Source organism: Microbacterium sp. F01, assembly GCF_056156365.1.
The window spans coordinates 742,885-800,555 of sequence record NZ_CM149592.1 but is presented as its reverse complement, the minus strand read 5'-3'; the positions used below and the strand labels follow the sequence as shown (position 1 = coordinate 800,555).

The following is a 57,671-nucleotide window of genomic DNA, read 5'->3' as shown; positions in this document are numbered from 1 at the left end:
AGGTGCCGGCGGTCTGAGCGGTGAACGTGGCCGAGGCCGAACCGTTGGTGACCGGCTTCGAGACGCCGCCGCCGCTCGAGGCGACGACGATCGATGCCAGCGTGGCGCCGGTCGAGGGGGTGACCGAGAAGAAGACCGTCTCCAGGTCACCGAGTTCGTTGAACGTGATGGTGATGGGCTGACCGACGGCAGGCGTGGTGTCGCTCACCGTGCCGGGAACCCCGACGGTGTAGTCGGCGGAGGCAGCTCCGGCGCCTCCGAGGACGAGCAGGCCGGCAACAGCGACCGCGGCGAAAGCCTTCTTGAACATTGCAGAGTTCTCCCGAGTTATTTGCACGTCATCGGCGGGGGGATTCGTGTCGGCAAGCGCTCCCCGCGCGGCCCGACCCGTCACACGCTATCGCATTCTGAGAGTTCGATGAGAGGCCGAGGGTTTCCAGAAAGTAACAAGTTGTAGCCTTTGTCCCCCCTTTGGGGGACAAATCTGAGCGAAATGCCCAATGACCTAGGTCATTGCGCCGGCAAGCAGCCCCAAGCCGACGTACGAGGCGTTGTAGACGACGTGCACGAGCACCGCGCCCCAGATGCGGCCGGTCAGCACCACGAGCAGCGCGCACACGATGCCCAGGAGCGACAGCGACACGACCCCGCTCACGTCGGCAGCGCCGGTGATCCCGTGCACCAGCACGAACAGCGCGGTCGACCCGAGCGCCGCCGCCAGCCCCGCGGTGAGCTTGCCGAACGGTCGGCGCAGCACCGTGTACAGCGCGACGAGCAGCACGCCGCGGAAGAAGAACTCCTCGACCACCGGCGCCACCACGACGGGCGCCACGACGTCGAAGATCACCGTCGACAGCGACACCGACTCGCCCACCTCAACGACACCCGGCCACTCCGCCGGCGTCCCGTCGAGCCCGTCGATCCATCCCTGCGTCGTCCGCAGCAGCGCGCCGAGCGCGACCCCGTAGAGCACGTCGATCGCCCGCACCCGCAGCAGCCCGATCGGGCGCGACCGGGTGAAGGCCCACACGATGGGCAGCAGCATCCCGATCCAGATGATGACGGTGGCGGATGCTGCGGCCCACGGCGAATCCCACACCGCGGCCACGAGCGACCCGAGCAGCACGGAGGCGCCGAGCGAGATGAGTGCGATCGCGAGCAGACCCTCGCGCCACCGGTAGACGGTGCGCCCGCCGAGCCGCCAGTCCGTGCGGGCCTCGTGCGACGCGCGCCGCGAGCGCCGCGGCGCCGGTTCCTCGACGAGCGCCTCCTCCGCGACAGCAGCGGCCGAAGACCCCGAAGGCGGCTGCAGCGACCACAGGTCGACCACGGATCCGGCGTCGCTAGGCTGGTCGGGCACCCGCCAACGTTACCCCGCCCCCGTGGAGGCCCTTCCTTGTTCGACATCCTCACGGTGTGCACGGGCAACATCTGCCGATCGCCGCTCGCCGAGCAGCTGCTGCGCGACCGACTGGCCGACCTGGCGCCCCACGTGGCGAGCGCCGGCACGCGGGGCCTCGCGGCCGCGCCGATGACTCCCGAGGCCGCGCACATCGCCCAGGCGCTCGGTGTTCCGGCGTCCGAGACGGCCGAGCACCGGTCGCGGTTCCTCACCGAGAAGCACCTCGAGTCGCCCGACCTCATCCTCGCGATGACCCGCGCGCACCGGCGTGCGATCGCCGAGCTGGCGCCGTCGCGCCTGCGCTCCACCTTCACGATCCGCGAGTTCGCGCGCATCGCTGCCGCGGTTCCTCACGGCGAGATCAAGGCGGCGGCGGATGCTGCCGCTTACCCTTCTGAGAAGCTCAGGGCCGCGGCATCCGTTGTCGCGTCCTATCGCGGTCTCGTGCCGCCGCCGGACGATCCCGACGACGATGACGTGATCGACCCCTTCCGGCAGCCGTGGGAGACGTACCTGCTGTCGGCGCGGCAGCTCGAGCCGGCCGTGACGGCCGTCGCCGCCACGGTGCGCCTGGCAGTGGCGTAACGCTTTCCAGGGTGCGACCAGGCCCTGTGACACAATGCTCGGAGCACCGGCCCAACCCCCACGAGAGGCGACATGGAGCTCACCGACTACATCCGGATCCTGCGTAAGAACTGGGTGATCATCGTCGTCGCCACCCTGGTGGGGATCGGAATCGCCGCAGCCTGGTCGCTCACCCGTACCCCCCAGTACGAGGCGCAGAGCACGGTTTTCGTGTCGACCCAGTCGGGTTCGACCATCCAGGATCTGCAGCAGGGATCGAACTTCACGCAGTCCCGCGTGCAGACGTACACGAACCTCGTCGAGACGCCGATCGTCATGAACCCGGTGATCGCCGAGCTCGACCTCGGGGTGACCGCGAACGAGCTGGCGGCGACCGTCGAGTCGTCGGCGGCTCTCAACACCACTCTCATCACGATCACGGTGACCGGTCCTGACCCGGTGCAGGCGGCCGACGTCGCGAACGCGCTCGGTGCGTCGCTGAAGTCGGTGGTCGAGCGGCTCGAGACGCCGAACGGCGCCGACACCAGTCCCGTGCGGGTCGAGCGTGTGAAAGACGCACTGCCGCCGCTCACGCCGTCGAGCCCCAACGTTCCGCTCAACCTCGCGCTGGGCGCACTGGTGGGTCTGGCGATCGGCATCGGCGCGGCGGTGCTGCGTGCGGTGCTCGACACGCGCATCCGCACGCCTCGCGACGTGGAGCAGGTCACCGACCGCCCGCTCATCGGCGCGATCGCCTTCGACCCGAAGGCCAAGGAGCGCCCGCTCATCGTGCACGCCGATCCGCTCAGCCCGCGGTCGGAGTCGTTCCGCGCGATGCGCACGAACCTGCAGTTCCTCGAGACCGACGGGCGCGCGTCGTACGTGATCACGTCGAGCGTGCCGAGCGAGGGCAAGTCGACGACGGCGATCAACCTCGCGATCGCGCTGGCCGACGCGGGCAAGCGCGTCGCGCTGCTCGACACCGACCTGCGCAAGCCCAAGGTCGCCGAGTACCTCGGCATCGAGGGCGGCGCCGGCCTCACCGACGTGCTGATTGGCCGTGCGCGCCTGGCCGACGTGATGCTCCCGTGGGGCAACCGCAGCCTGTACGTGCTGCCCGCCGGCAAGATCCCGCCGAACCCGAGCGAGCTGCTCGGCTCGAAGAGCATGCTGCAACTGCTCGAGGCCCTCGAGCGCGATGTCGACATCGTGCTCTGCGACGCTCCTCCCCTTCTTCCGGTGACGGATGCTGCGATCCTCGCGAAGGCGACCAGCGGGGCGATCCTCGTGGTCAGCGCCGGCCACACCAACCGCCACCAGCTGTCGGGCGCCGTCGACGCGCTCAACACGGCCGGCGCGCACATCGCCGGCGTGACGCTGACGATGGTTCCGACGCGTGGTCCGGATTCGTACGCCTACGGCTACGGGTACGGCTCGTACGGCTACGGCTACGTGCAGGAGAAGCCGGCGAAGAAGGCCAAGAAGACGAAGGCCCCGAAGGCCGCGCCCGCCCCGGCGCGCACGTCGACGGGTCCTGCGACTGCCCCCGCGCCGGCGCGCACGTCGGCGCCCGCCGCTCAGCCCGCGAGGGCCGCCGCGCCCGCGGCACGCCCCGCCACGGCCGAGCCCATCCGTTCGATCCCCGCCGCCGTCGACCAGCCGCGTCAGGCGGAGACCTCGCAAGACGCGACGATCACGATCGACGACATCATCCGGCAGGCGGGTGGAGCGTCGACCGCGCCCGGTCGCAACGATCCGCTCCCCTGAGCCCGGAAGACTGATGCAACGCCTCGGCGCCGCGAGATGGGTCGCGATCGCGGGAATCGCCGTGCTCGTGGCCGCGGTCGCCGTGCTCGTGTTCGCCGCGCTCCAGCACACGCGCCCTGAGTCCACCGGTGCCGAGACCGAGCCGGTGCCAGAGTTCACGCTGGGCGTGCAGACCCCGACGCCGACCCCGACGCCCACGCAAAGCGCCCCGAGCCTCGAGCAGACCCGCCTGCTGGGGCTCGGCTCTGAGGTGTGGTGGCGCGCCACGGCCGGCTCGTGCGCAGGCCCGGCGCCGCTGATCGAGCGCTCGTACGACCAGGGAGCGACCTGGACCGACGTGACCCCGACCTACCGCGGCATCGCCCAGGTGCAGACGCTCGAGGCGTTCTCGGCCCGCGACGCCGAGATCGTCGCCGCCATGGCCGGCTGCGAGCCGCAGGCGCTGCGCACGTACACGCGCGGCGAGTTCTGGGACTCCTACCCCGACGTGCTCGCCGCGTCGCGCTACGTCGATCCGCGCGATCCCGGCACGGTGCAGCTTCCGTCGGGCCCCGTGCCCGCACCCTGCCCCGCCGCCTTCGGGCTTCACGCCTTCGGCGACGTGATCGCGCTGGTCTGCGACGACCGCGCGTGGTCGTGGTCGGGCGACGAATGGGTCGCATTGGCCCGTGAGAACGCGCTCGCGGTGACGATCGACGGCTCAGACGTGCTGGTCGCGCATCGCGCCGACGACTGCGCCGGTGTCGCGATCGCTCGCGTGGCCGCCGACACTCCCGATGTCGCGTCCGCGGTGGGCTGCGCGGAGGGAACGGATGCTGCCGCCCCGATCGCGATCGCCCCCCGCGGTGATGGCGTCGTGGCGTGGATCGGCGACGCGCTCGTCGGCGTTCCCTGACACCACCGTCATCACTTCCTGTTGACGAAATCGTCGTCGGCGAGGATCATGTCTCAGGTCCGGCACACTGGGGCTGCCGGTCAGGGCCGTCCGGTTTGCGCTCACCCGAGGCGCAGGATTGGAGCCGAGGTCGATATGCCAACACAGCGACGCCGATTGCGAGTCGCGCTGAGCGCCATGGGCAGTGCCCGGCTCAGGGGGACGGGCGCGAGCCTCCCGGTGTTCGCCCTCGAGTAGCAGGTCCATACCGAGTCCGCCGCGACTTCCCGAGAGCCGCGGCGGGCTCCCTTTGTCCGGTTCCGCGTACTCTCGACGAACCTCAAGATCCCCGCGTTTTCTCCTCAAGTCGCGTAATGGAACTTGGATGCGACTGAATGAGACCCCTAGGTTCATGAACGTCGCCCTTTCGCCGCGATGCCGGATACCCGAAGTTCTCCGGCGGTCTCGCGAAGTGCGACACATCTGAGGGCAGAGCCCGTGCGCCGTGGGGGCGCGTCGGGTCTGGGGCTGCCTTCTGTAGCGATGCCTCTGGGGGGCACCGAATGAATCTCGACGCTTCATCGCGCCGGAAAATGCGGCAGCACGCTCGCAACCGCCGCCGCACGCGCCGCTCGGCAGCCGCCGTCGCCGCCACTGTGCTGTCTGCCGGACTCGTGCTCGGGGGCCTCGCACCCGCCCTCGCGGTGCCGTCGGTCGCACCGGCGACATCGGTCGACACGGCCGCCGCGGCAAGCGCTGCGCAGGTGATCGCACCGCTCGCCGCCCCGACCATCCCTGCAAACGGCGCGGCTGTCACGGTCAACCTGCGCGCTCTCCGGGCCGCCGCCGGCAGCCAGACCACGACCTCGGCGACCGCGGGCATCAAGCTCGAGCTCCGCAACGAGGTCACGGTCGACAACGGCCAGACGTACGGCGACACCGTCGTGGCCACCTGCACGACCGACGCCGACGGCGACTGCAACTTCGTGCTCACGAACGTCCCCGCTTCGAACGGCTCGCGCTACTGGGTCGTCCCCACCGCGACCGCCGGCGCCGACGCGTTCCTCAGCCAGTACCTCGTCACCGGCAACAACACCGACGCGACCAACGACACCAACCGCTTCGCCGCGACGCCGTACGCGTTCCGCACCCCGGCGATCACCCGCTCGCAGACGCCCTACCAGGTGCCCACGACCGGCCTCGGCGACATGCCCGGCAACTCCCGCGTCGGCAACCCGGGCCTGCCGCTCTCGCGCTCCGTGTCGACCACCAACCGCTGGGCCCACTACGGCACTGAAATGGTCGCCACGATCGACAACCCGCGCTTCACGCCGACCTGCACGCCCGGCCTCAAGGTCGCGCTGATCGTCGACACGTCGACCTCGATGACCTACAACAACAACGAGGGCCTCAACGGCGCTCGCACCGCGTCGAAGGCGTTCGCAGCGGCGTTCGCGAACAAGGGCGTGTCGCTCGGCATCTTCCAGTTCGGCAACGATGCGGCCACCGTCATGGCCCCGACCGTCGTGACCAGCGCCAACCTCTCGAGCATCAACACGACGATCAACGGCATCTCGGTGTCGGGCACGCAGTACACCAACTGGGATCGCGGCATCGAGCAGGTCGCAGGCGCCGACTACGACATCGCGGTCATGCTGACCGACGGCAACCCGACGCGCTACCGCAGCAACCAGGGCAACAGCGCCTGGACCGACCTGCGCGGCATCGAAGAGGCCATCCTCTCGGCCAACCTCGTCAAGGCGCAGGGCACGCAGATGATCACGTTCGGCGTCGGCGACTACCTCAACCCGAGCACGCCGTACAACCTGGCGTCGGTCACCGGTCCCGTGCAGTGGACCGCGAACGGCGGCATCCCGATCGGTCAGGCCGACTTCGCGATCCCGACGGACTGGAACGTCGTCGCGACCCAGCTCGGCAACCTGGCCTCGTCGCTGACGTGCGAGGCGACGGTGCAGGTCCGCAAGCAGGAGCGCGCGGGCAATGGAACGCTGACGGATGCTGCGAACTGGACGTTCACGCCCACCAAGACCGGTTCGGGCACGATGACGCCGGCGGGTGCGCAGACGACGGTGGCGGGCGGCTACCTGCCCCAGCCGTGGCGCATCGCCTTCACGAACACGACGCAGACCGCGGGCGTGTCGATCACCGAGACGGCGAAGCCCGGCTGGTCGGTCGAGAGCGTGACGTGCACGAAGAACGGCGCCCCGATCTCGGGCATCCCGAACGCGGCCACGTTCTCGCTGACGGGCCTGACCACCGGCGACGCCGTGGTGTGCACGGTGATCAACGGCCAGGCCGCGACCGTGCAGGCGAACAAGACGTGGGTCGTGAAGGACTCGGCGGGAACCACCGTCGGCACGTACTACCAGCGCGGCAACGCGAACGACTCGGCGGTCCCGACCGGCCTCGCCGCGACGCCCGGCATCGGCCAGACGCCGTCGCCGAAGTGGGGCACGGCGTACAGCGGGTTCTCGATCGGCCAGCAGCTCGCCCTGCGCGAGACCGCGTCGATCGACGCCCAGCTGCTGCCGGGCTGCGTGCTCACGTCGCAGCAGCTGACGTCGGGCAACAGCCTGTCGACCGGCCTGCCGTTCGACCTCACGAAGGGCGACTACACCGCGACTCTCGTGGGCGGCGCGAACGTCTTCGAGTTCACCAACACCGTCACCTGCACGCAGACGCTCGACCTGGTCAAGGTCGTCGCGGCGCCCGGCACCGAGAAGACGTCTTCGTGGACGCTCGAGGCGAAGGCTCCGTCGGGCGCACTGGCCGGCCCGAAGGGCACCTACAGCGCCTCCACCCCGGTGACCGGCAAGGTCTCCCCCGCCGCGGCGTACTCGCTGTCGGAGACGGGCGGACCCGACACCTACATCCCGGCGAGCGCCGGCTGGCAGTGCGTGCTCACCGGCACCACCACCACGGTTCCCGTGACGAGTTCCAAGGTCACCGTGCCGCTCGGCCAGAAGGTCACGTGCACCGTCACCAACACGACGGCGAAGCTCACGCTGCTGAAGAAGACCGCCGACGGCTCGGGCCTCGTGCCCGCCGACTTCACCCTGACGGGCACGCCGGCCTCGGGCTTCACGCTCGCGACGCTGCAGACGGCCGGGGCGACCACGGCGAACGCGGGCAACACGTTCGAGGTGCGTCCCGCGCACACGTACACGCTGGCCGAGACGACGAGCGACGGCACCATCGCGTACCGCAACCTCGCGCTGCAGAAGCTCAAGCCGGGCACCGACCCCGCGGTCGACGCGAACTGGGAGAACGTCGGTTCCGCCGACGTGCAGGTCGCGGCCGGTGAGAGCGCGGTCTACCGATTCGTCAACGACAAGGTGCCCGCGGTCGTGCTGCCGCTCACCGGCGGCACCGCGTCGGACGCCTACCTGCTCCTGGGCGGAGCCATCGTCTCGGCGATCGTCGCCGTGGCCGCGTGGCGCGCTGCCCGCCGCATGAAGCGAGGAGCCGCCTGAACCATTCCGACCCGATTCAACCGAACAGCTCCATCCATCCGAAGAACCATTTGACCAACTTTCTGGGGAAGTAGATCAACATGAAGAAGTCCATCTCGACGCGGCTGATCGCCGCCGTCGGCGCCCTCGCTCTGGGGATCCTGGGCGCCGCCGCGCTGGCCACGCCCGCATCCGCAACCGAGCCGATCACGCCGAACGGCGTCGGCAACATCACCGGCGAGTCCGGCTCGCTGACCATCCACAAGTACGAGCGCACGGCGGACAGCCCGCTCAACCCCGGCACCGGCGAGAAGATCCCGGGCTTCACCGGCATCGGTCTCGACGGCGTCGAGTTCACGATCCAGAAGGTGACCACGCCGGCGCTCACCACGACGGCCGGCTGGGCCGCCGTCGAGGCGATCACCAAGGCTGCCGACCCGATTGCCGCGGCCACCGCCGCGGGCCTCGACGCCGGCACCAAGGTCACCACCGCCAACGGTGGCGTCGCCACCAAGAACCTGCCGTACGCGCTCTACCTCGTCACCGAGACGAATTCGCCCTCGTCGGTCACCGACAAGGCTGCACCGTTCCTCGTGACGATTCCGTTCCCGACGGGCCCGACGGGTCAGAACGCCAACGAGTGGATCTACGACGTCCACGTCTACCCGAAGAACGGCGTGAGCAAGCTGGAGAAGAAGGTCGTTGCTCCGGCCGCGGGCGAGCTGAAGTACGGCGACCTCGTGCGCTGGCAGATCGAGGCGAACGTGCCTGTGCTCCAGAACGGCGAGCAGCTCGACACCTTCACCGTCACCGACAAGATCGACACGACGCAGCTGGCGTTCGTGACCGACGCGCAGGCGACCGCCTTCGGCGTCGCACCGACCGCCGTCACCGCGACCAAGGGCGGCGCGAACGTGCCGCTGGTGGCAGCCGACTACACGATCACGCCGTCGCCCGCCGCGGGTGCCGAGCTGACGGTCACGTTCACGCAGACCGGTCGCGACAAGCTCGAGGCCTCGGCGCAGGGCGGCAAGGTCGTCTTCACGGTGCTGACGCAGGTCAAGACCATCCCGGCGAACGGTGTCGTCAAGAACGACGCGGTGAGCGTCGTGAACGACAGCACGCTCGACGCTTCGACCACCACCTCGGTGGGGCAGCTGCGCGTGCTCAAGTTCGCGCTGGCCGACGGCAGCAAGGCCGCGCTCAACGGCGCCACCTTCAAGCTGTACCTCGACGAGGGCAAGACCCAGGCCGTGACCGTGGCCGGCCAGAGCGAGTGGACCACCGCGAACGGCGGCCTGCTCAACATCCCGGCACTGCGCCCCGGCACCTACTGGCTCGTCGAGACGGCCGCCCCGGCGGGCTACCAGCTCGACGGCACCGCCAAGAAGGTCGAGGTCGTCGCCGGCCAGTCGACCACGACGGTCAACTACGTCGAGGTCGAGAACAAGCAGGTCCCCGCGTGGGCTCTTCCTCTCACCGGTGGTGACGGCGCCCTCTGGTTCGGTGTCGGCGGCGCGGCTCTCGTCGCGATCACCGTCGGCGCGGCGGTGCTCATCGCGCGTCGTCGTACGACGGCCACGGCCTGACCCGATTCGCCGCCGTCCCCCGACGGCGGTGAACCGGACGGTGGCGGGTGCACCCCCTCCCCGCCCCCGCCACCGCCCCCCTCACCCGAGAGACTGCATGACCCTCACAGCACAGCACCCGACGCGACCGGAACCGCCTCTGCGCGACCGGTCGCGTCGGCGTGCGCCACGCCGCCGCTTCCCGTGGTCTGCGGCCGCCCTCGCGCTGGGCTTCGTGCTCGGCGTCGCGGTGCTGCTCTACCCCGCGACCGCAGCCTGGTTCACGCAGTACCAGCAGTCGCAGCGCATCGACGCCTACTCAGAGACGGTGCGCGATCTGACCGTCGAGTCGCGTCACGCCGCGATCCAAGATGCCGTCGCCTACAACGACGCCCTGGTCGGCGGCACGTCGGTGGTCGCCGCCGGCGAGAACAAGCCGCTCGCCGAGGCGAGCGACGAGTCGGACTACGACCAGCTGCTGCACGCCGACGACACCGGCCTCATGGCCCGCATCAAGATCCCCTCGATCGATGTCGACCTGCCGATCTACCACGGCACGACCGACGACACCCTCGCGAAGGGCATCGGCCACCTCGAGGGCACCGCACTCCCGATCGGCGGCGCGAGCACGCATTCGGTTCTGACCGGACACCGCGGCCTCGCCGACGCCGAGCTCTTCACTAACCTCGACAAGGTCGCCGTCGGCGACACCTTCACGATCGAGGTCTTCGGCGAGGTGCTCACCTACCAGGTGACCGACACGAAGGTCGTCGAGCCCGAGCAGACCGAGACCCTCTACCCGCAGCGCGGCGCCGACCTCGTCACCTTGGTCACCTGCACCCCGTTGGGCATCAACACCCACCGCATCCTCGTAACAGGCGAGCGCATCCTCCCCACGCCTGTTCGGGATATGGATGCTGCGGGCCAGCGTCCCGACATCCCCGGTTTCCCGTATTGGGCCCTGGGTCTAGGCGGCGCCACTCTGCTGGCAGTCACGTACGTAATCTTCTCGGCGCGCCGCCGCGTTCCTCGCTGAACCCGCCACGTTCTTCGCCGTCACATTCCGCTCTCCCCCTCCCCCGCGCCCCCGCTCGTTGAGCGAGCGAAGCGAGTCGAAACGGCCCGGGCATCGGACCAACCCCGCCCGCGGTCTCATATGCCCTTGAGGGAATCTTGAGGTTGCGCGCCACACGCCGAAACACTGTCATGGGCAGTATGAGACGTCTCTCATAATGGGATGGCGTTTCCCTCCCCCAAGGATTTGTGTGCCGACCTCGTACATTCCCCCACAGCGACCTACTGCTACTCTTCCCCTGGTGGCCGGGAAATCCACCACAAAGCGAGAAGGCAACGTGACGTCGAATCCCCAGATCGACGCGCCAACGGAGTCGCCAGCCCATCCCCAGGCAAGGGCAGCCGATGCTTCGGCGACCCCTGACGCGACCGTCGCGCCGTCCTCGACCTCGGTCGTGGAGCGAGTGAGCAGCGAGCGCGACGAAACGCCTCGGGCCGGCGGCATACGCCTGTCTCCCTGGCGCCGCAATTACGCCGCACGCCTCTGGGTCAGCGACCTCTTCGTCCTCGCATGGGCGGTTTACGGAACTCAACTTCTCTGGTTCGGCTGGGGCAATGCTCAGCTCGCGCTCCGCGAGGACTCCCGCTTCAGTGAACTCTCGTACTGGTTCTTCTCCGCGGTCGTCGTGATCGCCTGGATGTGGGCGCTCTCGCTCATCGACTCCCGCGACCACCGCGTTATCGGCACCGGTAGCACCGAGTACGTGCGCGTCGCCCGCGCAAGCTTCACGTTTTTCGGCGCGATCGCAATACTCGCTTTCCTGCTTCGCGTAGACGTCGCTCGCGGCTATCTGCTGATCGCCCTGCCGCTCGGCATCTTCATGCTCCTCCTTGAGCGCTGGCTGTGGCGCCAGTGGCTCATCGCTCAGCGTTGGTTGGGGCAGTACGCCGCCAAGGTGCTCCTGGTCGGCTCCGAAGACTCTGTTGCCGCGATCGCTCGAGAGCTTCACCGCTCGCCCAACGCCGGCTATCGAGTGGTCGGAGCATGCGTGCCCTCGGGAAAGGTGGCCGACACCATTCCCGGCACCTCGGTGCCGGTCATGGGCAGCGTCGACAACGTCGAGCGCGCGATCGCCGCCACCGGAGCCGACACCGTCGCGGTGACGAGCACAGACGACCTCCCGCCGATGAAGGTTAAGCAAATCTCCTGGGCGCTTGAGGCCGGCCGTCAGCACCTCGTGCTGGCCCCGAGTATCGTCGATATCGCGGGTCCGCGCATCCACACCCGTCCGGTCGCCGGCTTGCCGCTCATCCACGTCGAGACCCCGAAGTTCAGCCGTGGCCAGCGCATCGCCAAACGGACGATGGATCTCGTGGTTTCCATCTTCGGCGTCATCATTGTGAGCCCCTTGCTGTTCGGACTGGCGCTCACGGTACGTTTCTCCAGCCCTGGCCCGACTCTGTTCCGACAGGTACGCATCGGCCGCAATGGCCGCGAGTTTGAGATGCTGAAGTTCCGCTCGATGGTCGCTAACGCTGAGGAACTCCTCCCGGCGCTGCTCGAACAGCGGGATGCCGGCAATGAAGTGCTGTTCAAGATGACCGACGATCCTCGCGTCACCACGGTTGGCAAGTTCATGCGCAAGTACAGTCTCGATGAGCTGCCGCAACTGTTCAACGTGATTGCGGGTGAGATGTCGCTCGTCGGCCCGCGGCCACCACTGCGAACCGAGGTTCAAAGGTACGCGGCACACGTCCACAGGCGCTTCCTCATGAAGCCGGGGATCACTGGCGCCTGGCAAGTGGGCGGCCGGTCATCTCTGAGTTGGGAAGAATCGGTCCGCCTCGATCTCGCATACGTAGAGAACTGGTCGCTTGTTGGCGATGTCGTCATCCTCGTCAAGACTGCGAAAGCCGCGCTCGCGCCCGCAGGCACCGTCTATTAGTCCCTCGGCTAGTTCATCACCATCCGTCTAGATCGGAGCCTCAGATTTCCGGCAAGAAGAATGTCGTGCTCGCGACCACATATCCGCCGTCGTCGATGCAGCTCGGCGGGGCTGCATGGGTAGATCAGCGCGTTCTCGAGGATCTTCGCCAATCCGCGAATGTGGAGACGTTCACAGTGTGCGAGCCGGGCAGCCCCGACAGCGTCCCACTTGAGGTCCGCCAGGACTACCGCGCGCTGTGCCAGACGCTGTTCAGAATGATACTGTCCGGTGAGCCATACCAGGCGGCTAAGTTCCGGCACTCGCGGGCTTGGAAGAATGCAAGCGATCACTTGGCTCAAGCCGTAAGCGGCGACTCGCAACTCGTAACAAGCCAGTGGCCCGCCCTTCTGCTGGCCCTTGACGCTGGTTTGACCCCCGACCTCCACATCGCGCACAACGTTGACTACGTACTGAGCGAAACCCACGACCCGGGCCTGCTGCGGGCGTTGCGGAACCCGGCACGTATGAGAAAGCTTGAAGCGCGTACACTCCCGCGAGCCCGCGCTATTGCGACGCTATCCGCTAGCGATGCCCATCGTTTGAGGAAGATTGGCATCTCCGCTTCGCATGTGCCGATCGGTATCCGTCCGGGCGTCGCGAATGGCAGCCGACTGCGAACGATCGGCTTCCTTGGAAAAGCGAGTTGGCCCCCGAACCGCGATGCGCTCGACAAACTCGCTCACCGGATCTTGCCGGCTGTGCGAAAGACGCTTCAGCCGGCACCGGCGCTGGTTGTCGCGGGCCGTGGTACGGAGGTGTATGTCGGAGACGGGGTCGTTGCCCTTGGCCAAGTCGACTCGCTCAACGACTTCTACGACAAAGTGGATCTCGTTGTCGTGCCTCGCCTAGGCCAGTCGACCGGTATCTCGGTGAAGATGCTTGAGGCCATCGAACACGGCGTGACAGTGGTTGTGCCGGAAAGGCTTGCAACCGACGCCGGGCTTACCAGCGGCTTCATCGCTGCGAACGACGAGGCCGCAGTCGTCGACGCGATCACGGCGTTCTATTCGGCCGAACCAACTGTCCGCGCGACACAGTCCTCGGACACCGCTCGCCGCTCGCTCGGCGACTTCCTTACTGACCACGGAAAGGACGGGAAGACCTCGTGACCCTTACCAGCCTGGGATTTGTTGAGGTCGCTCGGGATCGACTACTTCCCTCCGATGATGCTCTGGACTCGCTAGCTATCGGATCGAGATGGCGGGTCCAGACTGTCAATCTGCACCACCTGGCGTTGGCGGCGCGGAATTCCACCGCGGCAGACACCATCCGAGCCGCGAGCAGCATCACTGCAGATGGCTGGCCAGTCGCTGCGCTCCTTCGCGCGCACGGGCTGGAGACCGATCGCGTTACAGGCTCCGAGTGGCTACAGCGTCAGATTGAGTCCGGCTCCCTAACGTCACACCGTGTGGGGCTCATCGGCGGCACCCGGGAAGCTGGCGACCGCCTGTCTAGCATCCTGGGAGCTGGCTTGGTTTACAGGGAGCACGGCAGCCGTCACGACTGGGATGCCCACGCCATCGCAACGGCTCTGCAGGAGGCTGACGTGGAGCTGGCCGTCGTTGCGGTCACACCTCCATTCGGCGACTCTTTTGCTCACGCGCTGGGCGTTGAGGGCTTTCAGGGATCGGTAATCGCAGTAGGTGGAGCGGTGGATATGATCGTCGGGCTGCAGGTTCCCGCGCCAACGTGGTCGAAGAAGCTTCGAGTCGAATGGCTGCACCGACTGCTTAGATCTCCACGACGTCTGGCGAAACGCTACATCGTCGACTGCATTCCCCACTTCCTGAATGATGTACTGCCCGCGACATGGGCTGGGAGAAAGTCGTCGCTTCGAAGCAGCCAAAAGCGCGTGACGCTGGCGCACACCGATGTCGAGATCCTGGACCGCTTATCCAATGAGTTCCTCGCGTCGCTGTCGGATGCGCTCGGCGATGCTACTGAGGTTGCACTACTCGATTTCCCCTCTCACATGAACGTCGGCGACACGATGATCTGGGCGGGAGAACGCGCCACGCTGCGTCGGCTCGGAGCTCGCATCCGGTACACATCCGACATAGATCGCTACGACCCCGACGCCTTGAGGAAACTGCACCCGTCGGGACCAATCCTGTTGCACGGCGGAGGGAATTTTGGCGACCTCTGGCCAGGCTTCCAGGACTTCCGTTTGCGAGTACTCGCAGACTTTCCCGACCGGCGAGTGGTACAGCTACCCCAATCGGTGCTCTTCAGCGATCCGACGGCGGCCCTACACACTAGTGCTGCGATCACGGCTCACCCGGACTTTCACCTCTTCTGCAGAGACCGCGATTCATTGGACCGTGCCAAGACGCATTTCCCCAACTCGAACGTGGTGATTACACCGGACGCGGCCACGGGGTGGCGGCCAACTCCTCCCGTCCTCCGAGGTCGGATGGGGCGATGGGCCGTTCTCCTCCGGAGCGATCACGAGCGCAGCACGGCAGCTGGCGTTCTCGAGGAGTGGCTTCGGCACAATGCACCGAGTGGCTCGGAGTTCTTCGACTGGGGACTTGGGGCGTTCGGGCGCGTTATGTGGTTCGCCGTGCGCATTCCAGGCCGCGTCGCGCGGATGGTCCCCTCCCTCCGCCGGAGCGCGGTTGTCGCTCGAGTACTGATGGCTTCGTACGAAGCGATGGCATGGTTGAACCTGCGAGACGGGATTCGACGCTTCGCGCGGGCGGAGGTTGTAGTCACCGACCGCCTGCACGCACATGTGCTGGCGAGCCTGCTCGGGACTGCAAATGTGGTCATCGACAACTCATACGGCAAGATTCGAGCCGTTGGGGGCGGAGGCACACTTTCGCTAAGCACTGCCCATTACGCGTCGAGTCCCGACGAGGCGTTCCGTCTTCTCACCGAAGTAGCCCCTGGCGGGATAGGTTCGGCACCGCATGCATAGCGCAGATCTCACGATCGCTTATCCGGCAGGTTTAGGTCCACGCGCCTGGCGCGACCTACACGCGGGCGAGGCTCGGCCGGATCGATGGCTGTACGGGCTGGACCGATTGGGCGTGAACGAAGCGCAGACAATCGAGCATGATGAGTTGTCGCGTGTTGAACGTTTGAGGCTCTTGACAGCCACGCTTCCGAGGCGGAGTCGCGTAGCGACACAGACCGTAATCACATGGGAAGAGCGGATGGCGGCGAGGGTTCTTGCGCGCGCCGGAACCCCAGTTCGGCTGGTTTCGGGAGTGATTTGGGACTCAGACCTCAACGGTCGAACGAGCCTGCGCGATGCTGCATCCAGGGCCGTCATCCGAAGATGCGCTGGGATCTGGTGCCTTAGCTCGGGACAGCTGGAGGATCTCTCCAGAAGGTATGGGCGGCACGTCGATGAAGTCCGTTTTATCAAGTTCGGAATCGACACCGAATTCTTTGCACCGGAGGCACCTGATCCCCGCCCCCGTCTGCTGAGCATCGGCACTGACAGACACCGGGATTGGCGCACTCTCTTCTCCGCATTTGAGATCGTGCGGGCAGCTCGTCCCCAGACCGAGCTTGCCGTCCAGTGTCCCGATGATGTCCAGCCGCCAAATTGGATAACGAAGCTTGGGTGGATGTCCCACCGCGAACTCCGAAGCGCCTACGCGGCCAGCACCGCGGTCGTCGTGGCAACCCACCCGAATCTTCACTTCTCCGGCATGACTGTCACGTGTGAAGCACAAGCCAGCGGACGGCCAGTGGTCGCAACCGAAACGTCCGGCGCACGCGACTATGTGCAGGCTGATCGAACAGCTCTGCTTCATGATCCTGGCGACGCAGCGGGGCTAGCTGCATCCGCGATCGCGTTGATTGACGACCGAGACTTGGCAGCAGGCATCGGTGAGGCGGGTCGTCAGTGGGCCGTGACTGAACTGCGTTCGGAGCGTATGGCGCGAGAGATCTCAGGCCTGGTTGAGGCGGTGGCCTCTTGACTGGCCGGGGCACTGATTGGCTGCGCCGCGCTCGGCGACACGGGGTTGGACTCGCAAGAGGAGTAGTGGTCTCGGCGGTTCGTCGTGCGCGATTCGATAGCGTGCCCTCGCTTCGCGGTCGACTCCCGCGCCTCAGCGGATCGAAACGGATGAAGTTTGGCAGGAACTTCGTCGCCGATGGACGCATCCTCTCCATAGAACTAGCTACGGGCAACAAGGGCATGCTCGACATTGGCGACGACGTCTTCGTCAATCAGGGAGTTCGAATTCACGCGGAAGCTAGCATCCGCATCGGCGACCGTGTTGAGATCGCTGACCTCGTGTCGATCTACGATACGAACTTTCACAGCGTCGAGCCGGGCGGATCTGTCACGACCGAATCTGTTCAGATTGAACCCGATTGTTGGATCGGTGCAGGGAGCATCATTCTTCCCGGCGTGCACCTTGGCCGTGGAGTTGTCGTCGCTGCAGGATCGGTCGTGACCAAGTCTGCGCCGGCCGGTTGCTTGATTGCGGGTAATCCCGCTCGTGTGATCCGACGTTTTGAGGTGCCCAACGATTACAGGAGGCGGTGATGCCACAAGTCCTCGGTGCGGCTCTCTTCGTTATTGCGGTCATCTCCATCGTGATGAACCAAGATCGACTGCGAAACGCCTATGTATGGTTCCTAGTCGTTACTCTCGCGCCTCTGCCGGTTGTCATCAATCCGGGCATCTCCATCGGGCCAGGGGTGTTGTTCTGGTCGGACATTTTCGGGGCGCTCCTTCTCCTCCTCTCCCTGCCGGTCATTGCACGCGTTTTCCCGCGTTTGATTTGGCTATTCGTACTAGCTGGTCTTCTCGTCCTTCTATTCGTGCTCCTCGGGGGTTTGTCCGGCGCGGGACTTGGTCCGTTGGTACGTGATCTCCGTGGGCCGCTATTGATCTTTGAGGCCGGAGTTGGTGGTCTAGCCCTCATCACGCGGGCAGGTCTACCCGCTTACGGTCGCCTCATGCTCACAATTGGAGCCGGAGTGTCCATTTGGACAGCGATCGCGGTCGCTTCGGTTCTAGTGTCCGGCGATGCGCTATTCGCGCTCCGATCCGAGACGGCGTCGATGTACTCGGGCGGTACAAACTTCGACTATGGTGCCGTGCGCGTCACACCGGCAAGTGGACTCGCCTGCGCGGTATTCGGCGCCGCAGCTCTCGCGATTCTCTTGAAGCGAAGGCCCTCACCCATCGCAGCAAGCTTGCTGTTGTTGGGAGCAGGGGCAGCCCTGTTTGTCACGACGGTGAGCTACACACGAGGTCACGTTCTCGTCGGCGCAATCATCCTTCTTGTGCTCATGCTTGTAATGCCTCGTACGCTTCCTCTGTCGGCCTCGGTCTTACGGCTTGTGGCTGCGGGAACGGCGATCGCCGGCGTTACCCTGGCCCTTCTCGCGGCCTTTCCCGAGGCCTTGTCGAGCCTGACCACGGCCATAGACGCGTTCGCCGGCCGGGTCATCGGCGGGCTAAACCCGGACGTGATCAGTACTGACTCAAGCTCACTCTGGCGTGCGCGGGAAACCGCGGTAGCACTCTCTGCGGTGGACGCCTCACCAATAGTAGGGACTGGATTCGGTGTGCCCTATCGCGGATACCTCTATATGGAGATCTTCAACGGCACGGACGGACTCACCTATGTCCACAACTTCTACGTGTGGGTCCTCGTCAAGACAGGATGGCTCGGAGCAACGCTTGCGATTGCGGCCTTCGCGATCATTTGCGGTCGCCTGGTCAAGGCTTCGCTGACCAACCGGGACTGGCGGGCCATCGCGTTACTCGGGGCTCTTGGCGCGCTTGCGATCCAAGCAGTTACGACACCGATCGGCGCGGAACCGGCCGCGGCCGTAGTAGTAGGAGCAGTCTTGGCGCTCGCGTGGTTTGTTCCGAGCGACGATACTCAGCGCCCCCCGTTCATCGGCGAAGCCGACGTTGTCCCTGCTGCGGCCACCCCAACACAACGACGAAAGTACTCCACGCGATGAAGGTTGCATTGATCGGCGGCACTCCTCCGGCTCTCGGCACTGGCGGTCTAGAGGTCCAGATCGAAGAGACTCGAGCAGGCCTGCGCCGCATTGGAGTCACAACAATCGACGCTTGGGAACAGCATCCGCAGCGAGCAGACGTCATCCATCTCTTCGGTGCCGACCCGAGCACGTGGAACTTCGTGAGAAATGCCAATCGGTATGCGGGTCCACTCGTAGTGTCCCCAGTTCTCGTTCTCAGTCGGTCCCGAACCGCGTTCGTCGAGAACTTGCAGTCGCGGCTCGCGTTTCTCGGCCAGAACACCGCGTCGATGCGTCGCGCGATTGTCAGCTCCGCTAGCCGAATCGTCGCGCTCCATGACGAGGAAGCGAAGTTCATGACCAGTGCCTACAACGTCCCACCGACGAGAGTCGAGGTGATTGGAAACGGCAGTTCCGCGTCTGCCACGGCCAACGAATCTTCGGGATCGTATGTCGCCGTTGGGACTGTTGGGCCGCGGAAGCGGCAACTCGACCTAGCGCGAGCCTGGCCAGCGGATGCCCCGCGACTGGAGTTTGTCGGAGGACTCCTTCGGGACTGGGATGAAGCCGACGAGTTCTGCGCTCTCATCGACAGTCGCGCGAACCTCCACTGGCATGGAGAACTACCTCAGCCGATCGTTTGGGCGCTTCAGGCCTCGGCCGTCGCCACAATCTCCGCCAGCCTGGTGGAAGGCGAGAGCCTTACGCTCGTCGACAGTCTGCGGCTCGGCGTGCCCGTCTTGGTTCTCGCGAGTCCCGCAACCATCGCAATGCGCCGCCGATTCGGATCTGCAGTTCAGATCGTCGGCTCACTGGATGAGCTGTCCCGGACGGCGGCGGGCGGCTCACCGGGTGCGCCCAAGATCTCCAAGCGCCCGCCTTCGTGGGACGATGTCGCCGCCCAGTTGGCTGCGGTGTACGAGAGCGTCCTCCGCTAACGGTTCGGCGATCGGCGCAACACTCATCCGTTGACGCCGCAACGATGACTACAGAGCACAACCTCTTGAAGGGACCCATGTCAGGCAAGCCCGAACAATCCGTGCTCGTCTCGGTCGCGGCCAGTGGCGGCTTCGGGATCGTTACGATGCTTGCCGGCGTCCTACTCCTACCCTTCACGATCACTTGGTTTGGTGCCGGTCCGTATGGAGCATGGCTCCTTCTTTCGGGCCTTGCGCAGCTTCTATTTCAGGCGGACCTCGGAATCGGCGCGGCGGTCGTCCGGCTGACCGCGATCGCTCGCGGGCGATCTGAGAATATGAGCGTCGGAGTCGTACTTTCAACCGCGGTCGCGTGGAGCTCGGTGATTGGAGTAGCAGCTGCGATCGTCATGCTGCCTGCGGGCGCGGCAATCATTCACGCGTCGGACGCAGTCTCCACGCTGTCGGAGGGGGAGGTTGGCGCACTCATCTGGATCGCAGCACTGTTGCCTGCGTTTCTGGGCATCCGCCCCTATGGCAGCTTGATGCAAGGGATGGGTGCCTGGGCGTTGGAGCGGACGTTTCAGGTCGGAGGCGTCGTGCTACGGATTGTTGGGACCGTCCTAGTCGGCACCACGACAGGCTCGATCATCGCAGTTGCCCTGGTCGAGGCGATTTCGATGATCGTGCCGTCCGCGGCCGCGGCCGTATTTGTGATGCTGCGGAAATTGGCTCGAATGTCATTTCGATCGATCTCGCGTGCGTCCTTGAAAGAGCAACTCTCATATAGCGCGCGGGTGTTCTCCGTCAACGCTGTGGGCAGTTCGATTCTCCAGTCCGGCACGATCATCGTTGGGATCACTTTGGGCACATCAGCGGTCACCTCGTGGAACGCGATATTTCGGATGTACAGCGTCTACAAGCAAGCGCTCCAGTGGTTGGTCGATCCATTCATGCCTCGTCTGTCCGTGCTGTACAGGACCGACGTTGCAACCGGCCACCGAGTTGCGCTCGGAGTCTCCACAATCGTGACTTCGGCTGCGTTGGGGACTGTCTCCGCGGCCCTCATCCTTTCGCCGCCGTTCATTCAGGTTTGGCTCGGCGCTACGCTCCCCGTCGAGGACCTTGCACTGCCAGCTCAGATTCTGATTCTGAGCGCGGCCATCACTACGATTCATCTCGCGCCTCTGACTGCACTGAACGCGTTCGGCCGACCCGGAGTATTCCTCCCGCTCCACTTGGCCTGGCTTGCGCTCACAGTCGTCGCAGGGTTCGTCCTGACTCCTTTACTTGGGCTCCTGGGGATGGCGATCGCGCTTGCTCTTCCACCTTTGCTACTCGAGCCGGCCTATTTGGCAGTCGCGGCGCGCGCATTGGGGGTGCCGTTCCGAGATGCCGTTCGAGCGTCCGTTGTTCGGCCCGCATTGCCGCTCGCCGCTGGTCTGGTTCCGGCCATCACTGCCAGTGTCCTTGGCGCGCCGCCGTGGTTGGCCGGTGGATTGGCGCTTCTGTTGGGAACTGGGACAGCCCTGTGGCGGATTCGCCGACGAGCGGACCCAGATGCTCGGCTCGCCCTGGCGCAACGGGCGTGAGGACCCGGTTCTCTTCGGCGGACGGCTTCGCTAGACGCCACCAGAAGAGGGGAATGCAAGCATCGATTGACTGCCCCGACGGCTGGGGTCTCGCAATTGACGAAAGGCCCATCTGAAATCCCCCGCTCGATTAGCGGTGGCACCAGCCGAAGCCTGATAACCAGTTGGCCGTGGCGATCCCAGCTATTGCGGTTGACGCGCACCGCGTGAGCACGCGCTCCGCGCGCACCTGGATACGAGCATCAGCGGACCGCGATCGTCGGGGTCACAGCATCCGTCATCACGGCGTCGCTCACCGAGCCGATGAAGAGGCGCGCGAGAGCCCCGCGACCGTGCGTGCCGACCACCAGAAGCGCGGCGGTCGACGCGAACTCCTGCAGGAGCCGGGCGGGGTCACCGGGGTGCACCTGCGTCTCTATCGTGAGGTCGGGGTGATTCGCGCGCACAGCGGCCAGGGCGTGATCGGTCAGCTCTTCGGTCGGTTGCTGCAGGTCGATCGGCTCGACGTAGTCGATCCCCGAAACGCCGGCCATGGCGCCGTCACCCACCAGCACCGGAGACCAGGCGGCGACGGCGACCAGTCGCTCGCCGCGGCGCACGGCCTCCTCGGCGGCGAACGCGACCGCGGCCTCGGTCACCTCGGAGCCGTCGATGCCCACCACGACACCGGAACGACCCTCGAGGTCGGCGTCGGGCACCACCGCCACCGCGCAGTGCGCCGCGGTCGTGATGCGCCGGCCGTGATCGCCCCAGTGATGCCCGGGGTGCGGGTCGCCGAGCACGAGCAGCGCGGCGTCGCGCGAGGCTTCGACGAGCAGGTCGACGGCATCGCCACGCTCGGCATGCGCCTCGACCACCAGCTCCGAATCGGTGATGGCGACAGACAGGCGCGCCGTCTCGGTCTCGAGAAGGATGTCGCCCGCCGACACCGACTCGGAATCCTCGGGGTCCTTCGTCACGGCGATCAGGACGAGCACCGCCCCCATCTGCGCCGCGCGCTGCGCCGCCCAGTCCACCGCACGGCGGCTGGCCGCAGCATCCGTCACACCCACGACGATTCTCTCGGTCATACGCTCATCCTGCCGTCTGCCGCTCGCAGCCGATGCAATCCGAAGCTGGCACGTCTCCGAACAACAGCAGGGACCTGCCGCGAGGCACGTGCCCGCACGCTCTCGATCAGTCCCTCCCCCGGGCCGAGAGCCACTGCTCCCGTTCCGAATGACGGGTGACGCTCCCTCTCACCTTCGGGTGGGAGGGGGCGTTCTGTCTGGCCCGGGGTTTTCGAGCTGGGCGCGCGACGGCGTCTGGCGATGCACGAAAGCGCCGCCGGCCGACGGACTCGGCTCAGCAGCTGCCGACGTCGTGGGTGTGCATGCCGGCGAGGTGGCCCTCGCCGTCGAAGTCTGCGTAGACCTCGGTGAGCACGTGGTTGTGACACACCTGGCCGAGCAGGTGACCGCCGATTCCGCCGCCGTTCTCGGCGTAGCCCCTGAACGGGGAGCCATCGGCATTGACCAGCATGACGAAGGGGCCCTTCTTCGTCGGTTCCATCGCGCCGGCCTCGTCGTTGATTGCCATGATGTCGCCTTTCATCCGCTGAAGAATGTGCTCGCGCACGTGACGATCGAGTCGGCGATCGTCGCGGTTGATACACGCGGATGCTACGGCATCCTGCCCGCGCTCACACCCCGGTCTGGGACGCCGGCGAGGCGACGGAGCCTGACGTCACGGGCGAGCGCGAGGACGCGGCATCCATCGGTCTACTCGTTCACCCGCAGGCACGGCACGGTGAGAGCGCGAGTCAGCCGATCATGAAGACCTGGCGCGTGCCCTCGCGGAAGCCGTCGGAGCGGTAGAACTCGAAGGCCGGCACGTCACGGTCGGTGAGGAGAACGAGATCGCTGATGCCGGCATCGGCTGCGAAGGCGCGAATTCCCTCCATGAGTGCGCGGCCGACACCGCGACGCTGCGCGGTGGGGGCGACGAAGAACTCGTCGATGTAGATCTCGGACTCGTCCTGCCAGGTTCGGGCATGGAACGTCGCTGCGCCGACGAACTGGGAATCCGCGATGGCGACGAGGGTGGCGGATCTCGGGATGCCGCGGAGCTCGCCGAGATACGCCGACGCCGTCGCGAGGGTCCAGGCGTCGTTCCAGGGTGGGCGGTTGTAGGTATCGACGAAGCTCGGGAGCATGGCGTCGTCGTCGCTGGGTTGCCACGGTCGGATCACGACTGCGTGCGGTTCGGTCATCTCGCTCCTTCTGGGATCGGGCCGGGTCCACGGTAGCGGGTTGAGGGGGTGGTGGCGGGGTGGGCATGGCGGACGCGGCGTGATCGTCCACTCGGGATGGGATGCGCAACGATCGTGTCGGTCCCCACCTCGGCGTCAGCGTCCAGGTCAGCCGGGCGGAGGTAGTGGTGGCGGCTGCTCCTCCGTCTGTTCGTCATCCGGCGCGGGCGTCGTGGGATCGCTGAACGCCTCGAACAGCTCGTAGAGGCGCGGGGGCGGAGCTTCCGACTCCCCCGTGGTCGAGGCATCCGCTCCCTGCGTTGCGCGCGCCATGCCGACTGATGTTCTGGTCATCACGACCGGCAAGGACTTCAGTTGCGACTCGATCGCCTGGTCGAGCACATCGCGGCTGTACGACGACAGCGTCCATCCAAGCGGAGGGACCGGTGTGGGAACGGTCGCCGGCGAGACGACGACGATACGGGTTGTGCCGAACGTGCCAGTGCTCGGCCCGACGCCGACGGTTTCGAGGGCGTCGGCGATTCGCTGCAGCCAGGCAGCCTCGCGGTTTTGGTGGCTGCGCGCGTCGAGGCCGGCGAGCGGAACGAAGAGCTCGGCCGCCAAGCGCTTGGTCTCAGCATCCAGTTCGAATCCGCGCTCGTTCTTGAGGTACACCACGATCGGCATCACCGGCGCGGCCGCGCCCTCGCCGCGGTTGTGCGCATCGACGAGCGGGAGGAGTTCGGGGAGGAGGTCGGCGATCGACGCCAGGCCGGTGTCGTCGCTGTAGCCGCCGTCGACCAACTGAGCGTCGAGCGGGCGGTTGCCGCCGTCGCAGCCGCTGTCGGCGACGGGCATGCGTCCGCCGGGTGTCACGAAGGGGAATCGCGCCGAGAGCATGGCGGCTGACGACCACGTCAGCGACGTGCTGCACCCCGGCCAGACCTCGTCGAGCGCCAGGGCGTAGGCGATGCCCGAGTCATCGCGCCCGCAGTCATCAGGTGACAGCGGCTCCGCGGCTGAGCTCGCCGTCGGCGTCGGCGCCGGCGATACCTCGAGCTGCACGACGGTGATGCGGCAGCCTGAGATCGAGTCGGCGGAATTGAGAAGCAGGAACGGGCGCAGCGGCTGGTCAGCGTTGCCTTCCGCCGGCTCGAGGGTGAACGGGTCCGCGAGCCCCGGCCCGTCGCCGGTGTCGGTGTGCTGCTCCCAGCCGGTCTCGAGGAGAGCTGCCCGGTCGCCCCACTCGCCGTCGAGGGCTGGGATGCGCGCGCCCGAGAAACCCGTCACCACGTCGCCCGCGAGCATGCCCGTGACCACCCGGGCCAGCGGCTCCGCGCCGGTGAGCTTCGCGACAGCGGCCAGAGGATCTTCGGCGAGACGGTCGACGACGAGCCCGACACTGCCGCCACTGATGCCGCTCGCCGCGAAAGGAGCGTCGGCGAGGCATTCGTCGACGCCGCTCGGCTCGGGCTTCGCTGCCTCGCCCTCGACTCTTTGCGGGATCGTCGCCGACGCGAACTTCTCGAGCGCTGCGACCGTCCAGTACGCGGCCCTCGCTCCTCCGCCCTCCGCGGCGATGAGAATGAGCGGCGTCACCGTCTGCTGCTCGACGACGCAGGCGTCCGCTTGTTCAGCCCACGCCTGGAACCGGGTCGCGAGGGCGGCGGTGAACCGCGAGTCCGCAGCATCCGTCTCACTCACGGGTCCTGGGGTGGGGGTAGTGTCTGTCGGCTGCGGGGCTGTGGTGGGCCCGGCCGTCGAAGATGGGGATAAGGATGCCTCACCCGCACGCACCGCATGCACCCGGGCATCCGTCATCCAGGTCGATGTCACCAGCCCGCACACCAGCACGAGTGTGATCACGGGGGTGGCCTTCAAGCCGAACTGGGTGAAGATGCGCAGCGGCTGCCGTCGCTGGAACACGAGGATGATGCCACCGAGCATGAGCCCCCACGCGCTGAGGAGGAGAACGGTGACCGTCACGGTGCCCGCCGTGGCGAACCACTCGGGGTTGATCGTCGCGAGGGCGACCACCGCTCCACCCACGCCGATGGGCAGGATGTCGGTGACGATCGTCCACGTGTTCGCCGCATCGGTCGGATGCCGCGGATCGAAGAATCCGAAGAACCCGCTCTGGGGGGTGTTTCCCAGCGCGAAGCGGTCGAAGCTCCACACGAACAGGGTTACGAGGAGCGGGAGCATGAACACGCCGAGGATGCCCATCACGAGGAGTGTCGCCGCGCTCGCGCTGTGATCTGTCGTGGTGATCAGGCCCGCCCACTCGGCGACGACCGGAGCGGTGAACGAGCGCACGAGACCCAGCGGAGCGAGCGCGGCGAGAAGGAGCGCGACGGCATCGCCGGTGAGCCAGATAGTCCGGCGGCGGAGATCGCGGGCGTCGGCGGCTTGCGGGGTCTCTGCGCAGGGATCGGGGAGCGGAGGCTTTGCGGGGTCGCCGTCGGTTGCGGCGCCTCGATCGAGCAGAGCCGACGCGACGATCACCACGACCGCGATCACGGCGAGGAGCAGCAGGGGCCCGGCGTGGGTGTGCGCGAGGGCGCCGGTCAGCAGATAGATGACGACCGTCACCGCGATGAAGGCGGCGACGAGGAGCCACAGCCTCCACGCTTGCCAAGCGGTCGTCGCGCGCCACGCACGATCCGCGAGCAGACCGACCGTCGCGGTCGCCGCCACGGCGAACAGCGCCACGAACAGGACCGGGACCGGGTGGTCGCCGATGCCGGACGCTGCGCTCGCGAGGATCCCGATCCACAGCACGCCGTACGGCAGGGCGATCCACCAGGCGACGGTCGCCGACTCGCGCGCAGCGCGGAACGCGTCGGTCCAGTAGGCGACTTCGGACCGACGACGACCGAACACCCCGACGACGAGGCTGGAGGCCAGCAGCGCGAACGATGCCCCCAGCATGGGAGCCCAGACGATGCCGCCCTCGCCGGCCCAGCTTCGCTGCACATCGGGCAACTGGTCGGCGATCCCCGATCGCGAGACCAGCGCGAGGCCGGCGAGAGCCAGCAGGTAGATGACGGCGAGCGCGTGCACGTTCACCGCCGCCAGCAGCCGCCGACACCGCTGACCAAGGGCGCGGCGTGCCACAGGGACCGCGAAGATGCCGACGACCGCGAGGGCGAGACCGCCCCACTTCGCGTAGGCGAACCATGGCACCAGCGCCTGAGTCGTGGTGTTCGTCAGGTCGTACCCCGACATCGTCGTCACGATTCCCTCGCCGATCTCTGCGAGGAGCGTCAGCGCGAGCCCTCCGACCGCTATCGCCGAGCGCCAGGCGATCACGGCGAAGAGGGCGAGATACCCCGCCGCGAAGCCGGCGTCCACCGTGTTGTACAGCCGCACGAGATCGCCGACCGCCGACGGCGCCGCAGCCGCCTCCGCCCACTGCTGCCAGACCGCCCAGACCCGCGCGCCGTCGAGGGCCCCGAACCCGATCGCGTCCGACATCGTCGCGGTCTCACCGTTGACCGCCATCGAGCCCAGCAGGCGATCCACCTCGAGCAGCGCGACCAGTGCGGCGACGGTGATCACGATTGCGAACGGCACGAAGAGCCGGCGGACATACCCCACCACAACGGGACTCGCGGGCCCGTTCCACGGGCCGATCGAGCCGTCCTCCAGCGGATTCGGCCAAGCTGCAGCCACCATCGATGCCTCCACCGAACGCAACCCCAACGCATCCACGCGCCCACCCGGGCTCACACGCCCGACACGCAGCGGCATCGAGCGAGCATCGACGTTCCCCAGAGCATCGCTCATCGCCTGGCACAGGTGTACCACGCGGATGGAGTCCCCGGTAAGAGGCAGGCATGCGGGAGCAGAATCCGACACGACACACTTGCTCGTATCTTTGTGCGAGTGTGTGAACGGAAACTGCGTTCTCAAACTTTTGATCATTGCTGGATTTTTTGGGGCATCCTTCGAATATTTGCTCGACTATCCGAGGCAACTGCGGTATCGTGGACCCATGACGGACCACCTCGCTCCCCTCGCCGCGGCGGTCGACTCCGCGCGGGTGCTGTGGGCCGAGGCGGCGATCGAAGCGCTGGCGCCGGGGGCGCTCATCCGTCTCAACGAACAGCTTGCCGACAGCCAACGACTTCTCGACGCGGCGCGAGCACGCGTCGCCGCCGAGATCGCGCGGCAGTCGCGGCCCGAGCTCGGGCCTGATGGGCTCGCCAAGCAGCAGGGGTTCCGCAATCCGACCGCACTGATCGCCACCGTCGGCGGAACGAGTGCCGGCGAGGCGGCACGCCTCGTGAAGGTCGGGGAGGCCACGGCACCCCGCATGACGTTGAGCGGTGAGGCGGCGCCGGCGCGGCACCCGCACGTGGCCGCCGCGCTCGCAGCCGGCCGCATCGGCGCCGCTGCGGCGAGCGCGATCATCACGATGCTCGACAAGGTCGCTCTGCGCGCGGGGCGTGAGGCTACCGACCAGATGGAACAGCTGCTCGTCGAGAAGGCGCCCGGGCTCGCATCCGATCAGCTCGCCCGACTCATCACGCGCGCCGAAGCCCAGCTCGACCCGGCCGGCGTCGAAGCCCGCGAAGAAGAACTGCGCGCCGAGCAGGCGCTGCATGTCTACGAAGACCGCCGGGGCATGCTCGTCATCAACGGCAAGCTCGATCCCGAGCACGGCGCTCCGGTCAAGCTCGCGCTCGAGACGATGGTCGGGGCAGAACTGCGCGCCGAGCGCGATGCTGCGCGGGCGGGAACGGATGCTGCGCGCCGCAGCGTTCCGCAGATGCAGGCCGACGCCCTCGCCCGACTCGCCGAGCACGCCCTCGGCTGCGCGAACAAGGACCTCCCCCTCGGGGGCGCGACGGTCGTGGTGCGGATCGACCACGAAGACCTCGTCACCGGCACTGGCTACGCGACGATCGACGGCATGGCCGCCCCGGTCTCCGTCGCAACCGCCAGGCGCATGGCTGCCGGCGGCGGAATCATCTCCTGCGTTCTCGGAGCAGACAGCGAGATTCTCGACTGGGGCCGCATCCAGCGCCTCTACACGACACCTCAGAGGCTCGCTCTCGTCGAACGCGACGGCGGCTGCGCCGGATGCGCTGCCCCACCCTCCTACACGAAGGCCCATCACATCAGATGGTGGGCGCGAGACGCCGGGCCCACCGACCTCGACAACGGGGTGCTGCTCTGCGAATCCTGCCACCACCGGATCCACGACAACGGCTGGGACATCCGGATCGAAGGGAAGGGAACACGCGCGAAGGTGTGGTTCCTGCCGCCGGCGCACGTCGACCCTGATCGCACACCCCGACTCGGCGGCCGGGCACGGTTCGACCTCGTCGCCTGAGCGCCGGGACGCCGGTCAGGCGCACGACCCGGATCGCACACCACGACTCGGCGGCCGGGCACGGTTCGACCTCGTCGCCTGAGCGGCGCGACGCCGGTCAGGCGCACGACGCGGATTCGACCTCGCCGCCTAATGGACGCGACGCCGATCAGGCGCAAGGCGCCTGCGCGCGCGGGCATGGCTCACCCGCAGACCTGCGCTGAGTAAACCCCTTCCCCCGCCCACGGCACACCCTCACTTCACCGCGGAACCATTGGCCAGACGCCTAAGCTTGACGCGCACCCCCACCTCGCCAGTCCTCGCCGGAGCCCCACCCCCACCGTGATCCGAGTCCTCGTCACCGTCGCCATCGCGCTCGCCGCCATCACCGCCACCGCAGCCGTCGCGCTCTACGTGCTCCTCGTCGTCGACTCGCGCAAGTCCGTGCGCTACTACTACGGCGACACCACGGCACCGGAACACCTGAACACCGGGCTTAACCGAGACGAAACGCGACAGTAACCCCCCGTCAGCGAGATCGCCGTAGCGTGGCACCCAGATGGGGCACTGCCGCCCGGAGCCGGAAGGGAAACGGCCCCGGGCGTTCTCTTTGGGCTTGGGGGAGCACATGCACAGAGGCAGACGAGTCACAATCCTGGGGGCCGCGCTCACCCTCGGACTAGGTGGAGGGGCGCTCGCCGCCGCCCACGCGGCATCAGCCGCAAGCAGCGCCGTCATCGGCGAGGCGCGAGTCGTCATCGAATTCACCTCGCCCGAGGTCGCAGAGATCTCGGTGTACACCCGCAACGCGTCATCGGTTCCCGCCTGGGGCGCGGCACGCGTCAATGGCCCCGATGGCAGGCTGTACTCCTTCGGGCCGAGCCGCTATGAGCCGGGCGAAACGCGCACCTATGAAGTGACGGTCGAAGGCCACCCCTGCGCCGACCTCCACAAGACGTCGGCGATCGCCAACGGCTACGCCACCCGATCCGACGCCGAGCCGTCGTGGACCACCGGCCTCGTCACCTACCCGAGCCCGCTCGTCACGGTCATCGGCTGCGGCACCACCCCTACCCCTACTCCCACACCTACCCCTACTCCCACACCCACCCAGACGGCGACGCCGACTCCCACCCCGACGGTCCCTACGCCCTCGGCTTCGGCGACGCCTTTGCCGTCGGCAGCGGCGACCCCCACGTCAGCCGCTGCCGACGGCGCCCTTGCATCCACGGGCGCCGCCGTCGGCTGGACCGTCGTCGCGACCATCGCCGCTGCGGCCGCCATCATCGGCGGAATCGCGTTGAGCCGGCGTCGGAGAACCTGAGCGACAGGCACCTGATGGCAGCGGTCGAGAAGTCGCGCATCGAGTGGATGGACGTCCTCCGCGGGACGTCGATCATCCTCGTGGTGTTCAACCACGCCATCCTGTTCGCCAGCTCGTCACCGCTCGGCGCACCCGAGGTCGCGTGGGTGATCAACACGATCTTCTCCCCCGTGCGCATGCCGCTCATGGTGTTCCTGTCGGGCCTGCTCGTCGCCGCATCGCTCCGCCGCGGACCGCGCGCCTACGTCACCGGCAAGGTGCGGCGCGTGCTCTGGCCCTACCTCGTGTGGTCGATCATCGCGCTCGCGCTGCTGTACGGGTTCGGCATCCGTGAAGGCGTCGTCGGCGGCGTCACCGCGCACGTCGTCACCCCGTGGGACCTCCTGCTGCCGCTCTACGACCCCGTCGAGCACCTGTGGTTCCTGTACGACCTGTTCCTCTTCTATATGGTCGCGCTCGTCACACCCCGAATCCCGCCGCTGTGGATCGCCGGCGGCGCACTCGTCGCGGCCGCCCTCGTGCCCGACTTCGGCGTGCGGCGCTTCTTCCTTCTGCTGGTCTTCTTCATGATCGGCGTGTGGTTCTCGCAGCACGTCGGAGCCCTCGAGCGCACCCTCGCCCGCAGATGGGTGGTCTGGGGCTGCGCGGCACTCGCGCTCGCCACCGTGGCCGCCGCGGCCGCGGGCGTCGGCCTGCGGTACACCGCCCTGTCGGCCCCGTTCGCCGCCGGCGGCATCGGCATCGCCATCGTGATCGCACGCCGGTTCGGATCGGCACGGATGCTGCGCCCCCTGCGCGCGGTCGGACGCGACTCGCTCGTCTACTACATCGTGCACTGGTGGCCGGCGAGCGCCGGCGTCGCCCTCGGCGCCCTCACCGGCAACGCCTGGATCGCCCTCGCCGTCGGCTTCGCCTTCGGCCTCGGCGCCGGCGTCGTCATGGTGCACCTGCTGCGCGTGCTCCCCGCCCTCGACCTGCTGTTCGCGTGGCCCGCCCGCCGTACGGCAAGCGTCTACACCGTACACACCTCCGACGGAAGGCCCTCACCATGACCGCGAACCCGTTCAGCCGCCGATCCTTCGTCAAACTGCTCGCCGCCGCCGCACCGGCCGCGGCCACCGCCATGTGCGCGCCGACCCAAGCATCCGGCGGGCCCACGGCCACAGCATCCACCCCCTCCGCCTCCGCCTCCGCGACCGCCGCCCCCACCGGCGCGCCAGCGGCCATCGTCGGCACCGCCCGCCCCGCCGTCGTGCGCTCGTTCGGACCCAACGGCACCCACTGGCCCGCCCACACACCGTGGATCAAAGACGCCGTGACGACTGTCGAGGTCGCCTGCACGTGGGCGGCCATCCGCACCGCGCTGCTCGCCGTGACCGCATCGCAGGCGGCCGCCGGCGTGCACATCAAGGTGCGGCCCGGCACCCTGCCCGGCCTCGGCGCCTCGTCAGGGTCGAAGGCCGTGCTGCAGGGCCTCGGCAGCGCGCAGTGGAGCAAGAACGTGCTCGTCTCGCCGCGCGACGGCTGGGGCTCGGTCATCATCACCGAGCCCGCGCGCCTGCGCGAGGTGTACGGCGTGACGTTCGCCCGCATCAACGCGGTCGACATGCTGCTCACCAACTGCACGCGCAGCGCGTGGGCGCAGTCCGTCATGTCGGACGGCCTCAGCATGGCCTCGTCGTACGGCGCGACCACCAAGGAGGTCGGCGCCTACGAGATCGTCATGAGCAACGTGAAGTCCGACATCTCCGACCCCCTCGGCTACGCCGCAGGCGCCGACTGCGTCCTCACCGACAGCGTGTGGGACGGATGCTACTCCGCCCCCGTCTTCCGTCCGTCCGGCGCCACCGACCACGTCGACACCCTGCAGATGTACGGGTCGGGCTGGTACCGGGGGCTCACCGTGCGAGACACCACGTTCTTCGGGTCCCTCAACTGCGCCCTGCAGATCGGCGGCATGCGCGCCGACGACCCGAACAAGGGCACGCGGTTCCTCACGGTGGACCACAGCATCCTCACGTCGCAGGCGACCGCGATCCGCGCGCGCTACCCCACGCCGTCGGGCGCCGACACGCCGTCGCTCGCGCAGGCCATCAACGGGATCGGCGAGGACTTCCAGCTCTACGCCAACGACTCGTACATCTTCGGCTCGATGTACCGCAGCAAGTGGGGCGGCGTCACGAACACGAAGGTCTCGTACGATCAGGCGCTGACCCGCAACCCGGTGGCCTCGGGCAAGTGGACCTACGACAGCTCGATGAACTCGTGGGGCGCGTCCCAGTTCGACACGCTGACGCCCACCCCCACCGACGCGTACCTGAAGTCGATCTGGAAATGAGCATGGAGCAGGCGCTGCGGATGGCAGTCGATCGACGGACGGTGCTCAAGGCGGGTGCGTGGGCGACTCCGGTGATCCTCACGACCACGGCGGTGCCGCTCGCCGCGGCGAGCGAGGAGCCGGCCGGACCGGTGGCACTGACGCTCGCCGTCTCGCCGCTGACCGCGGTCGGCGAGCAGTGGCTCACCTTCGAGGTGGTCAACCCCACCCCCTCGAGCACCGCGACGCAGGCGACGCTGGTCGTGACGACCTCCGGTGGGACCGTCTTCCTCGAGGCCGCGGTCGTCGGCGAGTGGACGGCCACCATCACCCCCGACGCCACGGTGACCGCCGCAGGCGTGCTGCCGCCCGGCGGCACGGCGACCATCCGCGTGCGCGCGAACGTGTACCCGCTGCTGGACGGCAGCGTCGCGACCGCGACACTGTTCGAGTCGGGCGAAGCCGTCGACGCCGCGACGGCGGCGATCGCCGGGTACACCGACGGGCGACCCGCCGTCGTGCGCTCCTTCGGCCCCAACGGCACCCACTGGCCCGCGCACACTCCCTGGATCGGCACTCCGGCGGCGCACACGATCGACGTGGACTGCACGTGGGCGGCTATCGGCACGGCGATCCAGGCGGTGACCGCGCAGCAGGCCGCCGCGGGTGTGCACATCCGCGTGCGGCCGGGAACCCTCCCGGGCAGCGGGGCAGGGAGTGGCTCGCCCGTGATGCTGGAAAGCATGGGCGACCCGAGCTGGGCCCGGAACGTGCTCGTCTCGCCGCTCGAGGGCTGGAGCAGCGTCACCATCTCGAGCGCGGCGCACATGCGCGACGTGCGCGGCGTCACCTTCGCGCGCATCAACGGCGATCGCGTGCGGCTGACCAATGGCACCCGCAGCGCGTGGGCGCAGTCGCGCTTCGCATCGGGCTTCATCATGGCCTCATCTCGCGGGGCCGTGACCGAGGGGTGCGGCGCGTACGAGATCGTGGTGCTGGACGCGAAGACGGGTATTGACGACGCGCTCGGCTACGCCGCCGGCGAGAACTGCATACTCGACGGCAGCGTGTTCGACGGGTGCTACATAGCCCCCGTCTTCCGGCCGGTGGGGGCGACCGACCACCTCGACACGCTCCAGATGTACGGCAACGGCTGGTATCGCGGCCTCACTGTGCGCGACTCCACGTTCTTCGGCTCGCGCAATTGCGGTCTGCAGATCGGCGGGTCTCCAGCATCCGATCCCCGCAAGGGCACCCCTTTCGTCACGATCGACCACAGCGTCATCACCTCGCAGGCGACGGCGGTGCGCGTGCGGTACTCGCAGCCCACAGGCACCGAGGCGCCGACGATCAACCAGGCGATCAACGGCAGCGGCGAGGCCGGGCAGCTGCACGCCTACGACTCGTACATCTTCGGCTCGATCTACCGCTCCACCTGGGGCACCGTGCGCAACACGCGGGCATCGTCGACGGTGCGCACCGCGAACGACGGCGCCTTCACCGCCGACCCGACTCTCGAGCAGTGGGGTGCGGCCGAGTTCGACGCGCTGACGCCCGCGCCCACCAACGCCTACCTCGCGCAGATCTGGTCGTGACGCCGTGAACGCCTTGGATTCGAACCTCGCCCACCGCGCCTCGCGCGGCATCGTCGTGACCATGGGCGGGATGTGGGGGAAGACCCTCATCCAGATGGCCGCCATCATGCTGCTCGGTCGCCTGCTGAGCCCCGAGGACTTCGGTCTCGTCGCGATGGTCACCGCGATCTCGGGGATCATCGACCTCGTCCGCGACTTCGGACTCACGGGCGCGATCATCCAGGCGCGCGAGATCTCGGAGCGCGCGTGGCGAAGTCTCTTCTGGCTCGCGTTGGCGCTCGGCGTGCTGCTGGGCGGGATCCTGGCGGCGTGTGCACCGCTCATCGCCGATCTGTATGACGAGCCCCAGCTCGTGCTCATCACACTGGTGATCGCGCCGAGCCTCATCGTCAACGGGCTCACCATGCCTCTGCAGGCCCGCGCGACGCGCGAGCTGAAGTTCGCGCTGCTGGCCCGCATCGACGTCGTGTCGATGGTCGGCGGCGTCGCGGCGGCGATCGCGGCGGGCCTCCTCGGATGGGGATACTGGGCGCTCATCCTCATGGTCGGCACCGGACTGGTCGTGCGGCTCGTGATGCTGTGGGTCGCGATCAAGCCGCACCCGGGGTGGCCGCGCATCCACCGCGACGTGGTGCCGCTCGTCTCGCGCGGCGGCAGCATCTTCGGCGCCGAGCTGCTCAACTACGTCGAGCGCAACGCCGACACCGTCATCATCGGCCAGCAGCTCGGGCCGTCCGTGCTCGGTCAGTACTCGCGCGCGTACGCGCTGTTCCTCATGCCGCTGCAGCAGCTGAACGGACCCATCGGCCGCGTCGCCCTCCCCGTGCTCAGCAAACTGCAGGACGACGGCGACCGCTACCGCCGCTACATCCGGGGCGCGCTGCTCGTTATCGGGTACCTCACTCTGCCGACGTACGCGATCCTCGCGACGATCTCGGAGCCGCTGTTCGCGATCCTCCTCGGGCCCGGCTGGGAGCAGGCTGCCGTGCTGTTCAGCATCCTCGCCATCGCCGGGATCGCCCAGGGCATCGGCAAGGTGCGCGGCTGGCTCTTCATCACGATGGGCCGCTCGCACCAGCAGCTTCTGTACGACCTCGTCGCCCGGCCGCTGGTCGTGGTGGGCTTCTTCGTCGGGATCTGGTGGGGCGGGATCTACGGACTCGCCCTGACCTACGGCATCCTCTCCGCCCTGCTCCTCATCCCCGGCTTCGCGTTCGCGATCCGCGGCACCTTCGTGCGCGGGAGCGACATCGTCTTCCCGGTGCTGCGCCCGCTGGTGTTCGCGCTGCTGGCGTTCGGCGCGGCGTTCGCCGCGACGCGCGCGGTCGACCTCATCCCGATCCTCGAGATCCTGGTGGGCGGGTTTGCGGGGGCGATCGTCATGGGGCCGCTGCTGCTCATCCCCGCCTACCGGCGGGACGTGACGCAGATCATGGGGTTCGTGAAGCAGATGCGCAAGCCGAAGCCTCAGGCGTCGGACGAGGCCGCCGAGGCGGTCGAGGCCGTGCTGCTGGAGGAAGCCGGCACTCCCGAGGATGTGCTCGACGCCGAGATCGAGAAGCGCCGGGCCCAGAGCTCCGGTCGCTGAGCTACACCCGGTCGGCAATCTCCACGGGAACGTCGCGACGTGTGTGGAGCACCCGATGCACGCGCACCGCGTCTGCGTGGCTGTCGGGGAGCGAGACGTTCATCGTGGCCATGCCGCAGGTCTAGGACGGAATGGCAAAGTTTGCCATACGGGTCGTTCCTGGCGAGAAGGACGCGTGGAGGTGTCCTTCTCGCCAGGAGTCTCGAACCCCAGGGACGCCAAGATGTCAGTTGCGGAGGGTCAGCGAGATCGTCGGGCTGTAGCCGGTGTTGCCCGCGGCATCGACCGCCCGTGCCTGCACGGGGTAGGTCGCGTTCGGGTAGCTGCGCGACGGAAGCGTGCCGCCCCATGAGCCGTCGGACTGCTTCGTCAGCGTGCCGAGCCTCGTCGAGCCCGACCACAGCGTCACGCCGGTGACCGCCACGTTGTCGGAGGCCGTGACCCGCACCGCGACGCTGCCCGAGACCGTCGAGCCCGAAGCCGGCGTCGTGATCGTCGCCGTCGGCGCCTGCGTATCAGGCGTCGGCGTCGGCGTCGGAGTAGGCGTCGGCGTCGGCGTGGGAGTCGGCGTGGGAGTCGGCGTCGGCGTCGGCGTGGGAGTCGGCGTCGGGGTCGGCGTCGGCGTGGGCGTCGGGGTGGTGCCGGTCGGCACCGTCGATGCGAGCCAGCCCGAGTAGCGGCCCGAGATCGGGCTGAGCGGGTCGCCCGCGAAGCGCTTGCCCCGCGTCGTGGCTGCCGCCTGCGCCTGGCCCTCGAGGATCTGGAACACCTCGCGCGGAGTGCGGCCCTCGCACGAGCCCTCGTCGAAGCACGCGAGCACGACGCCCGACATCACCGCCGCCGACATGCTCGTGCCCGACGCGATGTAGCCGTACCGGTTGCCCTTCTTGGTCGTGTACGGGCACGTGCCGGGAGCCGCGATCGTGTGCGCGCGGTCGGCCGCGCTCACCGCCCAGTTGCTCTTCGGGTTGATCGTGTCGTCTACCGGGGCATTCGTCTCGGTGCAGAGCTTCGCCGCACGCGAGCCGGGCTTGCCGTCGTAGTCGGCGACGTTGGTGACCGTGATCACCTCGTCGAAGTTGCCCGGCGAGTACTGCGCCAGGTCACGCGTGGAGTTGCCGGCCGCCGCGACCACCACGACGCCGTCCTCGACGAGCGCACAGATCGCCTGGTGGATCACGTCGCCGTTGGTGTACCCGCAGTTGCCGTCGTCGGCCTGGCCGAACTGCATGCTCATGTTCATCACGGCGATGTCGTACCGCTCGTGGTTCTCCATGACCCACTCGAGACCGCACATCAGCGTCGCGAGCGTCCCCTGCATCTTGCTGTCGAGCACGCGCACCGACGTGATCGGGGCGCCGGGCGCGATGCCGACGAGTCCCACACTGTTGTTGATCGCCGCGGCGGCGCCGGCCACACCCGTGCCGTGACCGTTGGCGTCGGTGCCGTCGCCCGAGCCGAAGCAGTTGATCTGCCGGGCGACGTTGAGATCGGAGTGCACGCTGACGCCCGAGTCGATGATCGCGAGCCCGGGGCCGTCCCACGCGCCCGCCGTCGTGGCGCTCGTCGGCGGCAGGTCGGCGTCCACCGTTCCCACGGCGGGTGTCACCGTCTGCGCGGCGGCAGTCACGACCTTGTTCGCCGAGATCCCGCGCACCGTCGACGACACCCGCAGCAGGGCGACCTCGTCGGCCGTGAGATACCCGGTGAAGCCCTTCACCACGCTGTCGTACACGGCGTCGGGCTCTGCTGCGATGCCCGAGAGCGCAGCATCCAACCCCTCCGTCGACCGGAAGCTGACGGTGTACACGCCCGCCTCGTCGCCGGCGGCGAACGACGCCGTGGCCATGCCGCCGCCCACGAGCGACACCACGACCGCGGTCCCCACCGCGAGCGCAGCGACGCGCATCGCCCTATTCGACTCTCGCCTTCTGAGCTTCCCCACTGCTCGTCCCCACTTCCTGGCCCGAAGGCCTCTCGCCGATGACCCGCGCCGGAACCCCTCCGACGATCGAGAACGCCGCAACGTCCTTCGTCACCACTGCCCCGGCCGCGACGACGGCGCCCTCGCCGATCGTCACGCCCGCCAGAACCACCACGTTCGCGCCCAGCCACGAGCCCGCCCCGATCACCACATCGCGCTCGATCTTGGGCTGGTCCATGATCGGGACCGGCCCCATCTCGACGCCGTAGTTCGACGCCGTCACCATCACGTGCGGCGCGAACAGGCACTTCTCGCCGATCTCGATGCGGCCGGTCTCGTTGCCCGCCCAGATCAGGCTGAACTCGCCGATGTGGGTGCCCGCGCCGATCGAGATGCGCTCGCCGTTGCGGAACGACACGTTGGGCGCCATCGAGACATCGGGGCCCATCCGGATCAGCGGCACCTGCCGCACGAACGAGTACCCGTGGAAGTGCGCCAGGCGCAGCCCGTGCAGCAGCGTGCGCGGGTCGAGCACCGACCCCAGCGCACCCCGCAGGCGGCTCATCGCGCGGCCCCTTCCGTCACGGCCACGGGCGCCGGTGCGAGCAGTTCGCGATAGACCGCCATGAGCCCGGGAAGGTCGACCGACGCGCGCGCCGTGACGCTGATCACCAACTCGCGGCGATAGGAGCACGCGAGACACGCCACCTCGTCGCGCGGGTCGCCCGCGGGCCACCCCGTCACCGTCTCGACCCCGGCAGTGCCGAAGAACCGCTCGTCGCGGCCCCACGTCACCGACGTGGCATATCCGATCCAGTCCTCCGCGCCCTCGACCACCGAACCACCCGATTCCACGGCCGCCTGCACCTGCGCGCGCACGCTCGGAACGATCTCTTCCAGCGGAGCGGATGCTGCGACCGAGACCTTCACGACACTGATGTCGTTGCGCGGCCCGCCGTCGCCGGCGGTGCGTCTCGAGATCGGCACGAGGATCGACAGGGTCTCCGCATCGGGGCGCTGACGGGCCATCGCGATGAGCGTGGCGGCGGTCACCAGGTCGTTCACGGTACCGCCGAGCTTGTACGCGCGGCGCGTGGCGGCCGCGAGGTCGGCGACCTCGTACGCCGAGCTTCGCTCTTCGCGCACGTCGGCGAGGAGGCCCGTGCGCGCGATGCGCGCGTTCTTCACCGGGCGCAGCAGGCGCCCGCCCCACCGGCGCAGCCGCATGCGGAACGACTTGCGCCAGTACGCGTGCCACGCCTGCCGCAGCCCAGGGTGCTGCGAGCGCCACTGGCCGAACGCGAGCGAGAGCACCTCGAGGCCGTTGCGCGGCGGGATGCCGAGCTCGGCACGCTGCGCCGGGCCGGGCTTGGGCGGCGCGGGCGTCGCCGTCGTCCCGGCGATCACGTCGCCGATCCGCAGGCCGTACATCGCGTCGCCGACGACGTGGTGGTAGCGCATGACGATCGCCACCCGCCCGGAGTCGAGCTCCACGAACTCGAAGTCCCACAGCGGCTGAGCGGGGTCCATCGTCGGACTCAGGCGACCCGTGAACCGCTCGACGCGGGTCGGATCGTCGGGCTCGATCACATCGGCGAACCGCACGTGATACATGAGGTCCAAGCTCTCGACGGGCACCCACGCCGGCGTCGTCAAGCGCAGCGGAGTGGACACCAGCCGCTGACGCATGGCGGGAGCGAACCAGCTCAGCCGCTCGACGCGGAGACGGATCGCGGCCTGGTCGAGCGCGCCGTCGGGGCCCCGGAGCGGCGCGCCGTCGACGATCATCGTGCCTGCGGCGTGCATCGCGGCGAACGTGACCGCGTTCGACACGTACTTCTCATCGAGCGAGCTGATCAGCTGGGCCCGGCGTGGGAGATCCTGGTGCGCGGTCATCACTCGTCGCCTCCTCGGCGGGTCGCGACGCCGAGCGTGATCGGCGCCGGCGGGTCGTCATCGACGAAGACGCGCCCGTCGAGCGCGAAGCGCACGGCGGTGAAGAAGCCGCCGAGGAATCCGCGGTAGAGCGCCAGGTCGGCGTCGCGGCGCCGGTGCTCGCGCCGGTTGTGCACCGCGCGCGACAGGGTGCGCTTGGTCACGATCGCGAACAGCCGCACGCCCACCCGCGCGCGCAGGCGCACCCACTTGGCGGTGAGGGCGCCGAGGCCGAGCCCGTAGCCGTGGTGCAGCACCGTATAGGCGTCGTCGGGGCGCGTGTGGACGTGGTGCACGACGCACGCCGGGTCGTAGACGATGTGCGCGCCGTCGTCGAGCACGCGGCAGAACATGTCGAGGTCCTCCGCGCCGGCGAGGCGTCGTCCCGCTCCCAGCACCGGGTCGAAGCCGCCGAGCGCGACGAGCTGCTCGCGCCGGAAGGCCATGATCGCGCCGTGGCCGGCGTCGATGCCCTCGATCGTGCGGGTGAAGCGCCGGGGCGGCGCCGCCTGCTGCGTTCCGACGAGAGTGTGGTCCAGCATCCGTCCCGTCACGGCGCCGACGGCCGCGTCGTCGAACCCGGCGAGGATCGGCGCCATCCAGCCCTCGACCGCGGCGCAGTCGTCGTCGGTGAACACCACGATCGGCCGCCGGCTCGTCGCGAGCGCCAGGTTGCGGGCGATCGAGAGCCCCTTGATGTCGCTGCGCACGTAGTCGACGCCTGCGGCCTCGGCGACCTCCCAGGTCGCCGCCGTGGTCGACGCCGAATCGATGACGAGGATCTGCACGCCCGGCGGGGTCACCGCGGTGAACGAGGCCAGCGCCGCAGTGAGCATCTCGGGCCGCTCGCGCGTGCAGATCGCGAGGGTCACGTCCTCAGGCCGCGGCATCCGTCGTTCCCCTCACCAGTCGCGCCGCCTGACCGTAGGCCGCCAGCAGCGCCTGCGTCGCCGCGGCCCAGCTCAGCTCGTCGGCCCGCGCCATCGCGACGCGCGACATCGAGGCGAGCACGTCGGGGTGCTCGACCAGCAGATCGAGCTGCGCCGTCAGCGTCTCGACGTCGCCGACGTCGTGGGTCATCCCGGTCACGCCCTCGTCGATCACCGCACCCGCGGCGACCGAGACGAGCGGGACGCACCCGGCCACCTGCGCCTCGTACGTCACGAGGGCGCTGCCCTCCTCGACCGTGGGAAGAAGCATCACATCGGCCGAGGCCAGCACGCGCATCGGCTCGGACGTGACACCCCGCACCTCGACGCTCGGGTGGGCGAGCAGGGGCGCCAGGTGCGCGGCGTAGTCCTCGTCGAGCAGGCCGTAGACGAGGAACCGCCCCTCGGCGGATGCCTTCGACGCCGTCCATGCCTCGAGCGCGGTGTGCAGTCCCTTGCGCGGGGAGCCCCGGCCGAGGAACACGGCGGTGAAGGGCCCTTCGCCGTCGCGCGGGGGCGGCGCGGTCACGGTGCAGCCGTAGCGGTGCCGCAGCAGCCGGTCGTCGTCGAACCCGCGCGCGAGGAACGTTCCGGCGACGGCCTCGCTCGGCACGAGCAGCCCGGCCGCGGCGCGATACTCGCTCTCTTCGGTCGCGAGGCGTCGCGGGTCGGCGGTGTGGCTCTCGCCACGACGAGGCTCGAGGCCGAGCGCCGCGTATTCGCGCGCCACGACCTCGTACGCGTGCGCGGTGTGCGTGTTCGGCACCTCGCGCACACCAGGGATGCCGCGCCGCCGCGCCTCCTGCAGGGTGCGCGCCGACGCGAGCGGCCACGCGTGCACGACGTCGTCGCCGGAGCTCGGGCTCAGGAGGCGACCGACGAGACCCGCTGCAGCCGCGTCGTGGTAGCGCAGCGCGCGGTCACGGCCGAGCAGGCGGTGCGGCACGCGCCGGCCGCGGAAGGCGAGGGTCGTGCGCACGGATGCTGCGCCCTCGACCGGTTTCGCGATCGACGCGGCGACGATGTGCACGTCGACGCCCGCGCGGACGAGCTCGTTCGCCTGATTCCACGCCGTCCAGCCGATGCCGGGAGCACCGAGCGCATGCGGGAAGCTGTACAGGACTGCCAGAACGCCACCTCCCCCAGGATGATGCCCGCCTCCAACGGAGCCGTGCCGGGCCGTCGCTCAACACTCTGTGGGAGCCCTCCGGACGGGCACAACCCGGACCGTGGAATGTCGCCCAGTCTTTACACCCGTGCAACAAAGGCACAGGCCGCCGTTAACAATCCGGCGCGACCATGGCATTGCAAGTCTTGTCGCGACACCTTTCTGGGATCCGGTGCGCGACGCGGACGGCCCGATGGCGTGCTGGGGGTTTCGGGCGGTCTGCGTCCGGAAGCACACGGAGAGAGGTGTCTGATGGAGACTCCGAAGTACCTGCAAGTGCTGTGGAACTACAAGTGGGTGCTGGTTTTCGGCGCCCTCGTCGCTGCGGTGGCCGCCTTCTTCGCCGGCTTCGCGATCGTGAACGGCCAGGTCGTTTCGAGAGCCCAGCAGACGTGGTCGGCAGCGACCACCATGCTGCTCACGAGCCAATCCGACCGGCTGTACCAGGCCGAGGTGCCGGGCGTCCCGATCCAGCAGGGCACCTCCGACCCGCAGGTGATCGACATGTCGTCGACCGCCCTGGTCTACGCGTACATCCTGTCGAGCGACATCATCCAGGACGCCGTCGAGGCCGAGATCGGCCCGCTCGACAGCGAGACCGAGTCGATCAGCGCGCTGCGCCGCACGACGCAGCCCACCGGCGACGAGCGCTTCCCCGGCCGGTACAACCTGCCCGTGCTCGAGGCCGTCGGCACCGCCGAGACCGCGGACCGCGCCGAGGAGATCTCGCGCGCCGCGGCGGCCGCCTTCACGACCTACGTCGTCGCCCAGCAGGACGCGCAGCAGCTGGCGCCCGAGCTGCGCGTGCTGCTCGAGCCGCTCGGCGCGAGCCCCGCGGTCGAGGGCGACTCGTCCAACCCCGCGATCCCGGTCGTCGTCACCTTCGTGGGCGTCTTCCTCGCGTTCGTGGTGCTGGTGTTCATCATCGCGGGCCTCCGCTCGCGCTCCGCCAAGCGCAAGGCCGCTCGCGCGGCGGCGGCTTCCGAAACGGCGGAAGAGCCGGTGGATGAGACGGATGCTGCGCCCGCGACGCCCGCGGACACCCCCGAGGACGTGCCGCTCGAGGCGGAAGTCGGCGAGCTGGTCGGCGCAGGGCCGCCGTCGCGCCGATCCGGTCGGGCGGCCCGCGAGGACGAGACCGCGTAGGCGTCGACGGCGCCTCCTCGGAGCACCGACATGTCGACCCGCACCGCGCACACACCCGCGGACGAGACCGACGCGGCACCCGCCGAGATCGCACCCGGCGGCGGAGCCCACTGGGCCACCGTCGCCGGGATCGCGATCCTGTTCGCCGGGATCGTGATCGCCGGGGTGATCTTCCTCCCGCCCATCGCGATGGGCGCGGCCCTGCTCGGCATCGCGCTCATCGTGCTGCTGCGCCGCATCCTGTTCACGTGGCCGGCGCTGCTGTTCCTGCTCGCGGCGACCATCATGTTCATCCCGGCCCGCCGCTACGCGCTGCCGATCCCGCTGCCGTTCGCGCTCGAGGCCTACCGCCTCATGATCTTCATCGCGATCGTCGCGCTCGGGCTCGCGTTCCTGTTCGACCGCACACGGCGGTGGCGGCCCGTCGCGTTCGGCTGGCCGATCGGCATCTTCCTCGCGACCCTGCTGGTGTCGTTCATCGTGAACGGCGTGCGGCTCGTGAACGAGGGCCTGGCCACCACCGCTCTGTCGGGCTTCTTCCAGCTCGGCGTCCTGCTGTCGGTGTTCTACTCGGTACGGCAGCTGCTCACGAGCGAGCGCATGGTGCAGGGCTTCATCATGATGCTTGCGTGGATGGCCGTGATCGTGGCCTTCTTCGCCGTCCTCGAGCGCGTCGCGCGCACCAACGTCTTCCTCATGCTCGCGAACTTCCTGCCGCTGATCGTGCTTCGCGACGACGGCGGCGACGCCACGCGGGCCGGCGTGAATCGCGCGTACGGATCGGCGCAGCATCCGATCGCCCTCGCTGTCATGCTCTGCATGTTCCTGCCGATCCTCATCTACCTGGCGAAGTACGCGATCTGGCCGCGCAACGTGTGGAACCGGCGTATCGCCTACGGGATCGGCACCTTCATCGTGTTCGGCGGCATCATCGCCGCCATCTCGCGCACCGCGGTCGTCGTGATGGGCGTGATGTTCCTGATCGCGCTGGTGCTGCGACCCAAGATCGCACTGCTGCTGCTGGCCTTCGCGGTGCCGGGGCTGCTGCTGGCGATGTTCGTCGTGCCGGCGCAGGTCGAGTCGATGCTCTTGTCGTTCCTTGATGTCGACACCCTGATCGCGTCGCAGTACACGTCGGCGGGCATGGCCGGGGCCGGGCGGCTCGCCGACCTGGAACCCGCGTTCGTCGAAGTGCGGCAGTATCCCTTCTTCGGGCAGGGCTACGGCAGTCGCATCGTCGTGGGCGACGAGGCGAACTCGTTCATCCTCGACAACCAAGTGCTCGGCATCCTGATGGAAGCCGGCGCGCTCGGCGTCATCGGGTACGCGGTGTTCATGCTCGCGCCCGTCGTCATGCTCCTCGTCTACGCGCTGCGCTGGGCGGCCGAGCCGCGGCACGCGCTCCTCGCGTTCGCCCTCGCGGTGTCGATCGCCGGGTACAGCGCGGCGCTGTTCTTCTTCGACGCGTTCGGCTTCTTCCAGTCGTTCCTCGTGCACATGATGCTGCTCGCGGTCGCCGCGTGGGCGTACACGGAGGGCTCGCGCAAGGTCTCCGCTCCGAAGCCGGCGTGGGTGGCGGAGGCAGCGGGCAGCGCGAGCGCGGCGACGGCGTGGACGCCCGCCTGGGCACGGGAGTCCGTGCGATGACGGCGCGGCTGAGCGTCGTCATTCCGGCGCACGACGAGGGCGCGGTCATCGACCGCGTGCTGGGGGCGCTGTGCGCGTCGCCGCGACGCGACGAGTTCGATATCGTCGTGGCGGCGAACGGCTGCACCGACGACACCGTCGCGCGGGCGCGCGCGTACGACGGGGTGCGCGTGGTCGAGACGCCGCGCGCGTCGAAGATCGCGGCTCTGCAGATCGGCGATGACGCAGCATCCGTGTTCCCGCGCATCTATCTCGACGCCGACGTGCGGATAGACGCCGATACGGTGCTCGCCCTCGCCGACGCCCTCGACGCGCCCGGCGTCGAGGTCGCCTCGCCGCAGCTGCACGTCGACACGTCGTCGGCGTCGTGGCTCGTGCGCCAGCACTACCGGATCTGGGAGCTCAGCGACTACCGCCGGCGCGGGCACATCGGCTCGGGCGTGTACGCGATGACCCGGGAGGGCCGCGACCGGTTCGCGGAGTGGCCCGACGTGATCGCCGATGACCGGTTCGTGCAGCAGCTCTTCGCGCCCGGCGAGCGCGCGACGCTCGCCGATCATTCGTTCAGCGTGCGCTCGGCGGCCGACATGCGCGCGCACCTGCGTCGCTCCGTGCGCATCGCGCGCGGCAACCGCGAGCTGCCCGACCGCGTGCAGCACTCGGATGCCGACCGACCGACCGCGGGTACCCGCGGCGGGCTGGTGCGGCGGGTCGCGGGACGGCCCCGTCTGTGGGTGCCGTTCGCCGTGTACTGCGTGAGCTGGACGCTCCCCAACGTGATCGCGCGGCGCGACATCGCCCGCGCGCGCACGACGACCTGGAACCGCGACGACACGAGCCGGGTGATGGCATGAGAAGAAGACGAACACTGACGGTCGCCACGATCGGGCTCCTGCTGGGGGTGCTGACCGCCTGCGCGGCGGCCCCGGCGCCGGAGCCCCTCGACCTCGCGGAGATCGAGACGACCCCGGGGCTCTCTGAAGTCGCGACGATCGGCGCCCTCGGCGACTCGATGACCCTCGGCGTGAACGCGTGCGCCGAGCCCGGACGCTGCATGGCCGCAAGCTGGGCGACCGGCGACGACCCCGCCGTCGGCTCGATCGCGATGCGCGTCGGCGCGGCGAACGGCAGCGTGCCCGACACGGTCAACGCCGCGAAGGACGGCGGCACCGTCGCCGACGCTGTCGCCCGCGTCGACGAGGTGATCGCCGCCCAGCCCCAGCTCGTGCTCGTGCTGCTCGGCGGCAACGACGTGTGCGACGCCGACATCGAGGGGATGACGAGCGTCGACGACTTCCGCGCGTCGTACACCGCGCTGCTCGCCGCACTGAGCGAGGGCCTCCCCGAGGCCCGCGTGCTGGCGCTGTCGATCCCCGACCTGTACCGCCTGTGGGAGGTCGGGCGCGAGGACGCAGGCACCCGGCAGGTCTGGGACAGCAGCCCCTCGTGTAGCAACCTGCTGGGCGACGCCGGCGCCACCGACGCCGCGTCGACCGAGCGACGCGACGCCGTAGCGGCCCGCACGAACGAGCTGAACGCCGTCATCGCCGAGGCCTGCGCCGCCGACAGCGCCTGCACCTCGGACGGGGGCGCCGTCTTCGACTACGAGTTCTCGCCCGACGAGATCTCGGCGCTCGACCACTTCCACCCGTCGGTGGCGGGGCAGCAGGTGATCGCCGAGATCGCCTGGAACACCCTCGTGGAGGCCGCGTCATGACCACTCTCCTCGTCGCGATCTCGGGCGGCCACCTCACGCAACTCACGATGCTCGCGCCCCGGGTCGCCGACGGCGATGACGTCGTGTGGCTGACCGACGACACGGCGCAGAGCCGGTCTCTCCTCGAGGGGCAGACCGTGTACCACGTGCCCACCCGGCCGCCGCGGGACTACGCCGGCGTCATGCGCGACACGGGCATCGCCCTGAAGGCGATGAAGGACCACAGGGTCGACCGTGTCATCAGCACCGGCGCACAGATCGCGCTGTCGGCGCTCGTGCCCGCGTCGGCGCGGCGCCTGCCGTTCACCTACATCGAGAGCGCGACACGCGTCACCGGCATCTCGGCGACCGGCAAGGTGATGGAACGCGTGCCCTGGGTCGACCGGTACGTGCAGTACCCGCACGCCGTGAACGCCCGCTGGCGCTACGCGCTGTCGGTGTTCGACGGCTTCCGCGTCGAGCCCGTCGACGACCCCGCACCGATCCGCCGGGCGGTGGTCACGGTCGGTGGCAACGGGGACTTCGGCTACCGCCGGCTGGTCGAGGGCGCCCGCGCCGCGCTCGACGACCTCGACGGCGACGTCGAGACGCTGTGGCAGGTCGGCGCGACCGACGTGTCGGACCTCCCCCTCGACGCCGTCGCGTCGCTGCCGTCGAGCGAACTCAGCGAGGCGCTGCGCCGCGCCGACGTCGTCATCGGCCACGCCGGCACCGGCACCGCGCTGGCCGCGCTGTCCGCCGGCAAGGTGCCGGTGCTCGCCCCGCGCTCGGTCGAGCACGGCGAGCACGTCGACGCCCACCAGCAGGATCTGGCGCGGTTCCTCGGCGATCGCGGGCTCGCCGTCGTGTGCGACGCCGCCGCGATCCGCCCGTCGACGCTCGACACCGCGCGGCGCTGGCGTGCGGTGCGATCCGACGATCTCGCACCCGTGCCGCTCTGAGCCGCGGCATCCCCTCGCGACAGCAACCTGGAGGTCCGCACGTGCCGAGCACTGACGTCACCGTCGTCATCGTGAACTACGAGACCCGCGACGACACCATCGCGTGCGTCGCGTCGGTGCTCGAGCACGCCGGGAGCCTGACTGAGCAGGTGGTCGTGGTCGACAACGGCTCGCGCGACGGCAGCGCCGCGGCGCTGCGCGCGGCGCACCCCGGGATCGACGTCGTGGAGGCCGGCGAGAACCTCGGATTCGCCCGCGCGGTCAACCGCGGCGCCGCCCTCGCGCGCGGCGAGTTCGTACTGCTGCTCAATCCTGACGCGGTCATGCTCGAGCACTCGCTCCCCCGGCTGATCGCCTTCGCGCGCGAGAACCCGCAGTACCGCATCGTCGGCGGCCGTACGCTGCGCGAGGACCTTACCCTCGAGCCGTCGTCGTGCTGGGGCGCCCCGACGCTGTGGTCGCTCACGATGTACGCGACGATGCTGTCGACCGTGTTCAAGCGCTCGCCGCTCTTCGACCCCGAGTCGCTGGGTTCCTGGCAGCGCGACACGATCCGCGAGGTGCCGATCATCACCGGGTGCCTGCTGCTCATCCGCCGCGACGACTTCGTCGAGCTCGGCGGCATGGACGAGGACTTCTTCCTCTATGGCGAGGACGCCGAGTTCAGCATGCGAGCCGGCGCGCGGGGCATGGCGCGGGTCGTGTATCCCCCCGCCGCGATCATCCACACCGTGGGCGGGTCGTCGGTGGGCTCGTCGAAGGGCTCGATGGTGCTGGCCGGCAAGGTCACCTACCTCGAGAAGACCTGGCCGCCACGACGGGCCGCCGTCGGCGTGCTGCTGCTGAAGGCCGGGGTCGCGGTGCGCGCCGGACTCGAGGCCGTGACGCGGCGCGCGAACCGGCCCTGGTCGACGGTGTGGCACCGCCGCGCCGACTGGGGCTCCGGATACCCGCACGCCGAGGCGGCGCTGTTCGGCCGGACGCTGCCGGAGCCCGCCGCGGCGTAGTGCGCCGCGCTCTGGCGCGCGAAGTCGAGCGGAACCCCCTCGTCACCCGTTCACATCATGTGATCTCACCGAGTGCACACGATCCGCACGCGCATAACGCGTGCGCTCGGTGACATCACGCGATGTGAACGCGGAGGCCCGCCGCAAGCGGCTACGCAGAGGCTGAGACCCGCGCCTCGTCGGCTCGCGCCGACGCGGGCGCTGCCACAGAACGGGCGGGCGCAGCATCCATCCCGCCCTCGCCCAGCACCCACGTCCGCACGTCCGTGATGAAGCTTGAGACGTCGAACTCGGCGGCGCGCGCACGCGCCGCAGACGGATCGATGCGGTCGAGGCCCCTCACCGCCGCGGCGAGCTCGACGGGGTCGTCGGGGTCGACAGTGAAGCCCGTCACGCCGTCGACCACCGACTCGGCGGCGCCTCCGACGCGGTTGACGATGACGGGGCAGCCCGCGGCCATGGCCTCGACGGGGATGATGCCGAAGTCCTCCACGGGCGGGAACACGAAGGCGAGGGCGCGCTGGAACAGGGCGCGCATGAGGGCGTCCGACACGAAGCCCAGCATGTGCACGGGCACCGAGGCCGATGCGGCGAGCGCCTGCAGGTAGTCGCGCTCGGGTCCGGTGCCCGCGACGACCACGGGCACGCCCAGCCGGTCGCCCATGCGGATCACCGCGTCGTGGCGCTTGTACGGCACGAGCCGCGAGGCCGCCATGAGGAAGCCGCGCTCGGGCAGGGCCTCGAGCATCGCGGACTCCTCGGCCGTGAGCGCCTCGGCCCAGTCGCCGCCGTCGATGATCTCGCGCGCCTTGACCGGCGGGTGGATGACCCGCGCGTCGCGTCCCCACGAGCGGGCGATGCGCCGGCGCACGAACTCGCTGTTGGCCGCGAGGTCGCCCGCGTGCCGGGCCGCGTCGCGGTCGACGCGCTTCAGCACGCTGCGGGCGGCGGCGAGCGCCGGGGAACTCCCCCGCCCGTCGAGCTCGGGCTCCCACAGGTACCGCGCGGGCGAATGCACGTACGAGAACTTCGGAACGCCGTCGCGGCGGGTGCCGAAGTCGCAGTGGTGCGCGAAGACGTAGCTGCTGGTGAGCACCCAGTCCGGCAGCGACCGGACCTTCGCCGTGCGCCACGTCGCCGGCATGAGAGGCAGCCCCATCGCCTTGTGGCGGCGCAGCGGGGTGCGCGCCATCCACGACTCACGCACGGTGCTGCGCGGGAACCGCTCGCCGTCGTCGCTCCACAGGGCGAACATGCGCGAGTCGGGCAGAGCCACTCGGAACGCGTCGAGCACCTGCTCGGCGCCGCCGGAGCGTTCGATCCATTCCTGAACGATGAGACCAGACATGGGTCATACGACCTCTCGGGTGGATGTCAGTACGCGCCGTCGCTGTGCAGGACGGCTTTGACGGTCTTGGCGAGCACGACGATGTCTCCCGTGATGGACCAGTTCTCGACGTAGTACAGATCCAGCCGCACGCTGTCCTCCCACGAGAGGTTGGAACGGCCGTTGACCTGCCAGAGTCCAGTGATGCCGGGGCGGGTGAGGAGGCGGCGACTGACCGGCCCCTCGTACTGCTCGACCTCGCTCGGCAGCGGCGGACGCGGGCCGACCAGGCTCATGTCGCCGCGCAGCACATTCCACAGCTGCGGGAGCTCGTCGAGCGAATACGCGCGGAGGAAACGGCCGACGCGGGTGACGCGCGGGTCCTCCTTCATCTTGAACAGCACGCCGTTGCCCTCGTCGAGCGTGCGCAGCTGCGCCAGCCGCGCCTCGGCGTCGACGACCATCGACCGGAACTTGAGCATCGTGAACCGCGAGCCATGGGCGCCGACCCGCTCCTGCCGGAAGATCACCGGGCCCGGGCTGTCGAGGCGCACGGCCAGCGCGATGGCGGCGAACACCGGCGACAGCAGCAGCAGGGCGACGGTGACGATCGACACGTCGAAGAGCCGCTTCACCACGTGGCTGTACCCCGAGTAGCGCGGCAGGTCGACGTGGACCATCGGCAGCCCGTTGATGGGCCGCATGTGGATGCGCGGGCCCGCCACGTCGGTGAGCCGCGACATCAGGATGAGCTCGACCTGCGAGTTCTCGAGGTCCCAGCCGAGCCGGCGGATCGCGTCGTTGCCGCCGGGAAGGCTCCCGGCCACGATGACGGCGCGCGCCCGGCGATGCTTCGAGACGCGGGCGACGTCCTCCAGGGGCACGAACGGCAGCACCTCGGCGGTGGCTTCGACCGGCTGGACACCCGCGCCCGGCGCCCCCGGCGTGCTGACCGCGATCGCGCGGTAGCCGATGCGGTAGTGGCTGCGCAGCTGCGACAGCACGCGCACCACGTCTTCTCGTCCGCCGACGACGATCGCGCCGGTCATGCATCGGCCCACGCGACGCAGAGCGTGCAGATACGTGCGCCACACGCCCCGCCCGACGATCAGCAGCACCAGTCCGAGCGGCAGCGCGATCGCGAGGTATCCCCGGGCGGTCTGCAGCTGGAACAGGTAGGCGACGACCGCGAAGGCCCCGAAGGTGAACAGCGTCGACTGCAGCACACGCTGGTACTCGACCATGCCGGTGCCGATGTTGCGCAGCAGCCGGCTCCGCGTCGCGGCGAGCGCCACAAGCCACACCACGACGAGCGTGACGCTGGTGAGTGCGTAGGCCGCGTCAGCTGTCCATCCGCCGACGCCGCTCACGGGGTCGCCGAACCTCAGCAGCTGCGCGGTGAACACGGCGACCGCGATGGCCGCGGCATCCGTCGTGATCATGCCCCAGGCGAGGCGGCGTCGCCAGCCCAGCCTGCGCGGCTGCGGCGCGATCTCAGCGACCGTCGAGAACAGTTCGACCGGTGACGCCGGTCGGGCGGTGGAACGAAGATCGAGAAAAGCAGATGACACGGGCGCACCCCCAAGAACGCAGCCGACACGCATACCGAGGCCCATCGGCCCCAGTGCCCGTCGATGCGATCCCCGCTCGCGAAAGCCACGCTAGCCGCGCCCCCGACCCGAAAGCCAGGGTCGTCACCACCTGTTTACACAGGCTTCGGGAGCGTGTGACACGCGCGAAACACCGCCGGCCGTCAGTGGCCGCGGGCGAGCGCGATGATGCGCTCGTGGCGAGCGGTCCACGAGTTCGCCTCGACGAAGGCGACCCGCGCGGCCTCGTCGGCGGGCCCCGCCTGCAGCGCCGCATCGACGACGTCGACGAAGTCCGACACCGCCGGCGTCAGCCACACCCGGTCGCTGATGCCGCGCACCGGCGGAAGGTCGATGGACAGCACCGGCAGGCCCGCCGCGAGGTATTCGTAGAGCTTCAGCGGGCTCATCGCCTCGGTCAGCGGCGTGCGCCGGTGCGAGACGAGCGCCAGGTCGCTGTTGCGCAGGGTCGCGATGAGCTCGGCGCGTCCGACGCTGCCGTGCACGTGCACGTTGGCGAGCTCCCGCAGCGGCGCGATGTACGAGGCGTCCGGCAACGGACCCAGCAGCACGGTGTGCACGTCGGGCCGTGCCCGCGCGAACGCGGCGATCCCCTCGACGTCGAGCCGGCTGTCGAGCGTGCCGACGTACACGGCGCGCGAGCGCGGCACGCGGGCGAGCCACGCCGGTTCGGGCGGCGGCGGCTGCAGCCACTCTGCGGGCTCCACCCCGTTCGGGACGACCTCGTGCGGGCCGGTGGGCTCGATGCGCTCGAGGATCTGCGCCGAGACCGCGGCCACACTGCGACCGGAGGCCGAGATCCGGCGGTAGGCCTCGCGGAACGCCGGCCAGTACTCGCTGCGTCCCGGCGAGCTCAGCCAGTCGTCGCGCGCGAAGAATGTCACCTGCCGCGCCCAGTCGAAGGGCGAGAACCCGGCCACGAGCGGGTTGCAGGTGAGCGCCACCGGGTCGCTGAGGCCCCGCCGCTGCGCTTCGCGCCGCAACGAGGCGTCGTACGCCGCATACTCCGCGGCGACCTCCGCCGGGTCGAGCCGGTCGGATCGGCGGCGGCGGGCGGGCGAGTGGAGCCAGATCCGATCGGATGCCGGAAACCGGGCGTCTCGGTCGAGCACCGGCGACATCGTCACGCGGGGAAGCCACCGGAACGGGTTCGCGACCACCATGCGGCCGACGTTCGGGCTGCGCATGAGGCTGGAGACGATGCGGTCCGGCGGGCGCATCATGCCGCGGCGCACCGCATCGGCGTAGGTCTCGAACGAGAACGTGAACACGAAGTCGTCGGTGCCTTCGGCTGTGCTGCCGACCGCGGTGCGGCCGATGCGCGACTCCGCTTCGGTCACCCCGGCACCAGCTCTCTCACCACGCGCGCCGGCGCCCCGAGAGCGACGGTGCGCGGCGGGATGTCGCGCGTGACGACCGCGTTCGCGCCGATGACCGCCTGCTCCCCGATCGTGACGCCGGGCATCACCACGACGTTCTGGCCGAGCCATGCGCCACGGCAGATGCGCACCGGGCGCGGCTCGGTCAGCGGCTGGTCGCGGATCGGCACGCCGGCGAGATCGAAGCCGTGGCTGTGGTCGGCGATGTACACGCCCGCCGCGATGCCGACGGCCTCCTCGATGACGACGCTCTGCACCGCCGAGATCGACGCGCCGCGCATGCGCACGCGGTCGTGGATCTCGATCACGGGCCCGGGCTCGTCGCGCGACGGAACCATGAGCCACGAGCCGGCGCCGATGAGCACGCCCGCCCCGATGGCGATGCGGTCGGGGTTCGCGATGCGCGTAGGCAACAGGATGCGCGACCCCGCACCGAACGACTGGAAGCCGCCGGCCACGAGTCGGCTGTACACCGAATCGCGCAGCCGCTGGGCCCCCAGCAGAACCCCATACCCATTGATCCGCCCCACGCGGCTCAGAGTAGCCGCCGCGATCCACGGCGCGAGGAGGGTGCCCGAGAGTTAACGCGCGTGTAACAGCGGCGTCGCTTGCGTCGGCCACTCTGGACCACGAGGGTGCCGCAGTGTCGCCGCTGGATCCGTCGGCCGGCACGGCTATGGGGAATTTCGGGGACGGACTCGCGGGACGCACGGCGTCAGGACCGAGGGGAAGTCCGCGATGACCGAGATCGAAATGCACGTGCCGGGGGCCGAGGCGCCCATGAGGGAGGGCGGCGAACAGGCCGGCGGGAGCGAGTTCGTGCGCCGGCTGCGCCTGACCGCCGCGACGGCCGCGGGCCGCGGCATCCGTTTCTATAGATCCCCCGCCGACTTCGCGGAGGCGTCGTACGACGGCCTCGACGCCGATGCCCGGGCGCGCGCCGTCGAGCTGGGCCGCGCGGGGCTCGCACCAGGCGACGTCGCGATCCTCGCCTTCGAACCGGGCCTGCCGTTCGTCAGGGCGCTGCTCGCCTGCTTGTACGCGGGCGTCGCGGCAACTCCTGTGCCGATCACGGCGATGCGGAACGCGGATGCTGTGCGCCAGCGCCTGCTCGCGATCCTGCAGGACGCCGGCGCCAAGGCCGTGCTCACCGAGTCCGGGGCGCTCGACGGGCTCGGGCTCGCCGGCGAGACGTCGATCGCGGACGCCGTCGTGATCCCGGTCGACGGACCGTCTGCGGCGTCGCCGGACGACTGGGTCGTGCCCGACATCGACGAGTCGTCGCTGGCGATCCTGCAGTACACGTCGGGATCGACCGGGCTTCCCAAGGGCGTCATGGTGTCGCACGGCAACCTGAACGCGAACCAGCAGGCGATCGGCGGGGTCGTCGGCATGACGGCCGACTCGGTCTGCGTCGGATGGCTGCCCCACTACCACGACATGGGCCTGATCGGGCAGATCCTGCAGCCGATCTTCGCCGGCGCCGCGCTGCACATGACCTCGCCGTCGCAGTTCCTGCGCCGGCCCGTGCTCTGGCTGCGGCTGATCTCCGAGCACAAGGCGACGCACACCGTCGGGCCGGATTTCGCGTTCGCGCTGTGCAGCCGTCTGGTGACCGACGAGCAGCTCGCCGAGCTCGACCTGTCGTCGCTGGAGACCGTCATCACCGGCGCGGAGCCGGTGCGCATCGACACCCTCGACGCGTTCACGGCGCGATTCGCCCCCGCCGGATTCCGGGGTGAGGCGTTCGTGCCGGCGTTCGGCATGGCCGAGACGACGCTCCTCATCACCGCGCATCGCGACAGCACCCCGCCGCGGGCGATCACCGTGAGCGCCGATGCCCTCGAACGCGACGAGATCGCTCCCGCGACCGGCGGCGAGCGCAGCGCGCAGCTCGTTCCCTGCGGCGCACCCGGACAGGGGATGGAGATCGCGATCGTCGATCCGGCGACGGCGACGGAGTTGCGCGACGGGCGCATCGGCGAGATCTGGGTGCGGGGCACGAGCGTGACGCAGGGGTACTGGCAGCGCCCGGAGCAGACGGCCGCGGACTTCGGCGCGACCCTGGCCGGCGTCCCCGATGAGGTGTACCTGCGCACCGGCGACCTCGGCGCGATGATCGACGGCGAGCTCGTCATCACCGGCCGCCTGAAAGACCTCATCATCGTGCGCGGGCGCAACATCTACCCGCAGGACCTCGAGCACAGCGCCGCCGCACTCCTCGGAACCGGATGCCTCAGCGCGGCGTTCGAACGCCCGGGCGCGGCGCCGGAGGTCGGGATCGTGGCGGAGGTGGACCCCTCCGCGACGACGGACGAACTCGACGCCCTCACCGCGGCGCTCCGCGCGCGCGTCGGTGGGGAGTTCACGCTGCCGGCGCTGGGCGTGGCGCTCATCCGCAAGGGGACCCTGCCGCGCACCACGAGCGGCAAGGTGCAGCGCGCCCTCACCCGACGACTCCTCCACGAGGAGCGCCTGCAGCTCGTGCATCTCGACGGGTTCGAGGCGGTTCCCGCATGAGCGCGGTCGCGACCGGCGTCGACGCCGGGGTGCTGGCACCCGTGCGCGCGTTCGACGCGTTCCTCGGTGATCCCGCCGACGACGACGCCGTCATCTCGACGCGGCGTTCGGTCCTCCTCGACGAGCGGTCGGCGTTCCCGGAGGACGAGATCGCCGCCGTCACCGCGTTCGGCCTGCAGCGGTGGTACATCCCGGCCGCCCACGGCGGGGCGCTCACCGACGCGCTCGTGCCGCTCCTCATGATCCGCCAGCTCGCCCGGCGCGACTTCACCGTCGCCGCCGCGCACGGCAAGACGTTCCTCGGAGCGATCTGCGCGTGGGTCGCCGACGGTTCGATCGCGACGCGCATGGCCCGCCTCGTCGAGACCGGCAGCCCTGTGTCGTGGGGGCTCACCGAGCGCGGCCGCGGCTCGGACCTCTCGCGATCGGCGACCACCGCACAGATCGACGGGGGCGCGGTGCGCGTCGACGGCGGCAAGTGGCCGATCAACAACGCCGTCCGCTGCCGCGCGATGACGGTGCTCGCCCGCTCCGACGAGCGGGGCGGACCGCGCTCGCTGTCGCTCGTGCTCGTCGACAAGGACGAGGCGGACCCGGCGACGATCGGGTACGAGCCGAAGGTCTCCTCACACGGTCTGCGCGGCGCCAACCTCGCCGGCATCCGGTTCGAGGGATCCGTCGTCGGGGCCGACGCCGTCGTCGGTCCCGACGGCCACGGCCTCGAGATCGTGCTGAAAAGCCTGCAGCTGACCCGGCCGTTCACCACCGGCCTGTCGATGGGCGCCGTCGACCGCGCACTGAGCACCGCGCTGGACGCCGCCGCCGTGCCGGACGGCACGCGCGGGCGCCTGCTCGACGCGCCGGTGGCGCGACGGGCGCTCGGGGTGGCCGTCGCCGACGCGCTCCTGGTCGAGTGCCTGATGCTGGTCGGTGTCCGCTCGGCCCACGCGGTCCCGGGAGAGATGGCGCTCGTCAGCGCGCTGGTGAAGTTCCTCGGCCCCGACACCGCCGACCTGCTGTTCCGCGACCTCACCCGGCTGCTCGGGGCGCAGGCGCTCCTCGTCGGCACGGAGACCTCGGGCGCGCTGCATCCGCCCGTCTTCGGCGCGTTCCAGAAGGCCGCCCGCGACAGCCGCGTCGTCGGCATCTTCGACGGCAACTCCGTCGTCAACCTCAACATGATCGTCAACGAGCTGCCGAACCAGCTGCGCCCGGCGCCGGCGCCGCCGCTGGACGAGGTACTCGCTCCCCTGCGCGCCGACGCACCGTTCGATGCGCTCGATACGACCGCGCTGCGACTGGTGACACGGCACGGCTCCCGGCTGCTGCGGTCGCTGCCGGCGCTCGTCGACGCGGTCGACGATGGGCGCACCTCCCGCGCCGCCGTCGACGCCGCGCGGTGGATCGGCCACGAGTACGCGGCACTGCTCGCCGAAGCGGAGACGCTCCCCCGGCAGTCGCAGCCCGATCCCCTCGCCTTCCACCTCGCCGAACGGTTCGCACTCGTCTTCGGCGGGGCGTGCGCCCTGGCCGTGCATCTCGCACGGGCGGGCTCGGTGCCGGGCCCGCTGGGTGAGAGCGACGTGTGGCTCGCGGCCGTGCTGCAACGGGTGGCGAACCGCCTCGGCGCGGATCCGGTGCAGGCTCCGGTCGCCGACGCGCTGCTCGACGCCGCGGTCCGGGCGCACGATGCCGGAGGCGCCGTGACGCTGCTGGGTTCGTGGACGGAGCGATCGTGAGCATCGCAGAGAGCGTGGAGCGGGCGCGTCCCGCCTTCGGACGCGACGTCGCAGCAGGACTCGACGCCCTCGAGCCGCTCATCGGGCGGGTTCGTGTGGTCGCGCCCAAGGGCGGCCGTGCAGTGACGAGCGCGCTGCGGACGTACCGGTTCGACGCCTCCGACGCCGCGCCCGATAGCGACGCGGCCCGGGCGACCGTCGCCCGGGCCGCGGTGCCCGCCTCGGCGCTCGGCGCGCTCGACGCCGTGCTGCGTGAGTCCGTGCAGTACGCCCGCGCGCGCCACCTGTACGGCGGGACCGTCCTCGACATCCCGCATGCCCGCAGCCTGCTTGCCGCGGCGCTGACCGATGCACTCACCGCCGACGCGCTGAGCAGCGCCGCCGTGTGCCTTGCGGACGCGCACGCCCCCGCAGCATCCGTCTCCGTCGCACTGAGCGCGCATCTCTCGTGCCTGCTGCTCGCCGAGGCTGCTCAGCAGGTGTCGGTGCTCGCCGGCTCGACGTTCTACGCGCGGATCGCGCCGTTCGAGCTCATCGAGCAGCACGTGCGCGACCTCTCGGCTCTCGCCGTGCTCGTCCCCGATCTCGCCGATCCGCTCCCGGCGGCGCTCGACGGGCTGAGCGCCTGGTGCGGGGACACGGATGCTGCCGCCCCGGCCTCGCTGCTGCGGCCCGAGGTCGTCGCGGCGATCGCCACGGACGCCCCCGGGGCGGTCGAGGTGCACGTCGCGCTCGCGGCGGCAGCGGCCGAGACCGCGGAGGCGGCCGCGGAGGCGGAGCCTCTCGACCCGCACCAGGCGCTCGAGCTCGCCCACCGGGTGTCGCTGCTCACGGCGGCCGCCGCGGTGGTCGACGGCTGGATGCACGCGCGGGGCTCGGAGGCGATCGCGGGCGACCCGCTCGCGATGGAGGCGTGCCTCAGACGCATCCGCGGGCGCGTGGTACGGCGGCAGCCGCCGCTTCCCGCCGACCTCGTGGCGCGGCTCGTCGCGCACGCCGAAGCCCGCGCCGCGAGCGGCGAGGAGATGGCGATCGGTCCCGCATGCGCGACCGTCCCGCCGATGTGAGAAGAGAGAGGGAGACAGATGCCTGTACAGCTGACCACCACCGAGATCGAGCAGTGGCTCGTCGGACGCGTCGTCGCCTACGGCAAGATCCAGGCCGATGCCTTCACCGTGGACA

General features: G+C 69.3%; 46 protein-coding genes (2 of these 46 only partly in view). 31 read left to right on the top strand and 15 right to left on the bottom strand.

What is annotated here, in order from left to right; all coding sequences use genetic code 11:
• Positions 1–310, bottom strand: the 5' portion of a protein-coding gene (locus ACVN90_RS03490; protein ID WP_475100790.1) for an LPXTG cell wall anchor domain-containing protein. The gene continues 224 nt to the left of window position 1, outside the view; the window shows 310 of its 534 coding nt (coding positions 1–310); the start codon lies at positions 308–310; the stop codon falls past the left edge of the window.
• 195 nt (positions 311–505) lie between these two features.
• The gene (locus tag ACVN90_RS03485) at positions 506–1,360 is read right to left on the bottom strand and encodes a lysostaphin resistance A-like protein (protein ID WP_475100789.1); all 855 of its coding nucleotides are present in this window, start codon (positions 1,358–1,360) and stop codon (positions 506–508) included.
• A gap of 36 nt (positions 1,361–1,396) precedes the next feature.
• Here ACVN90_RS03485 and ACVN90_RS03480 point away from each other — a divergent pair, with 36 nt between their 5' ends.
• The 14 genes from ACVN90_RS03480 to ACVN90_RS03415 all read left to right on the top strand — a co-directional run bounded on the left by ACVN90_RS03480 (position 1,397) and on the right by ACVN90_RS03415 (position 21,126).
• The gene (locus ACVN90_RS03480; RefSeq protein WP_475100788.1) at positions 1,397–1,987 is read left to right on the top strand and encodes an arsenate reductase/protein-tyrosine-phosphatase family protein; all 591 of its coding nucleotides are present in this window, start codon (positions 1,397–1,399) and stop codon (positions 1,985–1,987) included.
• Positions 1,988–2,059: 72 nt separating this feature from the next.
• The gene (locus ACVN90_RS03475; RefSeq protein ID WP_475100787.1) at positions 2,060–3,733 is read left to right on the top strand and encodes a tyrosine-protein kinase domain-containing protein; all 1,674 of its coding nucleotides are present in this window, start codon (positions 2,060–2,062) and stop codon (positions 3,731–3,733) included.
• A 13-nt stretch (positions 3,734–3,746) separates the two neighbouring features.
• Positions 3,747–4,628, top strand: coding sequence for a hypothetical protein (locus ACVN90_RS03470; protein WP_475100786.1), 882 nt, complete (start codon positions 3,747–3,749; stop codon positions 4,626–4,628).
• Between the two features lie 572 nt (positions 4,629–5,200).
• On the top strand, positions 5,201–8,101 hold the full coding sequence (locus tag ACVN90_RS03465; protein WP_475100785.1) for a prealbumin-like fold domain-containing protein: 2,901 nt from the start codon (positions 5,201–5,203) through the stop codon (positions 8,099–8,101).
• An 80-nt stretch (positions 8,102–8,181) separates the two neighbouring features.
• On the top strand, positions 8,182–9,669 hold the full coding sequence (locus ACVN90_RS03460) for a SpaH/EbpB family LPXTG-anchored major pilin (protein WP_475100784.1): 1,488 nt from the start codon (positions 8,182–8,184) through the stop codon (positions 9,667–9,669).
• 97 nt (positions 9,670–9,766) lie between these two features.
• On the top strand, positions 9,767–10,684 hold the full coding sequence (locus tag ACVN90_RS03455; RefSeq protein ID WP_475100783.1) for a class C sortase: 918 nt from the start codon (positions 9,767–9,769) through the stop codon (positions 10,682–10,684).
• 280 nt (positions 10,685–10,964) lie between these two features.
• Positions 10,965–12,608 carry a sugar transferase gene (locus ACVN90_RS03450; RefSeq protein WP_475100782.1) on the top strand — a complete coding sequence of 548 codons (1,644 nt, stop codon included), beginning with the start codon at positions 10,965–10,967 and terminating at the stop codon, positions 12,606–12,608.
• Positions 12,609–12,673: 65 nt separating this feature from the next.
• Positions 12,674–13,759 (top strand): glycosyltransferase family 4 protein, encoded by a 1,086-nt coding sequence (locus ACVN90_RS03445; protein WP_475100781.1) that lies wholly within the window; start codon positions 12,674–12,676, stop codon positions 13,757–13,759.
• Entirely contained in the window at positions 13,756–15,570 is a 1,815-nt protein-coding gene (locus ACVN90_RS03440) for a polysaccharide pyruvyl transferase family protein (protein ID WP_475100780.1), read from the top strand. Before ACVN90_RS03445 ends, ACVN90_RS03440 begins: the two co-directional genes overlap by 4 nt.
• A complete protein-coding gene (locus ACVN90_RS03435) occupies positions 15,563–16,585 on the top strand; it encodes a glycosyltransferase family 4 protein (protein WP_475100779.1) in 1,023 nt (340 codons plus the stop codon). Before ACVN90_RS03440 ends, ACVN90_RS03435 begins: the two co-directional genes overlap by 8 nt.
• Positions 16,586–16,734: 149 nt before the next feature.
• Complete coding sequence (locus ACVN90_RS03430) at positions 16,735–17,160, top strand: acyltransferase (RefSeq protein ID WP_475100778.1); 426 nt, start codon at positions 16,735–16,737, stop codon at positions 17,158–17,160.
• The gene (locus ACVN90_RS03425) at positions 17,160–18,596 is read left to right on the top strand and encodes an O-antigen ligase family protein (RefSeq protein WP_475100777.1); all 1,437 of its coding nucleotides are present in this window, start codon (positions 17,160–17,162) and stop codon (positions 18,594–18,596) included. The genes ACVN90_RS03430 and ACVN90_RS03425 overlap by 1 nt, the downstream gene beginning before the upstream one ends.
• Positions 18,593–19,555, top strand: coding sequence for a glycosyltransferase (locus tag ACVN90_RS03420; protein ID WP_475100776.1), 963 nt, complete (start codon positions 18,593–18,595; stop codon positions 19,553–19,555). The genes ACVN90_RS03425 and ACVN90_RS03420 overlap by 4 nt, the downstream gene beginning before the upstream one ends.
• A gap of 77 nt (positions 19,556–19,632) precedes the next feature.
• Positions 19,633–21,126 (top strand): oligosaccharide flippase family protein, encoded by a 1,494-nt coding sequence (locus ACVN90_RS03415; RefSeq protein WP_475100775.1) that lies wholly within the window; start codon positions 19,633–19,635, stop codon positions 21,124–21,126.
• Positions 21,127–21,368: 242 nt separating this feature from the next.
• Here the strand turns inward: ACVN90_RS03415 and ACVN90_RS03410 are convergent, their stop codons facing one another.
• The 4 genes from ACVN90_RS03410 to ACVN90_RS03395 form a co-directional block, all read right to left on the bottom strand.
• Positions 21,369–22,196 carry a universal stress protein gene (locus tag ACVN90_RS03410; protein ID WP_475100774.1) on the bottom strand — a complete coding sequence of 276 codons (828 nt, stop codon included), beginning with the start codon at positions 22,194–22,196 and terminating at the stop codon, positions 21,369–21,371.
• 274 nt (positions 22,197–22,470) lie between these two features.
• Positions 22,471–22,704 carry a hypothetical protein gene (locus tag ACVN90_RS03405; RefSeq protein WP_475100773.1) on the bottom strand — a complete coding sequence of 78 codons (234 nt, stop codon included), beginning with the start codon at positions 22,702–22,704 and terminating at the stop codon, positions 22,471–22,473.
• Positions 22,705–22,927: 223 nt separating this feature from the next.
• Positions 22,928–23,377, bottom strand: coding sequence for an N-acetyltransferase family protein (locus tag ACVN90_RS03400; protein ID WP_475100772.1), 450 nt, complete (start codon positions 23,375–23,377; stop codon positions 22,928–22,930).
• Positions 23,378–23,524: 147 nt separating this feature from the next.
• Entirely contained in the window at positions 23,525–27,034 is a 3,510-nt protein-coding gene (locus tag ACVN90_RS03395) for a hypothetical protein (RefSeq protein ID WP_475100771.1), read from the bottom strand.
• Between the two features lie 319 nt (positions 27,035–27,353).
• Here ACVN90_RS03395 and ACVN90_RS03390 point away from each other — a divergent pair, with 319 nt between their 5' ends.
• From ACVN90_RS03390 to ACVN90_RS03360, 7 genes are all read left to right on the top strand, one after another.
• On the top strand, positions 27,354–28,697 hold the full coding sequence (locus ACVN90_RS03390) for an HNH endonuclease signature motif containing protein (RefSeq protein ID WP_475100770.1): 1,344 nt from the start codon (positions 27,354–27,356) through the stop codon (positions 28,695–28,697).
• Positions 28,698–29,018: 321 nt separating this feature from the next.
• Positions 29,019–29,198: a hypothetical protein gene (locus ACVN90_RS03385; protein ID WP_475100769.1), complete on the top strand. Its 180-nt coding sequence runs from the start codon at positions 29,019–29,021 to the stop codon at positions 29,196–29,198.
• Between the two features lie 106 nt (positions 29,199–29,304).
• On the top strand, positions 29,305–30,000 hold the full coding sequence (locus ACVN90_RS03380) for a hypothetical protein (protein WP_475100768.1): 696 nt from the start codon (positions 29,305–29,307) through the stop codon (positions 29,998–30,000).
• Between the two features lie 14 nt (positions 30,001–30,014).
• Positions 30,015–31,052 carry an acyltransferase family protein gene (locus tag ACVN90_RS03375; protein ID WP_475100767.1) on the top strand — a complete coding sequence of 346 codons (1,038 nt, stop codon included), beginning with the start codon at positions 30,015–30,017 and terminating at the stop codon, positions 31,050–31,052.
• Positions 31,049–32,338: a hypothetical protein gene (locus tag ACVN90_RS03370; protein ID WP_475100766.1), complete on the top strand. Its 1,290-nt coding sequence runs from the start codon at positions 31,049–31,051 to the stop codon at positions 32,336–32,338. Before ACVN90_RS03375 ends, ACVN90_RS03370 begins: the two co-directional genes overlap by 4 nt.
• 20 nt (positions 32,339–32,358) lie before the next feature.
• Complete coding sequence (locus tag ACVN90_RS03365; RefSeq protein WP_475100765.1) at positions 32,359–33,912, top strand: hypothetical protein; 1,554 nt, start codon at positions 32,359–32,361, stop codon at positions 33,910–33,912.
• A 4-nt stretch (positions 33,913–33,916) separates the two neighbouring features.
• Positions 33,917–35,500 (top strand): lipopolysaccharide biosynthesis protein, encoded by a 1,584-nt coding sequence (locus ACVN90_RS03360; RefSeq protein ID WP_475100764.1) that lies wholly within the window; start codon positions 33,917–33,919, stop codon positions 35,498–35,500.
• Positions 35,501–35,726: 226 nt separating this feature from the next.
• On the opposite strand, the gene ACVN90_RS03355 is transcribed toward ACVN90_RS03360, so the two are convergent.
• The 5 genes from ACVN90_RS03355 to ACVN90_RS03335 are packed head-to-tail and all read right to left on the bottom strand — an operon-like array spanning position 35,727 to position 41,372.
• Positions 35,727–37,409, bottom strand: a complete 1,683-nt coding sequence (locus tag ACVN90_RS03355) for a S8 family serine peptidase (protein ID WP_475100763.1) — start codon at positions 37,407–37,409, stop codon at positions 35,727–35,729.
• Positions 37,410–37,413: 4 nt separating this feature from the next.
• Positions 37,414–37,989, bottom strand: coding sequence for an acyltransferase (locus ACVN90_RS03350; protein ID WP_475100762.1), 576 nt, complete (start codon positions 37,987–37,989; stop codon positions 37,414–37,416).
• Positions 37,986–39,320, bottom strand: coding sequence for a wax ester/triacylglycerol synthase domain-containing protein (locus ACVN90_RS03345; protein ID WP_475100761.1), 1,335 nt, complete (start codon positions 39,318–39,320; stop codon positions 37,986–37,988). Before ACVN90_RS03345 ends, ACVN90_RS03350 begins: the two co-directional genes overlap by 4 nt.
• Positions 39,320–40,249, bottom strand: coding sequence for a glycosyltransferase family 2 protein (locus tag ACVN90_RS03340; RefSeq protein ID WP_475100760.1), 930 nt, complete (start codon positions 40,247–40,249; stop codon positions 39,320–39,322). The genes ACVN90_RS03345 and ACVN90_RS03340 overlap by 1 nt, the downstream gene beginning before the upstream one ends.
• Positions 40,236–41,372 (bottom strand): glycosyltransferase family 4 protein, encoded by a 1,137-nt coding sequence (locus ACVN90_RS03335; RefSeq protein WP_475102050.1) that lies wholly within the window; start codon positions 41,370–41,372, stop codon positions 40,236–40,238. The genes ACVN90_RS03340 and ACVN90_RS03335 overlap by 14 nt, the downstream gene beginning before the upstream one ends.
• Before the next feature lie 336 nt (positions 41,373–41,708).
• Here ACVN90_RS03335 and ACVN90_RS03330 point away from each other — a divergent pair, with 336 nt between their 5' ends.
• The 6 genes from ACVN90_RS03330 to ACVN90_RS03305 are packed head-to-tail and all read left to right on the top strand — an operon-like array spanning position 41,709 to position 47,914.
• Positions 41,709–42,602 (top strand): hypothetical protein, encoded by an 894-nt coding sequence (locus tag ACVN90_RS03330; protein ID WP_475100759.1) that lies wholly within the window; start codon positions 41,709–41,711, stop codon positions 42,600–42,602.
• A gap of 30 nt (positions 42,603–42,632) precedes the next feature.
• Positions 42,633–44,249, top strand: a complete 1,617-nt coding sequence (locus ACVN90_RS03325; RefSeq protein ID WP_475100758.1) for an O-antigen ligase family protein — start codon at positions 42,633–42,635, stop codon at positions 44,247–44,249.
• Positions 44,213–45,103, top strand: coding sequence for a glycosyltransferase family 2 protein (locus ACVN90_RS03320; RefSeq protein WP_475100757.1), 891 nt, complete (start codon positions 44,213–44,215; stop codon positions 45,101–45,103). Before ACVN90_RS03325 ends, ACVN90_RS03320 begins: the two co-directional genes overlap by 37 nt.
• Positions 45,100–45,966, top strand: a complete 867-nt coding sequence (locus ACVN90_RS03315; protein ID WP_475100756.1) for an SGNH/GDSL hydrolase family protein — start codon at positions 45,100–45,102, stop codon at positions 45,964–45,966. The genes ACVN90_RS03320 and ACVN90_RS03315 overlap by 4 nt, the downstream gene beginning before the upstream one ends.
• Entirely contained in the window at positions 45,963–46,907 is a 945-nt protein-coding gene (locus ACVN90_RS03310) for a glycosyltransferase (RefSeq protein ID WP_475100755.1), read from the top strand. Before ACVN90_RS03315 ends, ACVN90_RS03310 begins: the two co-directional genes overlap by 4 nt.
• Before the next feature lie 41 nt (positions 46,908–46,948).
• Entirely contained in the window at positions 46,949–47,914 is a 966-nt protein-coding gene (locus ACVN90_RS03305) for a glycosyltransferase family 2 protein (protein WP_475100754.1), read from the top strand.
• A gap of 151 nt (positions 47,915–48,065) precedes the next feature.
• Here ACVN90_RS03305 and ACVN90_RS03300 read toward each other — a convergent pair whose 3' ends face one another.
• The 4 genes from ACVN90_RS03300 to ACVN90_RS03285 form a co-directional block, all read right to left on the bottom strand.
• A complete protein-coding gene (locus ACVN90_RS03300) occupies positions 48,066–49,262 on the bottom strand; it encodes a glycosyltransferase (RefSeq protein ID WP_475100753.1) in 1,197 nt (398 codons plus the stop codon).
• Positions 49,263–49,288: 26 nt separating this feature from the next.
• On the bottom strand, positions 49,289–50,812 hold the full coding sequence (locus ACVN90_RS03295) for a sugar transferase (protein ID WP_475100752.1): 1,524 nt from the start codon (positions 50,810–50,812) through the stop codon (positions 49,289–49,291).
• A gap of 182 nt (positions 50,813–50,994) precedes the next feature.
• A complete protein-coding gene (locus ACVN90_RS03290; RefSeq protein ID WP_475100751.1) occupies positions 50,995–52,191 on the bottom strand; it encodes a glycosyltransferase in 1,197 nt (398 codons plus the stop codon).
• The gene (locus ACVN90_RS03285; RefSeq protein WP_475100750.1) at positions 52,188–52,760 is read right to left on the bottom strand and encodes an acyltransferase; all 573 of its coding nucleotides are present in this window, start codon (positions 52,758–52,760) and stop codon (positions 52,188–52,190) included. The genes ACVN90_RS03290 and ACVN90_RS03285 overlap by 4 nt, the downstream gene beginning before the upstream one ends.
• Before the next feature lie 208 nt (positions 52,761–52,968).
• Here ACVN90_RS03285 and ACVN90_RS03280 point away from each other — a divergent pair, with 208 nt between their 5' ends.
• The 4 genes in view from ACVN90_RS03280 to ACVN90_RS03265 are tightly spaced (at most 18 nt apart) and all read left to right on the top strand, a layout consistent with a single transcriptional unit that may run on beyond the window.
• Complete coding sequence (locus tag ACVN90_RS03280; RefSeq protein WP_475100749.1) at positions 52,969–54,750, top strand: fatty acyl-AMP ligase; 1,782 nt, start codon at positions 52,969–52,971, stop codon at positions 54,748–54,750.
• Positions 54,747–56,489 (top strand): acyl-CoA dehydrogenase family protein, encoded by a 1,743-nt coding sequence (locus ACVN90_RS03275; RefSeq protein ID WP_475100748.1) that lies wholly within the window; start codon positions 54,747–54,749, stop codon positions 56,487–56,489. The genes ACVN90_RS03280 and ACVN90_RS03275 overlap by 4 nt, the downstream gene beginning before the upstream one ends.
• Positions 56,486–57,556 carry an acyl-CoA dehydrogenase family protein gene (locus tag ACVN90_RS03270; RefSeq protein ID WP_475100747.1) on the top strand — a complete coding sequence of 357 codons (1,071 nt, stop codon included), beginning with the start codon at positions 56,486–56,488 and terminating at the stop codon, positions 57,554–57,556. Before ACVN90_RS03275 ends, ACVN90_RS03270 begins: the two co-directional genes overlap by 4 nt.
• 18 nt (positions 57,557–57,574) lie before the next feature.
• A protein-coding gene (locus ACVN90_RS03265) for an acyl carrier protein (protein WP_475100746.1) crosses the window boundary here: on the top strand, positions 57,575–57,671 show its start. It continues 158 nt past the right edge of the window; only the first 97 of its 255 coding nucleotides appear in the window; it begins with the start codon at positions 57,575–57,577; the stop codon falls past the right edge of the window.

Excerpts from the sequence above, each read along its gene's own strand:
- ACVN90_RS03475 (WP_475100787.1), top strand. The coding sequence starts at position 2,060 with ATGGAGCTCACCGACTACATCCGGATCCTGCGTAAGAACTGGGTGATC.
- ACVN90_RS03470 (WP_475100786.1), top strand. The coding sequence starts at position 3,747 with ATGCAACGCCTCGGCGCCGCGAGATGGGTCGCGATCGCGGGAATCGCC.
- ACVN90_RS03465 (WP_475100785.1), top strand. The coding sequence starts at position 5,201 with ATGCGGCAGCACGCTCGCAACCGCCGCCGCACGCGCCGCTCGGCAGCC.
- ACVN90_RS03460 (WP_475100784.1), top strand. The coding sequence starts at position 8,182 with ATGAAGAAGTCCATCTCGACGCGGCTGATCGCCGCCGTCGGCGCCCTC.
- ACVN90_RS03455 (WP_475100783.1), top strand. The coding sequence starts at position 9,767 with ATGACCCTCACAGCACAGCACCCGACGCGACCGGAACCGCCTCTGCGC.
- ACVN90_RS03435 (WP_475100779.1), top strand. The coding sequence starts at position 15,563 with ATGCATAGCGCAGATCTCACGATCGCTTATCCGGCAGGTTTAGGTCCA.
- ACVN90_RS03430 (WP_475100778.1), top strand. The coding sequence starts at position 16,735 with ATGAAGTTTGGCAGGAACTTCGTCGCCGATGGACGCATCCTCTCCATA.
- ACVN90_RS03425 (WP_475100777.1), top strand. The coding sequence starts at position 17,160 with ATGCCACAAGTCCTCGGTGCGGCTCTCTTCGTTATTGCGGTCATCTCC.
- ACVN90_RS03420 (WP_475100776.1), top strand. The coding sequence starts at position 18,593 with ATGAAGGTTGCATTGATCGGCGGCACTCCTCCGGCTCTCGGCACTGGC.
- ACVN90_RS03415 (WP_475100775.1), top strand. The coding sequence starts at position 19,633 with ATGTCAGGCAAGCCCGAACAATCCGTGCTCGTCTCGGTCGCGGCCAGT.
- ACVN90_RS03410 (WP_475100774.1), bottom strand. The coding sequence starts at position 22,196 with ATGACCGAGAGAATCGTCGTGGGTGTGACGGATGCTGCGGCCAGCCGC.
- ACVN90_RS03405 (WP_475100773.1), bottom strand. The coding sequence starts at position 22,704 with ATGGCAATCAACGACGAGGCCGGCGCGATGGAACCGACGAAGAAGGGC.
- ACVN90_RS03400 (WP_475100772.1), bottom strand. The coding sequence starts at position 23,377 with ATGACCGAACCGCACGCAGTCGTGATCCGACCGTGGCAACCCAGCGAC.
- ACVN90_RS03395 (WP_475100771.1), bottom strand. The coding sequence starts at position 27,034 with ATGGTGGCTGCAGCTTGGCCGAATCCGCTGGAGGACGGCTCGATCGGC.
- ACVN90_RS03390 (WP_475100770.1), top strand. The coding sequence starts at position 27,354 with ATGACGGACCACCTCGCTCCCCTCGCCGCGGCGGTCGACTCCGCGCGG.
- ACVN90_RS03380 (WP_475100768.1), top strand. The coding sequence starts at position 29,305 with ATGCACAGAGGCAGACGAGTCACAATCCTGGGGGCCGCGCTCACCCTC.
- ACVN90_RS03375 (WP_475100767.1), top strand. The coding sequence starts at position 30,015 with ATGGCAGCGGTCGAGAAGTCGCGCATCGAGTGGATGGACGTCCTCCGC.
- ACVN90_RS03370 (WP_475100766.1), top strand. The coding sequence starts at position 31,049 with ATGACCGCGAACCCGTTCAGCCGCCGATCCTTCGTCAAACTGCTCGCC.
- ACVN90_RS03365 (WP_475100765.1), top strand. The coding sequence starts at position 32,359 with ATGGCAGTCGATCGACGGACGGTGCTCAAGGCGGGTGCGTGGGCGACT.
- ACVN90_RS03355 (WP_475100763.1), bottom strand. The coding sequence starts at position 37,409 with ATGCGCGTCGCTGCGCTCGCGGTGGGGACCGCGGTCGTGGTGTCGCTC.
- ACVN90_RS03350 (WP_475100762.1), bottom strand. The coding sequence starts at position 37,989 with ATGAGCCGCCTGCGGGGTGCGCTGGGGTCGGTGCTCGACCCGCGCACG.
- ACVN90_RS03345 (WP_475100761.1), bottom strand. The coding sequence starts at position 39,320 with ATGACCGCGCACCAGGATCTCCCACGCCGGGCCCAGCTGATCAGCTCG.
- ACVN90_RS03340 (WP_475100760.1), bottom strand. The coding sequence starts at position 40,249 with ATGCCGCGGCCTGAGGACGTGACCCTCGCGATCTGCACGCGCGAGCGG.
- ACVN90_RS03330 (WP_475100759.1), top strand. The coding sequence starts at position 41,709 with ATGGAGACTCCGAAGTACCTGCAAGTGCTGTGGAACTACAAGTGGGTG.
- ACVN90_RS03325 (WP_475100758.1), top strand. The coding sequence starts at position 42,633 with ATGTCGACCCGCACCGCGCACACACCCGCGGACGAGACCGACGCGGCA.
- ACVN90_RS03315 (WP_475100756.1), top strand. The coding sequence starts at position 45,100 with ATGAGAAGAAGACGAACACTGACGGTCGCCACGATCGGGCTCCTGCTG.
- ACVN90_RS03310 (WP_475100755.1), top strand. The coding sequence starts at position 45,963 with ATGACCACTCTCCTCGTCGCGATCTCGGGCGGCCACCTCACGCAACTC.
- ACVN90_RS03300 (WP_475100753.1), bottom strand. The coding sequence starts at position 49,262 with ATGTCTGGTCTCATCGTTCAGGAATGGATCGAACGCTCCGGCGGCGCC.
- ACVN90_RS03280 (WP_475100749.1), top strand. The coding sequence starts at position 52,969 with ATGACCGAGATCGAAATGCACGTGCCGGGGGCCGAGGCGCCCATGAGG.
- ACVN90_RS03275 (WP_475100748.1), top strand. The coding sequence starts at position 54,747 with ATGAGCGCGGTCGCGACCGGCGTCGACGCCGGGGTGCTGGCACCCGTG.